General features: G+C 70.5%; 50 protein-coding genes. 34 read left to right on the forward strand and 16 right to left on the reverse strand.

Translation table 11 applies throughout. The features are described 5' to 3' along the window. Positions 1-64 precede the first annotated feature (64 nt). Positions 65-769, reverse strand: coding sequence for an SDR family oxidoreductase (locus ACFUVW_RS02770; RefSeq protein WP_430569821.1), 705 nt, complete (start codon positions 767-769; stop codon positions 65-67). Positions 770-849: 80 nt separating this feature from the next. Between ACFUVW_RS02770 and ACFUVW_RS02775 the strand changes: the two genes are divergently transcribed. Beyond that, positions 850-1227 carry a winged helix-turn-helix transcriptional regulator gene (locus ACFUVW_RS02775; protein ID WP_430569822.1) on the forward strand — a complete coding sequence of 126 codons (378 nt, stop codon included), beginning with the start codon at positions 850-852 and terminating at the stop codon, positions 1225-1227. A gap of 28 nt (positions 1228-1255) precedes the next feature. Here the strand turns inward: ACFUVW_RS02775 and ACFUVW_RS02780 are convergent, their stop codons facing one another. Then, entirely contained in the window at positions 1256-2119 is an 864-nt protein-coding gene (locus ACFUVW_RS02780) for an LLM class flavin-dependent oxidoreductase (RefSeq protein ID WP_430569823.1), read from the reverse strand. Between the two features lie 122 nt (positions 2120-2241). On the opposite strand from ACFUVW_RS02780, the gene rnhA reads away from it, so the two are divergent. Continuing rightward, entirely contained in the window at positions 2242-2661 is a 420-nt protein-coding gene (rnhA, locus tag ACFUVW_RS02785) for a ribonuclease HI (RefSeq protein ID WP_430569869.1), read from the forward strand. A gap of 52 nt (positions 2662-2713) precedes the next feature. Next, the gene (gene lpdA, locus ACFUVW_RS02790; RefSeq protein ID WP_430569824.1) at positions 2714-4117 is read left to right on the forward strand and encodes a dihydrolipoyl dehydrogenase; all 1404 of its coding nucleotides are present in this window, start codon (positions 2714-2716) and stop codon (positions 4115-4117) included. A gap of 76 nt (positions 4118-4193) precedes the next feature. Here the strand turns inward: lpdA and ACFUVW_RS02795 are convergent, their stop codons facing one another. Then, positions 4194-5978 carry a SpoIVB peptidase S55 domain-containing protein gene (locus ACFUVW_RS02795; protein ID WP_430569825.1) on the reverse strand — a complete coding sequence of 595 codons (1785 nt, stop codon included), beginning with the start codon at positions 5976-5978 and terminating at the stop codon, positions 4194-4196. Between the two features lie 193 nt (positions 5979-6171). Here ACFUVW_RS02795 and ACFUVW_RS02800 point away from each other — a divergent pair, with 193 nt between their 5' ends. Both ACFUVW_RS02800 and ACFUVW_RS02805 read left to right on the forward strand, forming a co-directional pair. Beyond that, positions 6172-6642: a hypothetical protein gene (locus tag ACFUVW_RS02800; protein WP_430569826.1), complete on the forward strand. Its 471-nt coding sequence runs from the start codon at positions 6172-6174 to the stop codon at positions 6640-6642. Positions 6643-6674: 32 nt separating this feature from the next. Further along, on the forward strand, positions 6675-6884 hold the full coding sequence (locus ACFUVW_RS02805; RefSeq protein ID WP_430569827.1) for a hypothetical protein: 210 nt from the start codon (positions 6675-6677) through the stop codon (positions 6882-6884). Positions 6885-6896: 12 nt separating this feature from the next. Here ACFUVW_RS02805 and ACFUVW_RS02810 read toward each other — a convergent pair whose 3' ends face one another. Beyond that, positions 6897-7355 (reverse strand): MarR family winged helix-turn-helix transcriptional regulator, encoded by a 459-nt coding sequence (locus ACFUVW_RS02810; RefSeq protein ID WP_430569828.1) that lies wholly within the window; start codon positions 7353-7355, stop codon positions 6897-6899. Further along, positions 7352-8296 carry a serine aminopeptidase domain-containing protein gene (locus tag ACFUVW_RS02815; protein ID WP_430569829.1) on the reverse strand — a complete coding sequence of 315 codons (945 nt, stop codon included), beginning with the start codon at positions 8294-8296 and terminating at the stop codon, positions 7352-7354. Before ACFUVW_RS02815 ends, ACFUVW_RS02810 begins: the two co-directional genes overlap by 4 nt. 81 nt (positions 8297-8377) lie before the next feature. Between ACFUVW_RS02815 and ACFUVW_RS02820 the strand changes: the two genes are divergently transcribed. Both ACFUVW_RS02820 and ACFUVW_RS02825 read left to right on the forward strand, forming a co-directional pair. Next, complete coding sequence (locus ACFUVW_RS02820; protein ID WP_430569830.1) at positions 8378-8569, forward strand: hypothetical protein; 192 nt, start codon at positions 8378-8380, stop codon at positions 8567-8569. A gap of 125 nt (positions 8570-8694) precedes the next feature. Then, on the forward strand, positions 8695-8913 hold the full coding sequence (locus ACFUVW_RS02825) for a hypothetical protein (protein ID WP_430569831.1): 219 nt from the start codon (positions 8695-8697) through the stop codon (positions 8911-8913). A 40-nt stretch (positions 8914-8953) separates the two neighbouring features. Here ACFUVW_RS02825 and ACFUVW_RS02830 read toward each other — a convergent pair whose 3' ends face one another. Continuing rightward, complete coding sequence (locus tag ACFUVW_RS02830) at positions 8954-9265, reverse strand: hypothetical protein (RefSeq protein ID WP_430569832.1); 312 nt, start codon at positions 9263-9265, stop codon at positions 8954-8956. 96 nt (positions 9266-9361) lie between these two features. Between ACFUVW_RS02830 and ACFUVW_RS02835 the strand changes: the two genes are divergently transcribed. The 13 genes from ACFUVW_RS02835 (at position 9362) to ACFUVW_RS02895 (ending at position 28222) form a co-directional block, all read left to right on the forward strand. Continuing rightward, the gene (locus ACFUVW_RS02835; RefSeq protein ID WP_430569833.1) at positions 9362-9565 is read left to right on the forward strand and encodes a hypothetical protein; all 204 of its coding nucleotides are present in this window, start codon (positions 9362-9364) and stop codon (positions 9563-9565) included. A gap of 212 nt (positions 9566-9777) precedes the next feature. Beyond that, positions 9778-10584 (forward strand): hypothetical protein, encoded by an 807-nt coding sequence (locus tag ACFUVW_RS02840; RefSeq protein WP_430569834.1) that lies wholly within the window; start codon positions 9778-9780, stop codon positions 10582-10584. Between the two features lie 90 nt (positions 10585-10674). After that, positions 10675-11265, forward strand: coding sequence for a hypothetical protein (locus tag ACFUVW_RS02845; protein ID WP_430569835.1), 591 nt, complete (start codon positions 10675-10677; stop codon positions 11263-11265). Between the two features lie 391 nt (positions 11266-11656). Further along, on the forward strand, positions 11657-12979 hold the full coding sequence (locus ACFUVW_RS02850) for a hypothetical protein (RefSeq protein WP_430569836.1): 1323 nt from the start codon (positions 11657-11659) through the stop codon (positions 12977-12979). A 30-nt stretch (positions 12980-13009) separates the two neighbouring features. Beyond that, positions 13010-13822 carry a GIY-YIG nuclease family protein gene (locus tag ACFUVW_RS02855; RefSeq protein WP_430569837.1) on the forward strand — a complete coding sequence of 271 codons (813 nt, stop codon included), beginning with the start codon at positions 13010-13012 and terminating at the stop codon, positions 13820-13822. A 90-nt stretch (positions 13823-13912) separates the two neighbouring features. Then, entirely contained in the window at positions 13913-17239 is a 3327-nt protein-coding gene (gene mobF, locus ACFUVW_RS02860) for a MobF family relaxase (RefSeq protein WP_430569838.1), read from the forward strand. Between the two features lie 221 nt (positions 17240-17460). Further along, complete coding sequence (locus ACFUVW_RS02865) at positions 17461-19371, forward strand: P-loop NTPase fold protein (RefSeq protein ID WP_430569839.1); 1911 nt, start codon at positions 17461-17463, stop codon at positions 19369-19371. Positions 19372-19426: 55 nt separating this feature from the next. Next, a complete protein-coding gene (qatB, locus tag ACFUVW_RS02870; protein ID WP_430569840.1) occupies positions 19427-20158 on the forward strand; it encodes a Qat anti-phage system associated protein QatB in 732 nt (243 codons plus the stop codon). Then, positions 20155-21426 carry a Qat anti-phage system QueC-like protein QatC gene (qatC, locus tag ACFUVW_RS02875; protein WP_430569841.1) on the forward strand — a complete coding sequence of 424 codons (1272 nt, stop codon included), beginning with the start codon at positions 20155-20157 and terminating at the stop codon, positions 21424-21426. The genes qatB and qatC overlap by 4 nt, the downstream gene beginning before the upstream one ends. Then, positions 21423-22151 carry a Qat anti-phage system TatD family nuclease QatD gene (gene qatD / locus ACFUVW_RS02880; RefSeq protein WP_430569842.1) on the forward strand — a complete coding sequence of 243 codons (729 nt, stop codon included), beginning with the start codon at positions 21423-21425 and terminating at the stop codon, positions 22149-22151. Before qatC ends, qatD begins: the two co-directional genes overlap by 4 nt. Positions 22152-22362: 211 nt before the next feature. After that, on the forward strand, positions 22363-23937 hold the full coding sequence (locus ACFUVW_RS02885; RefSeq protein ID WP_430569843.1) for a type I restriction-modification system subunit M: 1575 nt from the start codon (positions 22363-22365) through the stop codon (positions 23935-23937). Further along, positions 23934-25130: a restriction endonuclease subunit S gene (locus tag ACFUVW_RS02890; RefSeq protein ID WP_430569844.1), complete on the forward strand. Its 1197-nt coding sequence runs from the start codon at positions 23934-23936 to the stop codon at positions 25128-25130. Before ACFUVW_RS02885 ends, ACFUVW_RS02890 begins: the two co-directional genes overlap by 4 nt. After that, positions 25127-28222 (forward strand): type I restriction endonuclease subunit R, encoded by a 3096-nt coding sequence (locus ACFUVW_RS02895; RefSeq protein WP_430569845.1) that lies wholly within the window; start codon positions 25127-25129, stop codon positions 28220-28222. Before ACFUVW_RS02890 ends, ACFUVW_RS02895 begins: the two co-directional genes overlap by 4 nt. Before the next feature lie 322 nt (positions 28223-28544). Here ACFUVW_RS02895 and ACFUVW_RS02900 read toward each other — a convergent pair whose 3' ends face one another. Further along, positions 28545-28739: a hypothetical protein gene (locus ACFUVW_RS02900; RefSeq protein ID WP_430569846.1), complete on the reverse strand. Its 195-nt coding sequence runs from the start codon at positions 28737-28739 to the stop codon at positions 28545-28547. A gap of 19 nt (positions 28740-28758) precedes the next feature. Here ACFUVW_RS02900 and ACFUVW_RS02905 point away from each other — a divergent pair, with 19 nt between their 5' ends. The 8 genes from ACFUVW_RS02905 (at position 28759) to ACFUVW_RS02940 (ending at position 36375) form a co-directional block, all read left to right on the forward strand. Continuing rightward, positions 28759-29199, forward strand: a complete 441-nt coding sequence (locus ACFUVW_RS02905) for a hypothetical protein (protein ID WP_430569847.1) — start codon at positions 28759-28761, stop codon at positions 29197-29199. Between the two features lie 368 nt (positions 29200-29567). Continuing rightward, positions 29568-30698 carry a 3-oxoacyl-[acyl-carrier-protein] synthase III C-terminal domain-containing protein gene (locus tag ACFUVW_RS02910; RefSeq protein WP_430569848.1) on the forward strand — a complete coding sequence of 377 codons (1131 nt, stop codon included), beginning with the start codon at positions 29568-29570 and terminating at the stop codon, positions 30696-30698. Then, entirely contained in the window at positions 30695-31423 is a 729-nt protein-coding gene (locus ACFUVW_RS02915; protein WP_430569849.1) for an iron-containing redox enzyme family protein, read from the forward strand. Before ACFUVW_RS02910 ends, ACFUVW_RS02915 begins: the two co-directional genes overlap by 4 nt. Further along, positions 31423-32250, forward strand: coding sequence for a DUF6999 family protein (locus ACFUVW_RS02920; RefSeq protein WP_430569850.1), 828 nt, complete (start codon positions 31423-31425; stop codon positions 32248-32250). The genes ACFUVW_RS02915 and ACFUVW_RS02920 overlap by 1 nt, the downstream gene beginning before the upstream one ends. 37 nt (positions 32251-32287) lie before the next feature. Then, positions 32288-33169 (forward strand): alpha/beta hydrolase, encoded by an 882-nt coding sequence (locus ACFUVW_RS02925; protein WP_430569851.1) that lies wholly within the window; start codon positions 32288-32290, stop codon positions 33167-33169. A gap of 167 nt (positions 33170-33336) precedes the next feature. Then, on the forward strand, positions 33337-34074 hold the full coding sequence (locus ACFUVW_RS02930) for a hypothetical protein (RefSeq protein ID WP_430569852.1): 738 nt from the start codon (positions 33337-33339) through the stop codon (positions 34072-34074). Positions 34075-34591: 517 nt separating this feature from the next. Then, complete coding sequence (locus tag ACFUVW_RS02935; RefSeq protein WP_430569870.1) at positions 34592-36250, forward strand: sodium:proline symporter; 1659 nt, start codon at positions 34592-34594, stop codon at positions 36248-36250. Then, entirely contained in the window at positions 36247-36375 is a 129-nt protein-coding gene (locus ACFUVW_RS02940) for a putative transporter small subunit (RefSeq protein WP_430569853.1), read from the forward strand. The genes ACFUVW_RS02935 and ACFUVW_RS02940 overlap by 4 nt, the downstream gene beginning before the upstream one ends. Here ACFUVW_RS02940 and ACFUVW_RS02945 read toward each other — a convergent pair. The 3 genes from ACFUVW_RS02945 to ACFUVW_RS02955 form a co-directional block, all read right to left on the reverse strand. Then, entirely contained in the window at positions 36372-38909 is a 2538-nt protein-coding gene (locus tag ACFUVW_RS02945) for a polysaccharide lyase family 8 super-sandwich domain-containing protein (protein WP_430569854.1), read from the reverse strand. The genes ACFUVW_RS02940 and ACFUVW_RS02945 overlap by 4 nt on opposite strands. Before the next feature lie 106 nt (positions 38910-39015). After that, positions 39016-39699, reverse strand: a complete 684-nt coding sequence (locus ACFUVW_RS02950) for a hypothetical protein (RefSeq protein ID WP_430569855.1) — start codon at positions 39697-39699, stop codon at positions 39016-39018. A 292-nt stretch (positions 39700-39991) separates the two neighbouring features. Continuing rightward, positions 39992-40585 carry a DUF6318 family protein gene (locus tag ACFUVW_RS02955; RefSeq protein WP_430569856.1) on the reverse strand — a complete coding sequence of 198 codons (594 nt, stop codon included), beginning with the start codon at positions 40583-40585 and terminating at the stop codon, positions 39992-39994. Positions 40586-40789: 204 nt separating this feature from the next. Here ACFUVW_RS02955 and ACFUVW_RS02960 point away from each other — a divergent pair, with 204 nt between their 5' ends. Together ACFUVW_RS02960 and ACFUVW_RS02965 are read left to right on the forward strand one after the other, a co-directional pair. Beyond that, the gene (locus ACFUVW_RS02960) at positions 40790-41938 is read left to right on the forward strand and encodes an FAD-dependent oxidoreductase (protein ID WP_430569857.1); all 1149 of its coding nucleotides are present in this window, start codon (positions 40790-40792) and stop codon (positions 41936-41938) included. 91 nt (positions 41939-42029) lie between these two features. After that, positions 42030-42461: a YybH family protein gene (locus tag ACFUVW_RS02965; protein ID WP_430569858.1), complete on the forward strand. Its 432-nt coding sequence runs from the start codon at positions 42030-42032 to the stop codon at positions 42459-42461. A 22-nt stretch (positions 42462-42483) separates the two neighbouring features. Here the strand turns inward: ACFUVW_RS02965 and ACFUVW_RS02970 are convergent, their stop codons facing one another. Continuing rightward, complete coding sequence (locus tag ACFUVW_RS02970; protein ID WP_430569859.1) at positions 42484-43146, reverse strand: SDR family NAD(P)-dependent oxidoreductase; 663 nt, start codon at positions 43144-43146, stop codon at positions 42484-42486. Positions 43147-43399: 253 nt separating this feature from the next. Between ACFUVW_RS02970 and ACFUVW_RS02975 the strand changes: the two genes are divergently transcribed. Beyond that, positions 43400-43888 (forward strand): pyridoxamine 5'-phosphate oxidase family protein, encoded by a 489-nt coding sequence (locus tag ACFUVW_RS02975; protein ID WP_430569860.1) that lies wholly within the window; start codon positions 43400-43402, stop codon positions 43886-43888. A gap of 34 nt (positions 43889-43922) precedes the next feature. Here ACFUVW_RS02975 and ACFUVW_RS02980 read toward each other — a convergent pair whose 3' ends face one another. The 3 genes from ACFUVW_RS02980 to ACFUVW_RS02990 all read right to left on the reverse strand — a co-directional run bounded on the left by ACFUVW_RS02980 (position 43923) and on the right by ACFUVW_RS02990 (position 46615). Further along, positions 43923-45347, reverse strand: coding sequence for an MFS transporter (locus ACFUVW_RS02980; RefSeq protein WP_430569861.1), 1425 nt, complete (start codon positions 45345-45347; stop codon positions 43923-43925). A gap of 113 nt (positions 45348-45460) precedes the next feature. After that, positions 45461-46078 carry a TetR/AcrR family transcriptional regulator gene (locus ACFUVW_RS02985; RefSeq protein ID WP_430569862.1) on the reverse strand — a complete coding sequence of 206 codons (618 nt, stop codon included), beginning with the start codon at positions 46076-46078 and terminating at the stop codon, positions 45461-45463. Between the two features lie 33 nt (positions 46079-46111). Continuing rightward, the gene (locus tag ACFUVW_RS02990; RefSeq protein ID WP_430569863.1) at positions 46112-46615 is read right to left on the reverse strand and encodes a GNAT family N-acetyltransferase; all 504 of its coding nucleotides are present in this window, start codon (positions 46613-46615) and stop codon (positions 46112-46114) included. 104 nt (positions 46616-46719) lie between these two features. On the opposite strand from ACFUVW_RS02990, the gene ACFUVW_RS02995 reads away from it, so the two are divergent. Further along, positions 46720-47301, forward strand: coding sequence for a hypothetical protein (locus ACFUVW_RS02995; protein WP_430569864.1), 582 nt, complete (start codon positions 46720-46722; stop codon positions 47299-47301). Between the two features lie 10 nt (positions 47302-47311). Here the strand turns inward: ACFUVW_RS02995 and ACFUVW_RS03000 are convergent, their stop codons facing one another. After that, positions 47312-47812: a pyridoxamine 5'-phosphate oxidase family protein gene (locus ACFUVW_RS03000; protein ID WP_430569865.1), complete on the reverse strand. Its 501-nt coding sequence runs from the start codon at positions 47810-47812 to the stop codon at positions 47312-47314. A gap of 135 nt (positions 47813-47947) precedes the next feature. Here ACFUVW_RS03000 and ACFUVW_RS03005 point away from each other — a divergent pair, with 135 nt between their 5' ends. Beyond that, a complete protein-coding gene (locus ACFUVW_RS03005) occupies positions 47948-50629 on the forward strand; it encodes a right-handed parallel beta-helix repeat-containing protein (RefSeq protein ID WP_430569866.1) in 2682 nt (893 codons plus the stop codon). On the opposite strand, the gene ACFUVW_RS03010 is transcribed toward ACFUVW_RS03005, so the two are convergent. After that, positions 50596-51006 (reverse strand): VOC family protein, encoded by a 411-nt coding sequence (locus ACFUVW_RS03010; protein WP_430569867.1) that lies wholly within the window; start codon positions 51004-51006, stop codon positions 50596-50598. The genes ACFUVW_RS03005 and ACFUVW_RS03010 overlap by 34 nt on opposite strands. Before the next feature lie 120 nt (positions 51007-51126). Between ACFUVW_RS03010 and ACFUVW_RS03015 the strand changes: the two genes are divergently transcribed. Further along, positions 51127-52103, forward strand: a 977-nt coding sequence (locus ACFUVW_RS03015; RefSeq protein ID WP_430569868.1) for a helix-turn-helix transcriptional regulator, incomplete at its 3' end; no start/stop codon positions are given.

Here is a 52103-nt window from a genome sequence, read left to right on the forward strand (position 1 = left end):
GACTTGTTCCTCAAACGGCCTGTTTGAGGAACAAGTCAGCACGCTCGATGCGTTCCCGGGCCGCTCACCCCGTCCTGTGGCGGGCGCCGCCCTCCACGTGGATGGTCTCGCCGGAGACGAAGCCCGCGCGCAGCAGCCACATCACCGCGTCGACGACGTCGTCGGGCTCGCCGTGGCGGCCGACCAGGGTCCCGCCGGCGCTCCTGCTCAGCAGCGCCGCCTTGCCGTCGCCGAGGCGGTCCCAGGCACCGGAGTCGACGACGCCGGGCGACACGGCGTTGACCCGCACCGGCGCGAGGTCCGCGGCGAGGTGGCGGGCGAGGTGCGCGACCGCGCCGTTGGTCGTGCCCTTGACGAGCGAGCCCGGCCCGGGCCGCCACCCGACGACGCCGGAGAACAGCACGATCGACCCGTGCGGCCGCAGCACCGGCGCGAGGTGCTTGGCGACCAGCATCGGCCCGAGCACCTTGGCGGTGAACGCGGCCACCAGGCGGTCGTGGTCCAGCTTGACGGCCCGCACGTCGTGGGGCGCCGACCCGGTGGTGACGACGTGGTCGACCCCGTCCGCGAGACCGGCCGCCGCGGCGGCGATCGTCGACTCGTCCTGCAGGTCGATCCGCAGCGCCGTCGCACCGATCTCGCCCGCCAGCGCCTGGGCGGCCGTCAGGTCGCGGGCGCCGACCACCACCTCGTACCCGTCCTTCGCGGCGCGTCGCGCGACCGCCGCTCCCAGCGCCCGCGCGCCGCCGATGACCAGGACACGTTCCATCCCCATCACTCCCTCTCGTAGGATCGGGAATCACGGTATGGATTTGATACCGGTACCTTCAACGGAACTGGGGGACGACCGTGGGCAAGGCGTACAACGTGATGGCGGCGACGTGCCCGAGCCGGACCGTGCTCCACCGCATCGGGGCGCGCTGGACCGTGTTCGTGGTCAACGCCCTCGACGACGGCCCCCGCCGTTTCACCGAGCTCAAGGCGCACATCCAGGGCATCACGCCGAAGGTGCTGACCGAGACCCTGCGCACCCTCGAGGCCGACGGCCTGGTCGAGCGGACCGACTATCCGGAGAACCCGCCGCGCGTCGAGTACGGCCTGACGCCGCTGGGGCGCTCGCTCCTCGAGCCGCTGCGCGCCGTGCGCGCCTGGGCCGAGCAGCACGTCCCCGACATCGAGGCCGCCCGCGCCCGCCACGAGGAGCGGGCGTCGCTCGGCACCCTCTGACCCGGCCCGCGGAGGCGCGCCGGGCCGCCTACAGGGCGGGCGGTCCCTGCCGGACCCGCGCCAGCAGACGCTCGGGCGTCGCCTCCGCCGGGTCCCACCACGAGTCGACGAACCAGGTCGCGCCGGCGTCCGCGAACGCGCGGGCCAGGTCGCGGGCCTCGCCCGCGTCGGAGGGGAGCAGGCCGGACGCGACGACGTCGAACGGGCCGGCGTCGGGCTCGCGCTGCTCGGCGACCCACGCGGTGAGCTCGCGGACGGCGTCCGGCCCGGCCTCCGCCTCCTCCGGCGTCGCGGCGCGCGCCTGCACGACGATCCCGTCCCAGCGCAGCGTGCGGTGCAGGTTCTTCAGCGGCGGGTTCGTCGCGTCCCAGACGCCGACCGGCCAGACCGGGATGCGGCCGTGGACCGGGGGCGCGGCGAACCGGAACGGGCCGGTGCGCACCTGCGCGCCGTCGGCCTCGAACTCCTCGCCCGACCAGGACGTGCGCAGCCACTCGAGCGTCTCGTCGAGGCGCTGGGCGCGCTCGCGCAACGCCGTCGGCTGGCCGGGCACGGACGTGAAGCCGCGGTCGTCGAGCACGCCGACGCCGGCCGGGAGCACCAGGCGACCGCCCGAGAGGTGGTCGACCGTCAGGGCGCGCTGGGCCAGCTCCCACGCCCGGTGCCGCGGCACGGCGAACACCATGGCGCCGAGCGTGATGCGCTCCGTCACGGCCGCGGCGCCGGCGAGGACGGCGAACGGGTCCCAGGCGGTGAGCGCGTCGCCGCCCCAGTCGCCCATGCTCATGCCGTCCCAGCTGAAGAAGCCGTCCCAGCCGTGCTCCTCGCACTCGCGGGCGAGGGCGACGTTCTGCTGCGGGGTGCCGAAGCTGCCGACGAAACCGAACCTCATGTGCGTCTCCTTCGTCGTCCGGGGATCTGGGTCGACGCTACGCGCGGCGTCCGACACGGCCGTGAATGCGGGGAACGTAAGGTGTGCGGGTGCCTGACGAGAACGAGAAGCCCCTGGTCGAGATGTGGACCGACGGTGCCTGCAAGGGCAACCCGGGGATCGGCGGCTGGGGCGCGCTGCTGCGGTCGGGGGAGCACACCAAGGAGCTCTACGGCGGCGAGACCGTCACGACCAACAACCGCATGGAGCTCACCGCCGTCGTCGAGGCGCTGCGCGCCCTGAAGCGGCCCAGCACCGTGGTGATCCACGTCGACTCGTCGTACGTGATGAACGGCATGCGCACCTGGATCGCCGGCTGGAAGCGCAACGGCTGGACCACCGCCGCGAAGAAGCCCGTGAAGAACGTGGACCTGTGGCAGGCCCTGGACGCCGAGGTCACCGAGCACGACGTGCGGTGGGTGTGGGTGAAGGGGCACGCCGGCGACCCGGGGAACGAGCGCGCCGACGAGCTCGCGAACCTGGGCGTCGACTCCGTCCGGTAGGTGCGACGGACGTCACGCCGCAACCGGTGGCGCGCGCTAATAGGCTGGACCCATGGCTTCCCACTACGACGTCGTCCTCCTCGGGGCTGGCCCCGGCGGCTATGTCGCCGCGATCCGTGCGGCCCAGCTCGGCAAGTCCGTCGCCATCATCGAGGAGAAGTACTGGGGTGGTGTCTGCCTCAACGTGGGCTGCATCCCCTCCAAGGCGCTGCTGCGCAACGCGGAGCTCGCCCACATCTTCAACCACCAGGCCGACTTCTTCGGCATGTCCGGTGACGTGACGTTCGACTTCGGCAAGGCGTTCGACCGGTCCCGCGAGGTCGCGGACGGCCGCACCAAGGGCGTCCACTTCCTCATGAAGAAGAACAAGATCACCGAGTTCGACGGCCGCGGCACGTTCCGCGACGCGAACACGATCGAGGTCGCGCTGAACAAGGGCGGCACCGAGACGGTCACGTTCGACAACGCGATCATCGCCACCGGCTCGCAGGTCAAGCTGCTCCCGGGCGTCGAGCTGTCCGAGAACGTCGTGACCTACGAGAAGCAGATCATGACGCGCGAGCTGCCGAAGTCGATCGCCATCGTCGGCGCCGGCGCCATCGGCATGGAGTTCGCGTACGTCCTCAAGAACTACGGCGTGGACGTCACGATCATCGAGTTCCTCGACCGTGCCCTGCCGAACGAGGACGCGGACGTCTCCAAGGAGATCGCCAAGCAGTACAAGAAGCTCGGCATCACGCTCCTCACGTCAACCGCCGTCCAGACCATCAAGGACAACGGTTCGTCGGTGACCGTGTCCTACAAGGGCGTCAAGGACGACAAGCCCGGCGAGATCGTCGTCGACAAGGTCCTGTCCGCCGTCGGCTTCGCGCCGAACGTCGAGGGCTTCGGCCTCGAGAACACCGGCGTCCAGCTCACCGAGCGCGGCGCCATCGCCATCGACGACCACATGCGCACCAACGTGCCGCACATCTACGCCATCGGCGACGTCACCGCCAAGCTCATGCTGGCGCACGTCGCGGAGGCGCAGGGCGTCGTCGCCGCCGAGACCATCGGCGGCGCGGAGACCCAGACCCTCGGCGACTACCGGATGATGCCGCGCGCCACGTTCTGCTCCCCGCAGGTCGCGTCGTTCGGCCTCACCGAGCAGCAGGCCAAGGACGAGGGCTACGACGTCAAGGTCGCGTCGTTCCCCTTCATGGCCAACGGCAAGGCCCACGGCCTCGGCGACCCCACCGGGTTCGTCAAGATCGTCGCTGACGCCAAGTACAACGAGCTGCTCGGCGCCCACATGATCGGCCCCGACGTCTCCGAGATGCTGCCCGAGCTCACCCTCGCGCAGAAGTGGGACCTCACCGCCGACGAGGTCGCGCGCAACGTGCACACGCACCCGACGCTGTCCGAGGCGATCCAGGAGTCCATCCACGGCATCGTGGGGCACATGATCAACTTCTGACCCACAGGTCAGGGCCGGACCGTACGCCAGAGGCCCGGGTCCGCGGAGCTCCGCGGGCCCGGGCCTCGTGCCGTCCTCAGGAGGTCACGCGGACCCTCAGGTGCTTCTGCCCGACCACGACGCGGGTGAGGACGTCGGACGTCCGGGTCCGCTCGAACGCGGTCCTGCCGCCGCCGATGACGAGGCTCAGCTGCATCTCGTCGTTGCGGAGGTTGCCCTGCAGCAGCCGCTGGACCGAGGCGAACGACGTCGGGCCGTAGAACTCGTCCTGGTAGGTGTTGCCGCCCACGACCGAGACCACGCCGCTCTGGCCCTTGAGGCGCTTCGGGATCGCGATCTCCTCGCGGAAGACGGAGCGCGTGCGGCCGTCCGAGCCGAGCAGCTGGGTCCGCAGCACGAGGGTCTTGCCGGCGCGGACCTTCGCGGTCCTGCCGGTGACGTCGACCCACCTGCCGCCCGTGCGCTGCTGGATCTTCACCACGCGGTGGCGCATCGCGTTGTCGCTGACCGCGACGGCGTTGGTCACGCCGGTGAGCGTGACGTTCGAGATGGACGAGAGCGTGGCCACGACGGTCGCGAGGTCGAAGGCGCCCGTGGAGCCGACGTCGGCGGGCGCCTGGTACCGGTCGGCGTACCGCAGCGTGAAGGGGCTGCCGCTGCGGGTGCCGGTGATCGTCCAGGCGTGGGTCTCCGACCCGCCGATGACGCCGTCCACCACGCGGTCGTGGTTCGCGACGCCGGCCAGGAGGGTGACGTCGCCGAGGGCGGACGGGTCCAGCACGTGCGTCGTGCCGGTCCGCGACCTGGAGTGGTAGGTGACCTTCGACCTGACCGACGTGGGCGCGGGGGAGGCGCCGAAGGTGCCCGCGATCCCGGCGAGGCGGTCGTCGGTGACGGTGCCGCCGAGCTCGCCGAGGTTCGCCACCTTGAACGGCACGCCCAGCGGGTCCTCCTGGACGTAGACCGCGTCGGCGGCCGCCAGCCCCAGGCGCGTCCTGCCCGTGAAGTTCAGCGGGTGCCCGAACGCGACCACCCGGTCGCCGCACACCGACGTCGCGGTACCGATGCCGGCGAGGGAGATGTCGCCGTGCGACAGCACCGCGCCCACGTTGCCGCCGGCGACCACGGTGTCGATGCCTGCCGCTGCCGTGCCGCTGGACCGGCCGATGCGGTAGGAGTCCGGGGTCACCAGCTCGCTGCCGCCCGCAGCCTTGACCGCCGTGCGGGCGCGCGCCAGGTCGATCCCGCCGACGCCCATCGGCATCGGCAGCTGCCGCAGACCCTGGGCCGCCTCGGACCGCGTCACGTCGGTCTCGGCCGCGATCCGCGCCGCCAGGCGGGTGCCCACCGCCACCTCGGGCGCGGCCTTCGCGGCGCCGAGGTAGCCCTGCATGTCCTCGAAGGGCGTGATGCCCGCGACGGGAGAGCTCCCGAAGGCGAGGCCGTACGCTACCGCGCCGATCAGCCGACCGTCCTCCGCGTACACCGGGGACCCCGACATGCCCTGCCAGATGCCGCCCGCCGCGTCGATCGCCGGGGAGTGCAGCTCGGCGACGATCATGTCCAGGTCGGGGCCGATGCCGTCCGACAGGACGCCGAGCACCTCGCCGGTGAACGCCTGCGGGGTGGTGCCCTTGCTCACGGTCAGCCCGTGGACCGGCGCCCCGCTCGCCACCTCGGCAACCGGGAACGGCGCCGCGCAGTCGGGGGTGGGGGCCGCCGTCGCCGACGGGCCGACCGCCACCAGCCCGGCCAGCACCAGCGCGCCGGCCGCGCCGGACGCCGTCAGCCCGGCGGCGCGACGGCCTGTTCCGGATCCGGGGAGCCGCCGCCGACGGCGTGCCGCAAGGTGACCTTCCATGGGGGGAGTGGGCGTCGTCGCCCGGCCGTCCCCTGCGGCAGATTTCGACATGGCCACAGCATCCTCGACCGCGCGGTCCGGCGTTCCGGTGGACACGGGTGAAATCGCGGGGCCCGCTCCCTTCGTGGCTTCTGCAAGAGCGGCTCGTCACGCGACATGATGACGACGAGGGGTCGCGTCAGGAGGGGGAGCAGTGCCGACCACGAGTGAGAGGCCGCCGCCGGAGCGCACGCGCCGCCTGCGCCTGCCGTTCGGGGTGGCGGTGGCGGCACTCGGCATCGTCGCGCTCACCGTCGTCGCCGCCGTCGTGGGTCCGCGCGTGTCGACTCCGCAGCAGGCGTGCCCGGCGATCGGCTACTCCAACCTGCTCGAGGTGACGCTCGAGGGAGACACGTCCGAGGTGGCCGTCGTCCAGGTGCGCGACGGCGACCAGTGGCAGCCGCCGTACCCGCCGGACGCACAGGTGCCCGCGATCCCGACGTCGCACGACGGCGACACGTGGACCTTCACGCTCTTCTCCTCGCCGCGCTCGATCACGCTGCGTGCGCTGGACGACGACGGCGACGTGCTCGCGCGGACGGAGGTCGACGTCGGCTGGGTGCGCGTGGGCGGGACGGCCGAGTGCGGCGGCCCGATGGAGGCGCAGGTCGACTGGGCGATGTGACCCCGGGCGGGCCGGCACGGGAGGATGGCGCGATGGGCGCCACCGAGTTCGTCATCGAGACCCCCGACGGGGACGTCGGTTTCGCCGGGGCCGGATCCGCGGCGGAGTTCCTCCTGGACGGCGGGTTCGCGAACGCGGACCGCGAGCCGCATTGGCACCTGCGCTGGTGCCTCGACCGCATGGCCGTCGGCGAGTCGATGGACGTCGGCCCCGCCCACGTCGTCCGCGAGGCGGCGCCCTGAAGGCCGCCGCCGTCAGGAGAGCGTGCGCGTCACGTGCTCGAGCCAGCGGCTCACGGTGGCCAGCTCGTCGTCGGTGAAGCCGTCGGTGAGGCGGTCGTTCAGCTCGGCCAGCGCGGTGCGGACGTCGTCGAGCGCCGCAGTGCCGGTGGGCGTGAGGTCCAGGCGGACGGTGCGTCGGTCGTCGGGGTCGGTGCGACGGCGTACGAGGTCGGCGCGCTCCATGCGGGCGAGCAGTCCGCTGGCGCCGGCGGGGGAGGCCTGCAGGGCGGTGGTCACCTCGCCGATCGTCGCGCCGGGGTGGTCGGCCAGGTGCAGCAGCACGCCGGCGGCGGGGGCGCCGAAACCCTGGCCGCCGTTCCTCTGTTGACCGTGCGCTGCGGCGTGCGCGCTGCCGCGCCGCGCGATCCAGCGCCGCATCTGGCGTTCCGCCGCGGTGGTGAGGAACACCAGTCGTGGCGGGCGGCGCGTCATCGTCGCGGCTTCCTGGCGCGGAAGCGGACGTTACCGTCCTCCTGCGCCGGAGCGGCCCCGGCGCGGGCGTCGAGCCAGGCGAGGAGCTCGGGCCACAGCGTGTCGCGCAGGCCGCGGCGGAAGAAGCCCATGTGCCCGATCGCCTCCACGCCGCCGTCGGCGGGGCTCCAGGTGCGTCGCTCGACAGTCGCCGCCGTGAGGCGGTCGGTGATCGCGTCGATCTGCGCGGGCGTGGCCCACGGGTCGTCGGTGAAGCCGACGGCGAGGACGTCGCCCGTGACGCGCGCGGCGTCCGCGGCGGCGGTCATGGTCGGGTCGTCGAAGAAGTAGTTCGGCATGGTCGACCAGCGGCCCCATTCGAGCATCGCGGCGGCGGTCATGTCCTCCCCGAGGCCCATGCGGCGGCCGGGGACGTAGCCCAGCACCCGGGCGGTCGCGGGGCCGAGCGCCCGCAGGATCAGCCGGACGCGCGCCCGCTCGGCGCGGTCGGGGATGGTGGACGTCGCGGCGACGTGCGACGCGACCGTGACGAACCCCGCCAGGCCCCGCGAGCCGTTCCCCAGCGCCAGGGCGTGACCGCCGATGCTGTGCCCGATCGCCAGCTGCGGCACGTCGCCGAACCGCGGGCGCGCCCACGCCGCGACCGCGGGGACGTCGTCGGACATCCAGTCCCGCATGCGCAGGCCACGATGCTCACGCGGGCTGCCCGACCGGCCCGTGCCGCGGTAGTCGTACGTGATGGCGACGTACCCGTGGGCGGCGAGGAACTCCGCGAATCCCGTGTACAGGCGCTCGGGCACCGCCGTCGCCGGGTGGATCACCACGACGCCGCGCGGCGACTCGTCGGCCGGCTTGCGCACCTTGCCGACGACCCACCCGCCCGCCGGGATCTGGATCCGCAGCTCCTCGGACTCCACTGTCGCTACGTCGTCACTTCGCATGCGAAGTACCTTAGCGGCCTGCGCGACGGATCCTGTGGGCGAGCCGGCCGGGGAACGGGTCGCGTGTGGCACTCTTCGGTCGTGAATCAGCCGAGCCGGCCGCGACGGGGCTTCTGGTACCAGGTGTGGCGACCGTTCCGAGCCGTCGGGCGCGGGGTCGTCCGCGTCCTGGAGTTCTTCGAGCTCATTAGCCTCGTCGTGAACGTCGGACGCGGCGCCGCCTGGCTCTTTCGCGGCGCGGGGAACGTCGTCGCGCGGGTCTCCGACTGGTGACGGTCGTGCGTGGTCCGAAACTCGCCCGCTCGCACTGATGACGAAGCTGACGGACATAGCGATCATGACGCCATGAACCCTGTGCGCTACTCGGTCGCAGACACGTCGGGGCTACCGTGAGGGCCATGGCTCTCCCCGGTCAGTTCAAGTTCCAGGCCGTGTGCGCTGGCCTCTTCGCGGTGCTCGGTCTGGTGCTGCTCATCACCGCGGACTCGACGACGACCAAGGTCATCGCGATGGCGCAAGTGGCATGCGGAGTCGGCCTGGTGCTGCTCGCCTTTCGCGACGGACGGCGGGCGAACACTCGTCGCGACGAGTTGGACGCCGAGGAGCGCCAGGCCTGATCGGGCATGGTCTGATAGGGCGAGGCGACCATCTGACGGTTCAGGCCGTCGGTTTCCTCGGGTAGTCGATTCTCGACCAGTCGCCGCCGTTCGGGTGCTCGATGCTGTCCGACCGTATGTACGCGCGGACCCGTCGTGGCTGCCCTACGGCGACGTAGCCCTCGTACGGCGGGATCCAGAACTGCTCGCCCACCCAGGCCTCGCGCTCGTAAAGCGAGTCGATCGTCCCGGCGAGCCAGCCGCGCAGCCACGGGTCGTCGAATCCGAACTCGCGGAGGGCGGCGTCGAAGGTCTGCGGTCCATGGTCGTAGCGCGGCGTGGTGCCGGCGACGGAGTGGAGGGCGAGGCTCACCGCCACATCGTCGCTGGACGGAGGGCCACCGTCGCCACAGGGAGCGGGTGAAGTTCTCGCGGGCCCCGGCGGTCGTCGGTGGGTATGGTCCTGACCATGGGATTCACCTCGCGCGACAAGGTAGACATTGAGGTGAGCGTCGCTTTCGGCGTTGGCGCGGGGTTGCTCGTCTCGTGGGGTAGGTACGAGTCAGTGTTGACGTACGTGCCGACGCTCTTCGCCGTGCTGTGGGGCGCTGGGGCGGTCCTGCGGGTGCGGCGCAAGGAGCGAGCTGTTGCTCGTCGGCTGAACGACAACTAGCCCCGAAGGCCGACCGTTAGTCCTTCCACACATCAGGTGCGCGAGCCAGCCCGGCTTGTCGTGTGAATCACCGGCCGCGAGTTTCACCCGTCCGGGACCGTCGTCGTTGCCCGCTGCATAGATAGCCTCGATGCAGCCCGGCGCCGGGGGCGCTGGAAGGTGAAGCCCGAGGTGCCGACCCCCACAACGCACCGAGAGCGAGACCCATAGAAGTGAAGCGCACCCTGACCCTCACAGCCGCCGCGGCGATCACCCTGAGCCTCGCGGCGTGCTCTGGCGCCGAGGCCCCCGACGAGCAGCCCGCGACCAGCCAGGCGGCCGAGTCGGAGACCACCAGCCCGACGCCCACCGAGGAGCCGGACCCGGTCGCCGAGAACTGGGACGACATCGTCACCTTCGTCGAGGCCGTCTACGCCAACGACGCCGACGTGGCGATGCCGCTCACAGCGAAGGACAGCCCGGCGGCCGAGTACGTCGCGTACATCCGCGACAACGCCTTGGCGGAGCAGACCGCAGGGTTCGATCCGCACATGTTCGACGACGGGTACTCGTTCGATGACGACGAGGAGAAGCAGGAGGTCGACATCTCCTTCCGAGACACCACGGGCAACGGCAGCGACCCGCAGGACTACACCTGGTCGGACTGGAAGATGACCGACGACGGCAAGATCGAGTCCTGGACCGGTGCGTCCGGCTCGATCGAGAAGGTGCTCGGTAAGAAGCACGACAAGCAGAAGGCCAAGGGCCAGAAGGTCACCGTCGCCCATGCCTACAAGTCGAACTCCGGCACGGTCGTCATCGTCCTGAAGGTCGACTCGGAGACCGGCGGGTACCCCGACTACGCGCCCGTCTACGTCGGTCCGGATGGTGTCGCTCGCAAGCCTGCACAGGTGAACGCGACCGACCTGGTCGAGGGAGCCACCTCGTACCTGTCGTTCCTGTACCAGGACGCTGACTTCGGCGGGAAGTTGAAGTACCTCGTCGACTACGAGACCCCGGTGACGCTCACCATCAAGTGACCCCACGGCCGACGCCCCGGTTCCCCCGTCGGAGCCGGGGCGTCGGTGTCCCACCCTTCCGGGCGCTGCCCGACCAGAGAGCGAGGAACGATGAAGACCTGGAAGAGCTGGAAGGTCTTGGCCGTCCCCGTGGCCGGGCTGGTCCTGCTGACGGCTGCGTGCAATGGAGAGATGACCGGCCAGGACCCCGCCGCGACGGAGACGACGAGTACCGCAGGAGCGACCACCACGACCACCGAAGCAACCCCCAGCCCGAGCCCGACTGAGGAGACCGCCTCCGTCGAGCAGTGGGCGTCCGTCATCGCGGAGCAGCGGAACTCCTACGACGACACCGACCAGTCATGGGAGGACGCGACCTGCTCGTCCCTCGCCGCAGTGGATGGCGCGGTCGATTGTCAGGCCATGATGATGTCGATGGGGCTCGTCGCGGCAACGGCGAACGTCACGATCAGCGGCGCCGCCGACCCGGACGGCCCTGCGTACATCGGGAAGCCGCCCGCCGAGATACGGACCCTGCTCATCGACACCCTCACCGCCGCGATGATCGCCGAGGACGCGTTCACGCCGGTCGATATGAACTGCTTCGACGAAGGGATCGAGTGTGCGGGTGAGGCGTCCGAAGCCGAGCGCGCGTGGGACACGCTGGGTGACAAGTACGCCGCTTGGGACCCGTACCTGTAGCGAGGAGTCCTGCCCGCCAAGGCCAGGCCGCCCATCGCGTGATCCGGCCGGAGTCCTCTGGGGCTCTCGATCACATCCGCTGCGGGCACCGGGACGCGACCGTCCACACGTCTGGCACCCGAGGCGCGAAGGTCCCGGAGCGTGGATGCGACATCCGAGCGCCACGACGAGCGCACCAGTCAGGTGAGCCTCCGGCGCCGGCGCGAAAGGCGCGCCCCGGCCCGGGAGGTGCCGGCGTCGCCAACCAGTCGATGGCCTCGGTCGGTCGGGGACGTCGCTTCGGACCACCGCGACGAATTCACCCGGTGCTGGGGTCGGAACTGGACCTTGCGGGCCAGGTCGTCTCTCCGGGGGTTCTACGCTTCCGGCAGGAAGACGAACTGGAGGACCCGTGGGCGCCGAGCTTGAGCTGGTCAGTGATGGCAGCGGTCTCGCTGTCGTCGGTGCGGAAGACGCGATCGAGCAGTTCCTGCTCGACATCGACCTCGTCGTCACGGACTCGCGGCCTCTGGCGCAGGCGGCCGTGGAGGGTGTCCACGCCGCCAGTGGCCTCGGAGGCCTGGCGCTGCAGGCTGGCGGACAGATCGCGGCCGAGTCTGGTCGCTGGCTCAAGCTCACGGAGGAATCTGCGGCGAAGGTCCGCGAGTTCGGCCTGCAGGCGACCAAGGACAATCCGGCGATCAGTCACGCGATGATCGGTAAGCCGGGCGACGTGCAGTCCTGGATCCAGGTGGTCAGCTCTCCGGCCGCGCTCCTCACGAACCCTGCAGCCCTCGCCTCGATCGGGACGATGATGGCCCAGCGCGAGCTGCAGCGGTCGATCGATGAGCTCCGTGAGTATCTCGCGCAGATCGACAAGAAGGTCGACGACATCCTGCGTGCGCAGAAGGACGGGGTTCTCGCCGCGATGATCGGGGTGTCCCTCCTGGTCGACGACGCCATCACGGTCCGCGACGAGGTCGGTCGGGTTCCGGAGATCACCTGGTCGAAGATCCAGGGCGGTGCGGCGACCATTGCCAGCACTCAGGCGTATGCGGTGCGGCAGCTCGATGCGCTGGCTGACGGGCTCGAGTCCGAGCAGGATCTCGGAGACCTGGCCAAAGCGACGCAGGGTGCCCGCGCCTCCGTCGCGGAATGGCTCGCGGTGATCGCCCGCTCGGTGCAGGTGCAGGATGCGATCGACGTCCTCGAGCTCGACCGCGTCGCCGATGCGAACCCCGAGGAACTCGACCGGCATCGTGCCGGGCTGCGCCTGGCGCGCCAGAAGCGCCTGGACGTTATCGGCGCTGCGTGCGGCCAGCTCGTCGGTCGCATGCACGAAGCCTCGAACAGGGCCAACCAGAAAGTGCTCTTCAACCCGTTCGCGTCGCCGAAGGTCGTGGGCGCCAGCAACGAAGTGGTCGGCGCTGTCCTTGAGCTCGAGAGGCGCCTCGATCTCGTGACCGAATCGGAGACCGCCGAGGCGCGTCGTTGGCTCGCCGCCCTTGCGGATACCCGGGACCAGGCGGTCGAATCCGGGCAGGATGCGCTGGTCGCCGCACGACGGCGGAGCGCCCAGGCAGCCGAGAAGACCAGCGATCTGCGGGTCAAGGCGTTCGACGCAGGGTCCGACGGCGTCGCTCGTGCGAGCGAGGCCACCAGCAGGTTCTTCGGTGGTCTCGCTGACCGGGCCCGTCGCCGCCAAGTCGCCGGTGACGAAGCGCGGGTCGACTGAGATGAGGAGCTTTCCTGGAGACCTGCACTGATGTCGCTGACGCTCGAGCCGATCCTGCGTAGCGGAGGTATCGATCCCCACGGGGCCCTCGTGATCCGGCACGCGTACGTCAAGGAGCACGAGGGCACGGGGATGCCCGGCATCCATGCCGACTCCACCGACGAGGAGATCCTCGTATACACCCGCCGGCAGTCGGCATCTCCCCGGATCTTCCCCGCCGCACCGCCTGCCATCTGGGTGGTGTTCGTCCGCGAGGGAGGCGATCGGGCGCGCCTGTGGTCGGTGCTCGAGAACCGCGGCGAGGTCTCGAACGACGGCGCGTTCCGCACCTTCGACCTGGTCGGGTCGGAGCGACTCGCGGACCTGAGGGACCGGCTGGTGATCGGGTGGCGTTCCCCGCGCACATGGCGGCTCAACGGCCCCACGGCCGCGGGCTACCCCGTGATGGAGATCGCCGACGCGCAGCCGGTGCCGTTTCCGGGGTTCGACCGACTCGTACTCGACCACGCGCAGCTCCAGGCGGTGATGCGCGAGCACCGCTACGCCGCATGGCGCACCGCGCTGGCGTCCGTCGTCGGTGTCTACCTGATCACCGATACCCGCGATGGGCGGCACTATGTCGGCAAGGCCGACGGCGCGGAGAGCATCCGGCAGCGCTGGACCGCCTACGCGACCAATGGCCACGGTGGCAACGTCGAGCTGCGCACCATCGACCCGACCAGCTTCCGCTTCTCGCTGCTGCGGGTGTTCGACCCGTCAACGCCGACGCGGGTGATCGACGAGGCCGAAAGTCACTTCAAGGTCGCCCTGGACTCGCGGACGCATGGTTTGAATCGAAACTGACTTCCGGCGCGGCAAGGCGTTCGCCGCGCTGGATCCGGCGAACGATCCGCGCTGGGGTGAACGGCACACCTCCCAGGTGTGACGGTCTCGATGCGCGTGATCTCGGCCGGGCAGGGCTACGCGTACCTGCTGCGGTCGGTCGTGACCGGCGACGGGAACGCGCCGCAGGCGTCGGCGTTCACGCGGTACTTCACGGAGGCGGGCACGCCGCCCGGGGTGTGGATGGGCCGCGGGGTCGAGCACCTCGGTGAGGGCGCACTGGAACCGGGGATGACGGTGACGCCGGCGCAGTTGCAGGCGCTGCTGGGTCACGGCGTGGATCCGGTCACCGGCGAGCCGCTCGGGCGCCCTTTCCGGGAGTACCCGACGGCGAGGGACCGAGCAGCGCGCCGGGTGCATGGTGTGGATCGGTCGCTACCGGCGGCAGCGTTCGATGCCGAGGTGGCGCGGATCCGAGCGCAGGAGGCGGCACGCGGGAGCCAGACGGCGACGGCGGGGTTCGACCTGACGTTCTCGGCGCCGAAGTCGGTGTCGGTGCTGTGGGGGTTGGCGGACGCGACGACGCAGGAGCTGATCGTGGCGGCGCACCACGATGCCGTCGGGCAGGTGTTGGACTTCCTGGAGCGGGAGGTCGCGGCCACACGGACGGGGCACGGGGGAGTGGCGCAGGTCCCCGTCGTGGGGGTGGCGGCGACGGCGTACGACCACTGGGGCTCGCGGGCGAACGACCCGCAGCTGCACACCCACCTGGTGATCTCGAACAAGGTCAAGGCCGCCCACGACGGGCAGCGGCGCACCCTGGACTCGCGCGCCCTGCACCACGCCGTCGTCGCACTGTCGGAGCATTACAACGCCGTCCTGGCCGACCGGCTCACGAACACGTTCGGGATCGGGTGGGAGCGGCGCGACCGCGGCGCGGACAGGTCCACGCAGTGGGAGATCGCCGGTGTCACCGATGACCTACTGGCGAGGTTCTCCTCCCGCAGCCGCGACATCGAGGTAGTCAAGGACCGCCTCATCGACGAGTTCGTCGCGTCGCGAGGGCGCCGGCCGTCCGCGAAGCAGGTCGTGAAGCTGCGTGCGCGGGCCACGCTCGAGACGCGACCCGAGAAGACCATCCACTCCCTGGCGGAGCTGACCGCGGACTGGCGACGTCGAGCCCAGCCCTTGCTTGGCAGCGAGCCGACGGCCTGGGCGCGGCGAGTGGCACTCGGCGGGTCCGTTCCGGTCCTCAGCGCAGGCGCCGTCCCACTGGACCTGGTCGACGACGTCGCGGCCCAGGTCGTCGACGTCGTTTCGCAGAAGCGCGCCACCTGGACGCACTGGAACCTGTGGGCCGAGGCGTCCCGGCAGACGATGGGCTGGCGGATGGCGACCGCCGCCGACCGTGAGCAGGTCGTGGCGCTCGTGGTGGACTCCGCCACGCGCCGCTCAGTCCAGCTCACGCCCGGCGAGCTGGCCAGCACTCCCGCGGCGATGCGCCGACCCGACGGGACGAGCACCCTGCGCCCGCAGCACAGTGAGAAGTTCACCAGCCACGACCTGCTCGCGATGGAGGACAGGCTCCTGCAGGTGGCCGACGACGCCGGCGGGCCGGTCGTCGCCCGGACGACGGCGTCGCGCGTCGTCGCCGGCAGCACGCCCGACGGCGTCCGGCTCGACGCCGAGCAGGCTCACGCCGTCGCGCAACTCTTGACCTCGGGTCGTCGGCTGGATGTGCTCGTGGGCCCGGCCGGTACGGGCAAGACGACCGCGATATGCGCCCTGTCGGCGGGGTGGATCGCTGCGCACGGGCGGGGCAGCGTGGTCGGAATGGCGCCGTCGGCCGCGGCAGCACAGGTGCTGGCGGCCGATCTCGGCATCCCCTGCGACAACACCGCGAAGTGGATCTACGACCACCGCCGCGGGCGCGCGGACTTCGCGCCAGACCAATTGATCATCGTCGACGAGGCCACGCTTGCTTCCACGCGAGACCTCGACACGATCGCGTCCCGCGCTGCGCAGGTCGGCGCGAAGGTGGTGCTCGTCGGCGACCCAGCCCAGCTGCAGTCCGTGGACGCTGGCGGCGCCTTCGCCATGCTGGTCTCGGCGCGCGGCGACGACGTGCCCCGGCTGACCGAGGTGCACCGGTTCGCGCACGACTGGGAGAAGACGGCCTCGCTGCGCCTGCGGGACGGCGACCCTGCCGTCATCGACCAGTACGAAACACACGAACGAATCCGCGAGGGCTGCACCGACGACATGGTCGACGCCGCTTACACCGCATGGCGACACGACGTCGAGCACGGCAGGGCGAGCATCCTCGTAACCGAGTCGGCCGAGATGGTCCGCCAGCTCAACGACCGCGCCCGCGCCGAACGAATCCGATCTGGTCAGACCTCGGCAGGTCGCGACATCGCTCTGCACGACGACGCGCACGCGTCCGCAGGCGACGTCATCGTCACGCGCCGCAACGACCGCCGCCTGCGCACCGGTCCGACGGGCTGGGTGCGCAACGGTGACCGCTGGACCGTGACACACGTGCGCCTCGACGGCGGGCTGGAGGTCCGCCCCGAGGGGCGACGGCGGGGGAGCGTGGTGCTGCCCGCAGGCTATGGCGCCGAACACGTCGACCTCGGCTACGCCGTCACTGCCCACCGCGCCCAGGGCATGACCGTCGACACCGCGCACGTCGTTGTCTCGGCGTCGAGCACCTGCGAGAACCTCTACGTCTCGATGACACGAGGCCGCCAGGCGAACACCGCCTACGTGGTGCTCGACCGGCCCGACCCGCTGCACGCCACCCCGCCCGACCCGAACGTCACCGCGCGCAGCGTCCTCTTCGGAGTCCTGCACCACACCGGTGCCGAGGTCTCGGCACATCAGACGACCGAGAGCGAGCAGAACCGGTGGGCCGGCATCGCCCAACTCGCCGCCGAGTACGAGGCCGTCGCCACCGACGCGCAACGTGATCGCTGGACCCGGTGCGTGCGCCACGCTCTGTGCAACGCCGGCGGCCTCGCGCGCGACGATGCCGATCGTGCGGCGCGGTCCGAGGCGTTCGGGGTCCTCGCGGCGCGACTGCGGCGTGCGGAGGCGTACGGGTACGACGTCGAAGCGCTGGTGACGCGCCTCGTCGGATGGCGGAACCTTCTCGACGCCGACGACATCGCCGCGGTTCTGACCGCGCGCCTGGCTCGCGCGACTGCGCGACCGGAGTGCGGCGTGAAGCCCGACCTCATCGCAGGACGCATCGCGGCCGCCCGCGGTCCGATGACGGAGGACGCTACACGTGCCTTGTCAGAGCGTCGTGCGTTGATCGATGCTCGAACCCTGGAGGACCGATGGCAGGTTGCCCTGCAGGCCAGAGCAGTGTCGGCTGCGCGGCACCGTCGCCGCCGGACGACGGGTCACGCTCAGCGAATCATTCCGCGGTGATGAGTTCTTATCGAGCAACCGGGGCAGGCATCGAGGAGGAACGGCGCGGCCGACATGCTGGAGGAGCTCGGGCCGAGCTCTGGCCAGGCCTGCTGGTGTGGGCGTGCGCGGTCTCGACGAATCGACACGCGCGAGCACCGGGAACCTCGACCGGGCGTGCACCAACCCACCGAAATCACCCGCAAGCTACCCTCCCGGACCGCGGAGCGGGCCCTACCCTCATGCTCGGGCATGCAACGCTGCGCAAGGTTCGGGGGGACGAAGTCGTGTGGTCTGACAACGAGACCGATCGGGACCTGCTCAACTTCCAGGGGGTCGCTGACACCGTCGCCGAGTTCATTCTTCAGGCGAACGGGGCGCCCATCTCCGTGGGCGTCTCGGGTGCCTGGGGTGTGGGCAAGTCGACGATGATCCAACTGACGCGGGCCGCGCTCGAGGAGAAGCGCCACGCGGACGACCCGACAGAGTTCGTGTTCGTTGAGTTCAACGCGTGGCTGTACCAAGGCTACGACGACGCTCGCGCGGCACTGCTGGACGTGATCGCCGTCAAGCTGGAGGCCGTCGCTGAGGAACGCAAATCCGGGGCTGACAAGGTCAAGGAGTTCATGCGCCGGGTCAAGTGGCTGCGCCTGGCGAAGCTCGTGGCCCTGCCGGCGGCGGCTGTGGCGCTGGGGATCCCGCCGGTGGGTCTCGGTGGCGAGATCGCCGAGGTGGTGCGCGACGTGCGCGATGGCGCGGCCGATGGTGAGCAGATCGAGAGCGTCGGGAGCGCCCTGGCCGCGGCGGGCGCGGGACTGCTCAAGCCCGGGCTGGAGATGTCTCCGCCGAAGGAGATCCAGGCGCTGCGCGACAGTTTCGAGGAGACGCTCGAGGCGATCGGGGTCACGCTCGTCGTGCTGATCGACGACCTGGATCGTTGCCTGCCCGAGACTGCGATCTCCACGCTCGAGGCGATCCGACTGTTGCTGTTTCTGCAGAACACCGCCTTCGTCATCGCGGCCGACGACGAGATGATCAAGCGGGCCGTCAAGAAGCACTTCGGCGGCCTCGACGACGACGAACTCGTGACGAATTACTTCGACAAGCTCATCCAGGTGCCCATCAAGGTCCCGGCGCTCGGGATCCAGGAGGTGCGCGCCTACATGATGATGCTGTTCATCGACGACAGCACAGAGCTCGACATCGCCAGCAAGAACACACTACGAACGGCGATCGCGGCGGGCCTACGCGAGTCCTGGAAGGGCGTGCGCGTCGACGGCGCCTTTGTGTCGCAGGTCGACGACCAGCTGCCGGCTGCCCTCGTGACGAGGCTTGAAACGGCCGAGCGTCTGGCGCCGCTGATGACGGGCGCTACCCACATAGTCGGGAACCCGCGACTGATCAAGCGCTTCCTGAACGCGCTGTCGATCCGGATGTCGATTGCTCGGGCGCAGGGTGTCGACGTGGACGAGGCGGTGCTGGCCAAGCTGCTGCTGTTCGAACGGGTGGTTGAGGCTCCCGTGTTCGTCGAGCTCGCGACGAAGGTCAACGAGGACCCCGACGGTCGTCCGACGTTTCTCGGGCCGTGGGAGGCGGCCGTGGCTGCAGGTGCGGAACTCGAGCTCCCCAAGGGGTGGGACACCGCCTTTGCCCGCGACTGGCTGGGGCTGGAGCCGGAGCTCGCCGGCATCGACCTGCGCGGCGCGCTGTACGTCGGGCGCGAGCAGGCACCGCTCGTCACCGGCTCGGACAAGCTGTCGGCGGCTGCCGTGGAATTGCTCACTGCGCTCACCGAGTATCCGCGCGAGGCCCCCCGGATGAAGGACGACCTTGCTGCTTTGCCTAGCGTGGAGCAGGGGTTCATCCTCGACCGCCTGCTCGCGATTGCCCGACCGATCCAGTCCTGGGGCAGCCCGCCGATCCTTGACGCCTGCCTGACGATGGCGAGCATCGACCCGGCGTGGGGCCAGAAGCTAGCCCGCTTCCTGGTCGAGCGCCCGCAGACCCAGATCAGCGCGAGTGTGGTGCCGAAGATCGCCGGGCAGGAGTGGTCGTCCTCGGTGTTCAGCGTCTGGAAGCAGGCAGAGGGCATCAAGGCACCGGTCAAGAATGCCATCGCGGAGCGGAGCGGCAGTGGGAACCTCACAAAGTAGCAGTGGACCGTCCGCGTCCGTTGCCCTGATCCCACCATGGGTGGAGGACATCCCCGTGGACCCGCCCGCCGGTGAGCTACCGCTCGACGAGCCGACGCCGGACGGGACGACCCCGGTCGCCGCACCTGCGAGGTTCCGCGACGCGCGTACAAGCATCGGGCGGTATGCACGTTCCGGCGGCCGCGAGCAGATGCGCCGTGCTCTCGGGCACTACGTCCGCAGTGGGTACGGCGGTGGCGCGACGATGGCGCGGCGGCTTAGCGGCACCTCGCGGACCGCTGCAAGGCTGGGTGCGGCGCTGCGGCCGGGCGCCGGGCCGGACCTGGCTGCAGCTCGCGATGCCGCCATCGCCGGCGGCAAGAACGCCCAGTCCGTCCTTGATGCCATTGTCGAGGCGATCAGGCCGGTCGACGGTACCCAAGACGCCGAGTCGTCGCGCCGGGCGGTCCGCGATGCGCTCTCGGACGTGCTGGAGCGATACCCCGACGCGGACCTGCTCGACTTGGACGACGCACAGCGGCAGTACGTCGTCCAGAGGTTCGTCGGGCTGGATGTATACAACCGGTTCTGCCTCGACTTGGGCGAGAAGCTTGACGAGCACGCGTCGTCCGCGTCTGTTGCCGCGGCTCGGTCCGCGGAGGTACGGGAGTACATTGCCGCGACTGTCGCCGCGGAATTCGACAAGCTCTGGGCCGCCGGCGTGACGCCCGCCAGCCCGGAGCTGGCACGCGTGACCCAAGGCGCGCTCAGGGAGACGTTCCGGGTGTTCGAGGGGTACCTGCAATGAAGTTCACCAGCGGTCCGAAGTCGATCCTTGGCGGGTCATCCGGAGTCGGCGCTACACCGGTCGTGCTGTACAGCAAGACCACTCCCGCCGGTGGTATCTCGGCCGGAGGTTCGGCGGCCGCCACGGTGCGACGCATGCGTCTGGAACCCGCCCCGGCGGCCTGGGACCTGGTCTCCCTCGCGCTGACCGCGGTCGCGGCGGACTTCACCGTGCGGCGGGACGCGAGCGTCGACGGGTGGACCCGGGAGATCGATCTGGAGGTGGCGGTGAGCGACGCGTCGCGGTGGGCCGGCCTCAGCGACCGAATCGCGTCAACGCTGGCGTTCCTCACCACCGACCGTTGGTCCATCGGGTTCGCCGACGGCGTCGACCTGCCCGAGGCGCCGAAGAAGCCCCGCCTGTCCACGGCAGACTCCGCGGTGCTCCTGTCCGGCGGCCTCGACAGCCTCATCGGTGTGACCGACCTGCACGCCGCCGGGTCTTCGATCCTCGCCGTCAGCCACATCGTGCGCGGCGACCAGGCCAATCAGGTCCGCTTCGCTCAGAGGGCCGCCGCCGTCGATCACCTCCAGGTGAACCACAACGTCAGCACCCCGTGGACGGCCAGCGAGACGTCGCAGCGCGCACGCTCGCTTCTGTTCCTGGCGTTCGCGGTGCTCGCCGCGACCGCCACCCAGCGGTACGCGGACGGGGACGTGGTGCCGGTCTACATCTGCGAGAACGGGTTCATCGCGATCAACCCGCCCTTGACCCCCGGGCGGGTCGGCAGCCTGAGTACCCGCACCGCGCACCCCCACTACCTGGGCGAATTCCAAACGATCCTGAATGCGGTCGGGTTGAGGGTGGAGCTGCGGAACCCGTACGCCGAGAAGACGAAGGGCCAGATGATCCAGGAGAGCGCCGACCCGGACCTGCTGGCCGAGCTTGCGGTGGAGTCGACGAGTTGCGGTCGTTATCAGCGCTATGGTCTCCAGCACTGCGGGCGGTGCCTGCCCTGTAGCGTCCGTCGGGCGGCGTTCCTGTCCGCGGGCTTGCCGGACACGACGTCGTACAGGTACGACGACCTCGCGACGTACGCCAGCGCCGATCTCGAGGACTTGCGCGCTATCGCCAGGGCGCGGATCCAGGTCAAGGACCAGGGCCTCGACCGCTGGATCGGCAACGCCTTGAGCTCCCCGCACGTCAAGAACGCCCAAGAGCTACGCACGATGCTCGAGCGGGGACTAGGGGAACTCGGTGACCTGCTCGACCATTACGGTGTGGTGTGATCGACTTTCACTGCCACCTCGACCTGTACCCGGACCCCGTGGCGGTCGCTGACGAGATCGAGCGCCGCCGAGTCGGTGTTCTGTCGGTCACGACAACGCCGGCCGCCTGGGCCGGGACGGTTCGCCTGGCTCAGGGGCGACCCTCCATCCGTACTGCGCTGGGATTTCACCCCGAACTCGCCGGTTCGCGGCATCGCGAGCTCGACCTGTTCGACCGGCACCTCCCGGAGACCCGGTTCGTGGGTGAGGTGGGGCTAGACGGTTCGCCGCAGTACCTCAGCAGCTGGGAGTCGCAGGTCCTGGTGTTCGACCACGTCTTGAAGGCTTGCGAACAGGCGGGGGACAAGGTTCTGTCCGTACACAGCCGTCGTGCCGCGTCGCAAGTCCTCGACCGCCTGGACCGTCACCCCGCGTTGAACAAGGTGGCCATGCACTGGTTCACCGGAACCAAGGCCGAGCTCCGCCGGGCGGTCGAACGAGGATGCTGGTTCAGCGTCGGCCCTGCGATGCTGCTGGGAGCGCGGGGGCGTTCGCTGGTCTCCGAGATCCCAAGCGACCGGCTGGTCCTGGAGACAGACGGGCCGTTCGCGCAGAAGGACCGCCGGTCGCTGCGACCGTGGGACGTGACAGCCGTAGTCGACGACTTAGCGGATCTGTGGGGAACTACCCGCCAGGGCGCGGCCCAAGTCGTTCGGGCGAACGAGGTGGCCTTGCTTGCGCTGTGAGGGCAAATCGGGCGCCCATACCGTGGGTCGACCTTTGCCGCAGGCCGCTGATGCCGGTGGGGGCGCGCACGTGTGGCCGCGACCGGCGCGCGTCCAACTATGGCCACACTCTGCCGGTAGGGTCGGCGACAACCGTGCGCTCGACGCGAGTCGGCGGCAGAGGTGGACGTTTCGACGCGCCGACTGAGGCGTCTGACAGGAGAACGAGAGCATGAACCGTGAGACCCAGAGGGCCGAGCTGCACAAGACCATCTGGAGGATCGCGAACGACCTGCGCGGGTCGGTGGACGGGTGGGACTTCAAGCAGTACGTGCTCGGGTTCCTGTTCTACCGGTACATCTCGGAGAACCTCACCGCGTACCTCAACGCCGGCGAGCACGAGGCGGGCAACACGGACTTCGACTACGTGAGGGTGCCCAACGCTGACGTCGCGGACGCGGGCCTGGTCGCGGGAATCGTGGCGGAGAAGGGATTCTTCATCCGGCCGTCGGAGCTGTTCGCCAACGTCCGGGCCCGCGCGTCGCGCGACCCGAACCTGAACGAGACGCTCGAGCGGGTCTTCCGCAACATCGAGGCGTCTGCCGTGGGCACGGAGGCGGAGGACGACCTCAAGGGCCTGTTCGACGACGTGGACGTCAACTCGAACAAGCTCGGCAACACGGTGCTCAAGCGCAACGAGAAGCTCGTCAAGTTGCTCGACGCGATCGGTGACCTGAACCTGGGCAACGGGACGTTCAGCGAGAACAAGATCGACGCGTTTGGCGACGCGTACGAGTACCTGATGCAGATGTACGCATCGGCCGCGGGTAAGTCGGGCGGGGAGTACTACACCCCGCAGGAGGTGTCCGAGCTGCTCGCCCGCATCACCGTGGTGGGCAAGACGAGCGTGAACAAGGTGTACGACCCGGCATGCGGGTCGGGGTCGCTCCTGCTGAAGTACCGCAAGGTGCTCGGCAAGGACGGCGTGCGGCAGGGGTACTTCGGCCAGGAGATCAACCTGACAACGTACAACCTGTGCCGTATCAACATGTTCCTGCACGACGTGAACTATGAGCAGTTCGACATCGCCCACGGCGACACCCTGATCGACCCGGCGCACTGGGACGACGAGCCGTTCGAGGCGATCGTGTCCAACCCGCCGTACTCCATCAAGTGGGAGGGCGACACCAACCCGCTGCTCATCAACGACCCGCGGTACGCCCCGGCTGGTGTGCTCGCGCCGAAGTCGAAGGCGGACCTGGCGTTCACGATGCACATGCTGTCGTGGCTGGCGGTCAACGGGACGGCGGCGATCGTCGAGTTCCCCGGTGTGCTTTACCGCGGCGGGGCGGAGCAGAAGATCCGCAAGTACCTCATCGACAACAACTACGTCGACACGGTGATCCAACTGCCGCCCGACCTGTTCTTCGGCACCACGATCGCGACCTGCATCATCGTGCTCAAGAAGTCGAAGAACGACAACGCCGTGCTGTTCGTCGACGCGTCCGCCGAGTTTGTGCGCGGTGGGAACAAGAACAAGCTCGACGACGCCCACCAGGCGAAGATTCTGGACGCGTTCACCGCCCGAGAGAACGTGGACTACTTCGCCACGCTGGTGGAGAACGAAGCCATCGCGGAGAACGGCTACAACATTTCCGTATCGTCCTGGGTCGAGGCCGAGGACACCCGCGTGGCCGTCGACATCACCGAGCTCAACGCTCGCATCGCCGGCATCGTCGAACGCCAGGCCGCACTGCGGGAGCAGATCGACGCCATCGTCACCGACCTCGAAGGAGAGGGCGCATGAGCCGCATCGACGATGCAATCGAGCAGTACGCACCGGATGGTGTCGAGTACACGCCACTCGGGGATGTGGCTGTGTTACAGCGTGGTACGTCCATCACGAAGAAGGGCGTACGGGACGGAAGTGTGCCGGTTGTCGCGGGCGGTAGAAGCGCGGCGTACTACCACGCGGAGTCGAACCGTGATGGCGAGACGATTGTGGTTGCCGGATCTGGCGCTTATGCGGGGTTCGTGTCCTGGTGGGAAGGCCCGATCTTCGTGTCGGACGCATTCTCTGTGAAGCCACGCGGTGACGATCTGCTTGCGAAGTACGCCTACTACTGGCTCGCGTCGCAACAAGACCGGCTTCATTCAGATAAGAGGGGAAGCGGTGTTCCGCACGTCTACGCAAAGGATGTTGCGCGCTATCTAATTCCCGTGCCGCCCGTTGAGGTTCAGCAGGAAATCGTGAGAATATTGGATGCCTTCAGGGAATTGGAGGCGGAGCTGAAGGCGGAGCTGTCAGCTCGCGAGGAGCAGTACTCCCACTATCGGGACACGCTCATTTCACGCACTGGCGTCGGGAATGTCAAGTGGGCAACGATGCGTGAGATCGGGTCGATCTACGGTGGACTCACTGGCAAGTCAAAGACTGACTTTACGGATGGTAATGCGCCGTTCATTTCCTACATGAACGTCTTCAGCAATCTCGCAACAGATCTCACTCCGAAGACGCTGGTCAAGGTTATGGTGAACGAGCGCCAGACCGCGGTCGCCTACGGGGACGTGTTGTTCACCGCGTCGTCGGAATCGCGCGAAGAAGTGGGTATGGCCTCGGCCGTGACCGCCGAACCGAGTGAGTCGACGTACCTGAACAGCTTCTGCTTCGGGTTCCGTCCGAACTCGACTGATGAACTGGACCCGGCGTTCGCCAAGCACTTGTTCCGTGCGCGCGTGATGCGGGACCAGATAGTCAAGACCGCGAACGGTGTGACGCGCATCAATATATCCAAGGGGCCGTTCGCCAAGATGAGGGTGCCGCTACCCGATATCGGGGAACAGAAGCAGATCGCTGACGTGCTCGACAAGTTCGACGCGCTGGTGAACGACTTGTCGTCGGGCTTGCCGGCGGAGATTGAGGCTCGTCGTAAGCAGTACGCGCACTACCGGGATCGTCTGTTGTCGTTCCCCGAGAAGCCGGAGGGTGCTGCGGCGTGAGCGTGGTGGTGCGTGCTGGCGGTGGGTCGTCGCGGTTCGAGCCGATCGCGCTGTCGTCGGAGTCGACGGTGGTGGCGGAGTTCGAAGCGGACGCGGCGTCGGCGGAGCGGTATCAGTCGGAGGCTGCGCTGGAGGCGGAGCTGGTCCGGCTGCTGCAGGAGCAGGCGTACGAGTACCTGCCGATCACGTCCGAGGCGGACCTGGTTGCCAACCTCCGCGCCCAGCTCGAGGCGCTGAACCGCATCCGGTTCTCCGACGAGGAGTGGGCGCGGTTTTTCTCCACGGTGGTCGCGTCGGCGAACGACTCGGTGCGGGAGAAGACGGTCCGCCTCCAGGAGAATCACGTTGAGGCGTTTCGGCGTGACGACGGGTCGACGAAGAACATCGCCCTGATCGACAAGACCCGGATCCACAACAACCTGCTCCAGGTGATCAACCAGTACGAGGTGCCCGGCGCGCCGTCGTCGGGCGAGGGTGCCCGGGCGCAGCGGGCGAACCGGTATGACGTGACGGTCCTGGTCAACGGGCTGCCGCTGGTTCACGTGGAGCTGAAGCGGCGCGGTGTCGATATCCGCGAGGCATTCAACCAGATCGACCGCTACCAGCGGGACTCGTTCTGGTCGGGGTCGGGGCTGTTCGAGTACGTTCAGCTGTTCGTCATCTCGAACGGGACGCTGACGAAGTACTACTCCAACACGGTGCGCGCGTCGCACCTGGATGAGCAGGGCCGGGCTGCGCGTGCGGGTGGGCGCCGGAGGCGGACGTCGAACTCGTTCGAGTTCACGTCGTGGTGGGCGGACGCGGCGAACCGGCCGATCGCGGACCTGGTGGGGTTCACGAAGACGTTCTTCGCCAAGCACTCGCTGCTGAACGTGCTGACGAAGTACTGCGTGCTCACGGCGGACCGGATGCTACTGGTGATGCGCCCGTACCAGATCGCGGCGACTGAGCAGATCCTCACGCGGATCGAGACGTCGTCGAACCAGAAGCGGTTCGGCACCCTGTCGGCCGGTGGGTACGTGTGGCATACGACCGGGTCCGGCAAGACGCTCACGAGCTTCAAGACGGCCCAGCTCGCCTCCAAGTTGTCCGACGTTGAGAAGGTCCTGTTCGTCGTCGACCGCAAGGACCTGGACTACCAGACCATGCGGGAGTACGACCGGTTCGAAAGGGGCGCCGCGAACTCCAACGCGTCCACGGCCGTGCTGAAGCGGCAGCTCGAGGACCCGACCGCTCGGATCATCATCACCACGATCCAGAAACTGTCGACGTTCATCGCCGCCAACCCGGGCCACGAGATATACGGCGGGCACCTGGTGATCATCTTCGACGAGTGCCACCGGTCCCAGTTCGGGGATATGCACACCGCGATCACGCGGGCGTTCCGGCGGTATCACCTGTTCGGGTTTACCGGGACGCCGATCTTCGCGGAGAACGCCGGCTCGGGCGGGGCGCCGACGCTGCGCACCACGGAGCAGGCGTTTGGGGACAAGCTGCACACGTACACGATCGTTGACGCGATCAACGACAGGAACGTGCTGCCGTTCCGCATCGACTACGTCAACACGGTTCAGACGCGCGGTGGTTCGTCGGACAAGGAAGTCGCGGGGATCGACACCGATGCCGCGCGCCTTGACCCGAAGCGGATCCGCGGAATCGTGGAGTACACGCTCAATCATTTCGACCAGAAGACCCGACGTAACACCACCTACCGGCTCAAGGATCGGCGGGTGGCGGGGTTCAACGCCCTGTTCGCCACGGAGTCCATCACAGCGGCGAAGATTTACTACAACATGTTCGGCCGGGTCCAGGAGGAGCGGGGGCTGCCGGACGCGAAGCGGCTCAAAGTCGGGCTGATCTTCTCCTACGCCGCGAACGAGGCGGCCGCCGAGGAGGCGGGCGGCCTGCTTGGGGAGGAGGAGTTCGAGACCCAAGGGCTGGACCAGTCGTCGCGGGACTTCCTGGAGGACGCGATCCAGGACTACAACGAGATGTTCGGCACCTCGTTCGACACGTCGGCGGAGAAGTTCCAGAACTACTACAAGGATCTGTCGCTGCGGATGAAGAACCGCGAGATCGACCTGGTCATCGTGGTCAACATGTTCCTCACCGGTTTCGACGCGACCACGATGAACACGCTGTGGGTGGACAAGAACCTGCGCGCCCACGGGCTGATCCAGGCGTACTCGCGCACCAACCGGATCCTCAACTCGGTCAAGACCTACGGCAACATCGTCTCGTTCCGGAACCTGGAGAAAGAGACCCAGGACGCGCTCGCGCTGTTTGGCAACAAGGACGCCGCGGGCATCGTGCTGCTCAAGCCGTACGCCGACTACTTCGAGGAGTACGCCAGCAAAGTCACCGAGCTGCGCGAGCAGTTTGCGCCGGGCGAGATGCCTGTGGGCGAGCGGGCGAGCAAGGACTTCATCGCCGTGTTCGGGGCGATTCTGCAGCTGCGCAACATCCTGGTGTCGTTCGACGAGTTCGCCGGCGAGGACATCCTGGCCGAGCGCGACCGGCAGAACTACCAGAGCGTCTACCTGGAACTGTGGAACCAGCGCCGCGGCGGCCAGCGGGCCGATCGGGAGACGATCAACGACGACGTTACCTTCGAGATCGAGCTGATCAAGCAGGTCGAGATCAACGTCGACTTCATCCTCATGCTCGTCGAGCAGTACCGGGACGCGCGAGGCAACGGCCAGGACAAGGAGATCAAGGCGAGCATTGACCGTGCCATCGACTCGTCGCCGAGCATGAGGAACAAGAAAGACCTCATCGAGGAGTTCGTAGACCGTCTCTCGCTGGACGACGACGTCGCCGACGAATGGCGCGACTACGTCGCCGCGAAGCGCGAGGCTGAACTCGAGCGGATCATCGCCGAGGAGAACCTCAAGCCCGGACCAACCCACCAGTTCATCGACGCCGCGTTCCGCGACGGAGCCGTCCGCACCAGCGGCACTGCGATCACCAGAATCCTGCCGCCCGTCTCACGCTTCGCCCGCGGGGCCGGTTCGAACCACGGCATCAAGAAGCAGACCGTCATCGACAAGCTCACCGCGTTCTTCGATCGTTTCTTCGATCTGACTTCATAGATGACGCGGCGATCACCGGCCGAGGTCGAACCCGACTTACGACACGGACGTTGGTGTGAGGCGCCCGCGGGCTCGTGACCTGGGGTGATGCGCGGTGTGGTCGCTCGGAGGGGACGCCACGGCGGGGGTCGGACCGTGGGATCGGCCAGCCAAGCCAGCCAGGGTGAACTTCGCTGCGTTGGTCGATGAAGAGGAGGACAACCCGTTATGCTCCATCGGGCAATCTGCCCGAGTGCGACGATGGTAAGAAATGATGCGGGGGGACATGTCGAACCACGAATCTGCCTTTAATGATCTCGTTATGGAAGCGCTCGCCGATGTTTCAGAGCAAGTTGACGAGTGGCAAGCGGTGACGGAGACGATCGAGAATACCCTTGAGTGGTACGACGAGGAACTGTCGAGTCGCTTCAGCGTTCTGGACAACGCAATCTTCGAACTCGACAACGACCTCGCTGAGCAAGACCACGCTCAGGCGGAGGGTCAGATCGACGACGTCGAAGACGGCTGTCGGAGGCATCGACGCGCTCCTCACCCGGATGCTCGTCCTCAAGGAGATCACAGATGCGGCAGCGTCACACTCAACCCTCGGCGTTGGGGAAGTGAGCCTCCGTCCTGCTCTTCAAGGTTCGGTTGACCTTCCCAAGATCACAACGGCAATGCCTGGAGACGCCGAACTCGACGACGAGGAGTGGGCGGACGCCGCCGTAGACGCGATCCACGACGTGGCGGACCAGATCCGGTCCACAGGACGTGACGTGGAAAGCGCTTGGACGGAAGCTCTCGGAGCGGTCGAAGGTGGAGACCTCCAGAAGCTCCTCGGGCATACGGCACTGCTCCAGGCGCAAGTAGAACGGCTGCGTGCCGGATATGACGAGTGGTACGGCCTCCTGGGTGGACTCTCCAACGTCGCGCCGCATCGACTCAGCGGGGTCGCACGTGCAGAAGTCTTGGACTTCCTTGCCTGGCTCAACGCTTAGAGGGCTTCGTCAGGGTGATCCCTGGGCGACCCGTGTCGTACGCTCGACCGGGACACATGTCACGCACGCGTCCGCACCGCCGTTTGGGTGGCACACGAGTTGCACGGCCACTCGGAACGAGTCCAGAAACCGCGGAATTTCAACGATCCCGAGACCTCTGACTTGACGATCAACTTCTGACCGGTTCGCGAACGTCCGGTAGGCACACCGCCCGGATCGTGAACCCGCCGTACAGGGGCGTCCGGCCCGCCCGCGCGATGCAGTCGGGAGCGGACGAGGACGGCACCTGATGAGGCTAAGAGGTTCCGACATGTCGGGGTGTTGTGAAACCAGCGACACGACCGGGTCGGGTGTGGCTGAATACCCCCATGCCAGCGACCGCGTACTTGACCGGCCTGGGCCGGTACCTGCCCGGCGAACCGGTAGCCAACGAGGACGTGGCGCGCCGGCTCGGCGGTGTCGACAAGCGCACTGAGGGCCTGCGCGCCCGTATCCAGCGCGCCAACGGCATCCGGCAGCGGCATTACGCGTTGGACGACGAGGGTCGTACCACCGAGCTGAACGAGGAGCTCGCCGTCCACGCGATCGAGGATGCGCTGGCCGACCGGGGGATCGCTGCCTCCGACCTGGGCATGCTCGCGTGCGCCACGACGCAGGGCGACCTGCTGGTGCCGGGGTTCGCGTCGATGGTCCACGGACGGCTGGGCGGTGGCCCGATGCAGGTGCTGACGGCGAGCGGCGTGTGCGCGTCGAGCATCGCCGCGCTCGACGCGGCAGTGAGCAAGGTGCGGCTCGGCGACCACCCGCGGGCGGCGGTGGTGGGCTCGGAGCTGGCCAGCCGGTGGCTGCACCAGCGGCGCTTCGACGGGGTCGAGGACCACCTGGACGCGCACTTCCTGCGGTGGATGCTGTCCGACGGCGCGGGCGCCGCGATCGTGGAGTTCCAGCCGCGCCCGGACAAGCCGTCGCTGCGGGTGGACTGGGTGCGGCAGGTGTCCCTCGCGCACGAGCACGAGGTCTGCATGCGCGCCGGCCTCGACGGGCCGACCGCCGTCGCGGGCCGCACCTGGCAGGACTACGACGACGTGGCCACCGCCGAGAAGGCCGGGCTGATGCAGATCCGGCAGGAGACGGCCGTGCTCGACGAGCTCGCCGCGGCCGGGCTGGCGCAGTTCGAGGAGCTCGTCGACCGCGGCCTGATCGACCTCACAAAGCTCGACCACGTGCTCTGCCACTACAGCACCAACGCGTTCCGCGACGTCGTCTTCGACGCGCTGAGCGCCCGCGTCCCCGGTATGGACACGAGCCGCTGGTTCTCCAACCTGGAGACCTGCGGCAACACCGGCGCCGCGAGCATCTTCATCGCGCTGGAGGAGGCGTGGCGCACCGGACGCTTCTCGCCCGGCGACACGATCCTCCTCGCCGTCCCCGAGTCCGGACGCTTCTCGTTCGGCTTCGCCCACCTCACCGTCGTCGAACCGCGAAGGAGCACCAGATGACCAGCACCGAGACCAGCACGGAGACGAGCACGGCGACCGTCGAGGGCTACCGCCCGCCCCAGCCGGACCGGGCCGACCTGCTCGCCCGGCTCACCGACGTCTGGACGGACTTCGAGGCCCGGCTGGCCGAGGTGCCGATCCTGCGGGCGCTCGACGACGGCGACGTGACGGTGGCCGACTACCAGCGCCTGCTGCACAACCTGCGCCAGCAGGTGGTCGACGGGTCGCTGTGGATCGCTCGTGCGGCGTCCAACTTCGACATGGACCACTTCGACCTGCGCTCGGCCGCCATCTCGCACGCGCTGGAGGAGCACCGCGACCACCTGCTCCTCGAGCGCGACTACGTCGCCGTCGGCGGCTCGCTCGAGGCGCTGCGCGCGGGCCGGAAGAATCTCGGCTCCCAGGCGCTGTCCGGCTACATGTTCCACGAGGCGAGCAAGCCGAACCCGGTCGGGTGCCTCGGCGCGATGTTCATCATCGAGGGCCTCGGCGCGCAGAAGGCCGGCGTGTGGGCCCGGCGGTTCCAGGAGGTGCTCGGGCTGGCGGACAACCAGGTGCACTTCATGGCCTACCACCAGGACGCCGACGCCGAGCACACCGGCACGCTCGACGCCATCCTCACCTCCGACCGGATCGACGACGACGCGGCCGACGCCATCGTCACCTGCGCGCGGGTGGTGGCCCGGCTCTACGTCATGCAGCTGACCGAGCTGGACGAGATCTGATGCCCGTGCGATCGGACCCGAGCATGTGGGAGGCGATCTACGCCGACCCGTCGGTCCCGCTCGACAAGCCGCTGGTGCGGATGATCATCGAGGACCAGCAGCGCCCCTCCCGGCGGCTGCTGTACCCGGTCGCGCGGATCGTCTCCCGCGTGCTGGTGGCGGTGCTGTCGGTCGTGAAGCGGCTGTTCCCCGGCAGGTGGATGACCCTCGCCACCATGGACGCGCTGTGCCTGTGGTTCCTGCGCCGGTTCGTGGCGCCGGACGCCGTCGAGCTGCTGATCCGCCACTTCGTGGTGGAGACCAACCTGGTGAACTTCATCATCCGCAACACCCCGGCCGCCATGGAGCCGGTCACGCTGCGCCCGACGACGCTGTCCGGGCTGGGCGACAACGCCGTCGTCGAGCACGACGTCAACGTCTACGACGTGCTCATCGCGCTCGAGGGGATCGACATCACGGCGCCCGAGCGCCTGGACTTCGCCCAGCTCGACGTTCCCGACCTCGATCCGGAACGACGCCGTCGTCGGCTGCTGAGCCTCGACATCCAGACGGCCCTGTGCCTGATGAACATCCCGTTCTGCATCGCGCTGAGCCTCGAGGAGTTCCGCCGCGCGATCCACTCGCTGCGCTTCGACGACTCCTTCCTGAGCATCCTCGCCGTGCTGACCGACGACGAGACGTTCGAGCACTGGAAGATGGGCGCACTGAGCCTCTGGATGGACACGAACGTGGACGTGCCGCAGCTCGTCTACCGGCACGCGCTGGTGTGCGAGTACGCCCACGCCCACCTGGTCTCGATCGCGCGGCAGCGGGGCGAGGGGGAGTAGGGGGGCGTGCGCCCGGGCGCGTTGCTAGCGTCGCCGCATGTTCGACGGCTTCCGGCTGGACCGGGTGGAGCTCCCCGAGGTGACGCTGCGGGTGCGCCACGGCGGCACGGGCACGCCGGTCGTGCTGCTGCACGGGCACCCGCGGACCCACACGACGTGGCACGCCGTGGCGCCGCTGCTCGCGGCCGACCACGCCGTCGTGTGCCCCGACCTGCGCGGCTACGGGAGGTCGACGCTGCCGCCCGACGCGCCCGACCACGCGCAGTCCAGCAAGCGCGCGATGGCGCGGGACGTCGTCGACCTGATGTCCGCCCTGGGCCACGACCGCTTCGCCGTGGTGGGTCACGACCGCGGCTCGCTGGTCGCGTTCCGCACCGCCATGGACCACCCGGAGCGGGTCACCCACCTGGTCGTCATGGACGGGCTGCCCGTCGTCGAGCACCTCGAACGCACCGACGCGCGGTTCGCCCGCGCCTGGTGGCACTGGTGGTTCCTCTCCCAGGACGAGAAGCCCGCCGAGCGGGTCATCACCGCCGACCCCGACGCCTGGTACCGCACGCCCCCGCCCGAGGTCATCGGGCCCGGCAACCACGCCGACGTCTGGGCCGCGCTGCGGGACCCCGCCGTCGTGCACGGGATGTGCGAGGACTACCGCGCGGGCCTCGGCATCGACCGACGCCACGACGAGGACGACCGCGCGGCCGGGCGCCGGGTGGGATGCCCGACGCTCTTGCTCGAGTCGACCGGGGACGACCTCGACATCCACGGCGACCCGGCCGCCATCTGGGAGCCCTGGCTGGAGCTGCCGCTGCGGCACCGCCTGATCCCGTCCGGCCACCACCAGGCCGAGGAGGCGCCGGCCGAGGTGGCCGCCGCCCTGCGGGAGTTCCTCGACGGCACCGGCGCTCCTGCCGTCTGACAGAAACGTCGACGCCGACCGGTGAGATCCGAACGGGGGGTGGTGTGCGTTTCACCCGTGGTGGACGGGGATGAACTTGCCCGGCGGTCGTCCGCGGTGACCCGCCGCGCGTAGGTTGGACTGAGGCGCTGGGGGGCGGCGGAGCCAGCAACCGAGGACGGTGTGCCATGTCCGCTGACGACGACCCCACGACCGAGACCGCGCGTCGGAGCGGAGACGACGCCCCGCAGGACCGCCTGATCCTGCGGGTGGCGGCACTGGTCGGCGCCGCGTCCTTCCCGCTGGCGATGATCGGGAGCGCCCTGTCCGACCCGAACTCGTACGCGGAGGTCAACCCCGGCTCTTCCGACACGCAGCTGCTGGCGATGCTCTCCGACAGCCGGACCGAGCAGCTCTGGGCGGCGACGCTGCAGGCCCTGGCCGCGGTGGCCGTGTGGGTGTTCCTCGGGCCACTGTGGCAGCGGCTGCGCCGCGGGTCGGAGTGGCTGGCGCTCCTGGCGGTGGTCGGGGGCGCCGTCGCCGGCGCGGCGATCCTGTTCTGGGCCGGGCACTCGCTCGTCGCCATGGTCGCCGCAGACTTCGAGGACGCCGAGGCAGCGAGGTTCCTCATGGTGGCGGGCTGGGAGACCGCGCGCGTCGCCGTGGCCCCGTACCTGGTCCTGGTGGGAGCCGCGACCCTCGCCGGGAGGCGGGGCGGCGCGCTCCCAGCGGGGATCAACGCCTTCGGCGTGGTCTTCGTCGTGCTCCTCGCGCTCGGGTTCGTGCCCGGGTCCCCGGCAGGCCTGCTCGGAACGGTGGGCAGCGTCTGGGTGACCGTCGTCGCGCTGGCGCTCGCTTTCACGCACCCGTCCGACGGGGACGCGCACGAAGCGCAGGTCCCGGCCGCTGAGGAGGATGCGGACTGACGGCCGGCGTGGCCGCCGCCGGGAGCGGTGCCGGTCTCGTCGAGGCGCTCGAGCGTTCGGGCAGGTCGGGCCTACTCGTGACGAGGCCGAGATGGGCTCTTTGTGGGGCTTGCGTGGTATAACCGTGACGGACGGATCCGGTCGTCGGCGTATCGCGCCGCGCACGGAGGATCTTCGACGCATCGTCTCGTCGGCGCGCACCTTGCGCGAGCCCCACGGACCGCCAACGCTCTGCCGACCCGTGTGTCGGCGCTCGAACGCCTCGGCCGAGGCGCGCTCGCGTGCGCCCCCGTGCCGACGAACGGAAGGAGACCCGTGCTGTCGACCCAGCCGGCACGGTTCGCACGGCCCTGTGCGTGCCGCCCCGTCTGTCCCCGACGAGTCCCGCCCGTCTAGCTGCCGTTCCCGCTACCCCCCGTCCCTCCGGGCCTGCACCAGGCCTCCGGTTCCCTGACGAGAGAGTGAGAACGCCTTGGGCGACCTGCAACACATCCCAGGACCGATCGTGGTCCTCATCATGCTGCTGTTCTTCGGCGGCAGCTTCTACATGTCGGTCCGCATCAGCCGGAAGAAGGAGAACGCGGACGGCTACATGACGGGCGGCGGAAAGATCGGCTTCGGGATCTCCGCGGCGTCGATGACCGCCACCTGGATCTGGGCGTCGTCGATGTACGCGTCCGCCACCTCCGGCTACACCTACGGTGTCTCGGGCCCCATCCACTACGGGCTCTGGGGCGCGCTGATGATCCTGCTCATCTACCCGTTCGGGCGCAGGATCCGCGCCGTCGCGCCGGGTGCGCACACGATCGCGGAGGTGATGTTCGCCCGCCATGGCCGCTCGAGCCAGCTCATGCTCGCGGGGTCCAACGTGCTCGGCAGCGTCATCAGCCTCACGTCCAACCTCATCGCCGGCGGCGCCCTGATCGCCATGCTGACGCCCTACACCTTCACGCAGGGCATCGTCGCCATCGCGGCCGGCGTGCTCCTGTACACGCTCTGGTCGGGGTTCCGGGCGTCGGTCCTCACGGACTTCGCCCAGGTCGTGGCGCTGCTGGGAGCGGTCGTGGTCATCATCCCGGTGGTGTTCTTCGCCGCCGGCGGCCCCAGCCTGTTCGAGACCGGCGCGTCGAACCTCACGGCCCAGCAGAAGGACTTCTTCTCCTCGGACGCGTTCTTCAACCAGGGCGCCCCGTACATCGCCGCCGTGCTCGCCTACGCGATCGGCAACCAGACCATCGCCCAGCGGCTGTTCGCGGTCCGTGAGGACCTCATCAAGAAGACGTTCGTCACGGCGACGTTCGGCTACGGCGCCACCATCATCGGCGTCGGGATGCTCGGCGTCATCGCCCTGTACGCAGGCATCGAGCCGCTCGGCGGGGACGTCAACAACCTGGTCCCGCAGCTGGCCGCGACGTACCTGAACCCCGCGCTGCTGTGCCTGTTCTTCGTGATGATCATCGGCTCGCTCTCCTCGACGGCGGACTCCGACCTCACGGCGCTCTCCTCGATCGTCATGGCGGACATCTACGGCCAGAACGTCGCCGGCAAGAAGCGCGCCAACCCGCGGACCATGGTCCTCATCGGCCGGATCACGATGGTGGTCTCGATCGCGGCGGGGCTGGTGTTCGCCGGGTCGAAGTTCAACATCCTCGACCTGCTCGTGTTCGTCGGGGCGTTGTGGGGCGCGCTCGTGTTCCCCGTCATCGCGAGCTTCTACTGGGACCGGGTCACGAACGTCGCGTTCAGCACCGCGGTCGTCGCCGGCCTCGCGTTCTTCCTGCCGGTGCGGTTCTCGTGGGTCGACCTCTCGGGCGGGCTGGGCATCGCCTCGGACGTCCTGTCGACGCTCGGGATCGGGATCGTGCTCGGCCTGATGGCCTTCGGCTTCTTCGGCACGCGGGTCGCGCTCGTCGTCGGGACGGTCGCGACGGTGGCGGCAGCGCCCTTCGCGATCGGGTTCCTGCACACGTACCCGGTGCTGTCGGGCTCGCTGGTGGCCTACGCGGTCAGCACGGTCGTCTGCGTCGCCCTGACGCTGCTGAGCAAGGACCGGTTCGACTTCGCGCTGATCAAGGAGCGCACCGGCGACTTCGACAGTGAGGCGGCGGCCGAGAGCCGCCCGGCGGACGAGCCGCGGCGGGGCGAGCCCGTCGCGGCAGGGGAGGGGATCTCATGACGTTCCTGCTGACGGTGTACGTGCTCGTCTGGCCCGTCGTCGTGGCCGGTGTGCTCTTCGTGATCAGCCGCGCGTTCTACCGAGAGCTGCGCAAGGCCAAGGCCGAGGGGCGCAGCGTGATCTAGCGGCGGCGCAGCGTCGCGGTGCGGCTCGCCCCGTACACCTCGTGCGTGCGGGCCCGCACCTCGGTGCCGCCCGGCACCCGGCGCACCTCGACGCCGTCGTCCGCCGCGACCACGTCGAGGTGCCGGCCCCGCACCGTCACCGTGACGGCGTCGCGGTGCATCGTCGGGTCGGACAGCGCGACGGCAACCTCGTCGTCGTCCTCGCGCACGAGGAGCGACGCCGGGCCGTCGATCACCAGGTTCCGGACGTGCGCGCGGCCCCGGAACACGGTCGCGGCCGTGAGCCCGAGGCCGGAGTGCCGCACGGCCTGCGCCCGCTCGTCGTTCGCGAGGACGACGAGCGGGCCCTCGGGCCCGTAGCCCGCGAGCTGCGCCTCCGTCGCGCCGGGCACGATCGCGTAGGCGAGCGACGACGGCTCGGCGGAGTGCTCGACCGCGGCCGTGAACACGCGCTTCGTCACCGCGGTGTCGGGGTTCGACGTGCGGACCGTGCGGCGGCTGCGCGTCACGTCCTCGAGCGTCACACGCACCGGCTCGGCGTCCAGGACGGCGTACCCGACCGCCACGCCCTGCCCCGGGTTGTGCCACCGCAGCCACGCGAGCGACGCCGCGCCGTCCTGCGGCGACCACGGGCCGCCGTCGGGCCGGGCGCCCGTGACGACGACGCCGTCGCCGGGGGCTGCGATGCGGGAGTCCAGCGTCGTGACGACGGCGCGGCCGTGCTCGTCGCGGATCCCCGCGGCGAGGACGACGACCTCGTCGTCGAGCAGGAACCACGACCTCACCGCGCGGGCGTTCGCGTAGACGACGAAGTCGTCGGGCAGGACGCCGGCCTGCGCGTCGACATAGGGGACGTCGTCGGAGAGCACCATGCCCGCGGCGCCGTACGCGCCGAGCGTCGCGCCGCCGGAGAACGAGTTCGTGCCGCGCGGGAAGTACACGTACGTGTTCTGCGACTCCGACGACGACGTGAACCCGAGCGGGTGATCGGGGTTCTCGTACCACGCCCGCCCGTACAGCTCGGGGACGGTGCGCCGCTCCTCGACCGGCACGGTGGTGCCGGGCAGCCGGTACGGCGAGACGGTGGTGAAGAAGTCGACGCCGAACGCCTGCGTGTGGTCCTGCCCGGCGAGGTAGAGGTAGTGGGCGCCGTCGCCCTGGAACCACGGCCGGAGGTTCTCGCCGCTCATGTACTCGTACCTGCTGATCCGGTCCGAGCTGCGTGCCAGCGCGAACGTGTAGCCGGGGCGGCGGTGCACGGTGCGGTCCATGGCGTTGAAGGCGACGGAGCGCTCGGGCGGGTTGAGGTCCGCGGCGGGCGCGCCGCCGTCGGCGAGGAGGTCCGCGTAGCGGACGGCGCTCGCCGGCGAGACGAACCGGGCGGGGTCCGGCGGCGTGGGCGACGCCGTCGCGAGGTGGCGCACGTACGCGCCCAGCGCGGCGGCATGCTCGCCGCTCGTGTAGCCGCTGAGGTCGACGGCGGCCTCGAGCACCGTGGCGACGTCGGCGTACCCGGTGCCGGTGCGCGACACCGCCCGGCCCTTGACGATCTCCATCATCCAGCCGTCGACGAGCACGGGCGCGAACCCGTCCCGGACCCAGCCGTGCACGACGTCGGGCAGCTCGGTGCCACTCGCGGCGGACGTGTCGTCGAGCAGCTTGATGGTCTGCACGACGCGAGTCAGCAGCGTGCGCCCGTACGAGCCCGTGTAGGCGACCGAGTGGTGCTGGATGAACGACCCGTCGGCGTAGTAGCCGTCGGTGTTGCCGTGCTGGATGTCGTACGGGTCGATCGTCGCGAACACCGTCGACTGGTCGGCGATCGCCTTGGCGACGCGGGCGTCGTCGCCGGTGACGGCGCCCTGCAGCACGCGGTTCGTCGTGATGTCGGCGAGGTTCGCACCGGTGTGGAAGCGGGAGTCGAGGTCGACGTCGCCGTCCTTGCCGTGACGCAGGTACGCGTCCATGGAGGCGACGTACGCAGGGATCAGGTCGGGCCGTTCCGCCGTCACGAGGTCGGTGAGGAGGGCGAACGTCTTGCTGACGCTCGCCGAGATGCCGATCTCCCAGGTGAACCAGTTGCCGTAGTAGCCGCCCGACTGGTCGCCGTAGTAGCGGGCGTGGAGCCACTCGAGGCCGTCGAGCACGCGTCGCTGGACGGGCGTGCTGCCGACGAGGTCCGTGGCGTAGCCGAGGGTGCTGGTGGCGAGCGCGATCTCGTAGAGGCGCAGGAACGAGGTGCTGAGGTTCGGGTCGCTGGTGCCGAGCGGGAGGCCGGCGAACAGCTCTCCGGGACCGGCGGCGTCGAGGCTTGCCAGGTGCGAGCGCGCGGCGGAGTGGATCGCGGCGAGCCGCGGCGCGGCCTCGGGCCGACCGTTCGACGCCGCGGTCCCGGCGAACATCGCGCGGGCGTTCGTCAGCAGCCGGGCGTGGTCGGAGGGGGCGTCCGCCCGGGCGCGCAGCGGCGCCGCGATCGCGAGGAAGGCCCCGGCGGGCACCATGGCGAGGACCTGGCGGCGGGTCGGCTCCGGCATGACGAACTCCCTTGTTCGACGATGTCGACATCCAACCAAGACGGCGCGCTCAGGGGCAATGGTTTCCGCGACCGGCGTCGGCCGGCGGGCGAGGTCGCGGTCCGGATCAGCAGACGGCGCTCCCCGCGAGGTCCTCGCAGACCAGCCGCGTGCGGGCCTCCGTCACCGTGGTGGGCTCGGTGGTGCTCGTGGTCGTGATCGTGCCGGGGATGTCGGTCCAGTCGCTGGTGCCCTGGACGCGGAAGCGGCCCTGCCAGGTCGTGGTGAGCGACACCGCGACGCCGGTGCGGTAGACGTTGCCCTTGTCGTCGACACCGGTGCCCGCGTCCTCGCCGGGCGTGCCGAGCTGGCTGTAGGTGTGCCCCACCCAGCTGTCGTCGGGGGTGGGGTCGCCCTGGTGCCACGGGCGTCCGGGGGACGTGGTCGTGAGCGTGCTGCCGCCGGACGAGTACGGGTCGTCGAAGTCCCAGGTGAACTCCGTCGGCTCCGCGCGGATGACCACCGGCACGCCCAGCAGCGTGACCGTGCGGTCCTGAGGAGCGGCCGACGTGTACGCCGGGTAATGGACGTTGACCACCATCGGCGGGTTGCCCTGCACGGTGGCTTCCGGAGCCTGGATCTTCATCGTCTTGAACTCACGGAGCGCCTGGCGTGCGATGTCGGCGGGGGTGATGCACTGGTCGTCCGACAGCTGCTCCGCGTCACCGTAGGTGCCGTCGTCCTGCACGCGCTGCACCCAGAGCGCGTCGAGGGCGTACTCGCCGTCCTCGCACGGCGTGGTGATCTCCACGACGTCAGTTCCCTCAGGGCATGCGCCCGGGGCCGTGACGATGCCGCTCAGCGCATCCAGACTCTCGCCCAGCGTCCCGCAGGTCACCGCGTCCGTACGGGCGTAGCGATCCTTAGGTTCATCATCTGCCGGCTCGCGGCCCTCCGCGCCCTGCTTCCATCCGTTCGCGGTTGCCTCCACACCTGCTTCGTCGCTTTCGTCGTCGAGGCCGGGGGTGTAGATCGGCTGGCCGTTCACGCTGAGCGTCACAGTTAGAGCAATGGCAGCGGCGATCAGTGTTCGGTGCATGTCGCTACTCCGGAATGTCGCCTACGCCGATAATCACCCAGCGCCCATCCTTGCGGCCGATCTCCACGCGGCGATCCTTCGACTGAGCCTCGTTGCTCAAGAGGATGGACCCGCCAGAATCGGTGATCTTCGAACGCTTCTCGTTGACTCGTACGTCGAGGGGCCAGATGCCCGTGGCCGCGTCTTGCTCGTACGTATGCAGGACGCTCACTGTCCGCTCGCCGCCAGAGAAGACATCACCGCGCTCCGCGATTTGCCGTGCCTGGTCGAGGCGCGCTTCGCAGTGCTCACAACTCTTGCTAGACATTGCCTCCCATTCCGCCGTGTCGCCCGTCTTCATGATGTAGTCGTCGAGCTCGAGGAAGTACACGGCCGCGGCTTCGGCGCCGGCGGGGCCGTCGTCGTCCATCTCCTTGGGCCGCTCGGGCGCGACGACGACGGCGCTGGAGCTCGGGGACGGTGAGCTCTCGGGGCTGGCGCTGGTCGCGGTGGGTTCGGGCGACGGCGTGGCGGGCGGGTCGCCGTCGCAGCCGGCGACGAGGAGCACGGCGGCAGCGGCGATGGAGGTGGCGGCGAGAATGGCCCGGCTGCGGGTCATGACGGGGCTCCCTGGCGGCGGTGACGTCGCGGTCACTGTAGAGCAGATCGTCATTTGATTGCCCGGGCGTCTGTGGAAATCCCGTCGGTGCAGGTCACGCCCGCTCCGAGCGGTCCGCCGGGTGAAACCGGCGTCGGGCGCTGCGTGCGCGGAGCGGCGGACGGACGATCCGGGAGTGGGGGGACCATGCCGGAGGGAGCCGCGGTGCGAGTCCTGGTGGTGGGCGCAGGAGTGGGCGGCCTGGCGGCGGCCGGGGCGCTGATCGACCGCGGTCACCAGGTCGAGGTCGTCGAGCGGGCGGAGGCACCGCGGGAGACCGGCGCGGCGTTCATCCTCTGGAGCGGCGGGACGGCGGTGCTCCAGGACCTCGGCCTCTCGTTCGACGGGCTCGGGACGCAGCTCGAGGTCCTCGAGAACCGCGGCTGGGACGGTCGGCGTCTGGGCCGCATCCGGGTCGGCGCCGCGACGCGCCGGTTCGGCACCCCGCAGCTCTGCGTGCGGCGCCTCGACGTGGTCCGGCGGCTCGCGGGGCGGCTGCCGGACGGCGCGGTCGAGTACGGGAAGAAGGCCGTCGCCGTCTCCCAGGACGGCGACAGCGCGGTCGTCACCCTCGAGGACGGCTCCACGCGGACCGCGGACGTCGTGGTGGGTGCCGACGGCGGCCGGTCGGTGGTGCGGCGTGCCCTTCACGGACCGGCGGAGCCACGGGCCACGGGCTGGGTCACCTGGCAGGGGATGCTGACGGCGCGGCCCGACGCGGAGATCACCGGCACGGGGCTGTTCGTCGTGGGCCCCGAAGGCCTCGTCGGTATGTTCGACGCGGGTGACCGCCAGGTCCAGTGGTGGTTCGATCACCCCTGGCGCCCGGACGAGCCGCGGCCGCGCTCGGTCGTCGCGGACCTGGCGGACCGCTTCGGGCGGTGGGCAGCACCCGTGCCCGGACTGCTCGACCGGGTCGACGAGGCCACCATCGGCTTCTACCCCCACTACGGTCACGACGTCGCTCGCGAGTGGGGGCGCGGACGGGTCACGCTGCTCGGGGACGCGGCGCACCTCATGCCGCCCACCGCGGGTCAAGGAGCGAACCAGGCGCTCGAGGACGCCTGGGTCCTCGCGCGGGCGCTGGACTCCGCCCAGGACGTGCCGGCCGCGCTGCGCGGCTACGAGCGTCGTCGCGCACGCAGGGCGCGCCTCGCCTCCCGCGTGGCGATGCGCGAACGGGCCAACCAGTACCGGCCCCGACAGGCGCGGCTGCTCCCCGACGCCGTGGCGACCGCCGTCTTCGTCCGCTGGCTCGGAGCCCTGAGCGACCGGCTCGCCGCCGATCCGTCGCCGCTCGGCAGCAGAGGTTGAACGACCGCCGCCGGTGTGGTGACGTGGAGGCGCCCGAGGCCGCCGCCGACCACGCCGCGGCCCGCACCGCTCACCCGGAGAGGTCAGGACGATGGTGTCGACGTGGGCCGACTTCCAGGCGGCGCAGCGCACCGCCCTGGCCGCGCTGGTCGCCGGGGACCCGCGCCCCTTCCAGCAGCTGTGGGACCACGCCCCGGACGTCTCGCTGCTCGGCGCGTTCGGCGGAGTCGCGCGCGACTGGGACGAGGTGCGCGACCGCCTCGCCGCCGTGGCCGTCACCTACGGCAACGGGGTCTACCGGCGGCTCGACCAGCTCGACGAGCACGTCCACGGGGACACCGCCTGGACCGTGCACGTGGAGGAGATCCACTCCCGGTCCGCGACCGGGGAGCCGGAGGTCCGCGAGCGCCGTGTCACCAAGGTCTACCGGCTCCGCCCGGGCGGCTGGCGGATCGTGCACATGCACTCGGACCCGCTGGTCACCACGGCCTTCCCGGACGACGGCGTCGCGACGGCCGGCTGAGGGCCCTCGGGCAGGTGCGGCCTCAGTCCAGCGGCCGCACGAAGGTGCGGAACTCGCCGCGCTCGACGTGCAGCTCCCAGAGCCGCTGGGCGAGCGCGTCGGGGTCGTGGTCGGGCTCCCCGCCGCCGATGCCGAGCGGGATGATCAGCTGCGCGACGTGGATGCCCTCCGGCTCGAGCGCGTCGTGCAGCAGCCGGGCGTAGGCGCTCTCGGCGGCGAAGGCGACGGACGTGCCGGTGACGGCGTCGCGGGGCCGGACGGCGCTGCCGCCGTTGGGGAACAGGACGGTGCCGCGGCCCAGCTCGCGCATGCCGGGCAGCACGTGCTGGACGGCGGCCGCGGGGCCGAGCACGGACATCTCGAGCGGGCCGACGAGGTCGTCGGCGGTGGTCTCGAGCGTCGGCTTCATGAACTCGCGCGCGGGCACCGGGCTGTACTGCAGCACCTCGACGGGGCCGAGCTCGGCGGCCGCGCGGTCCAGGGCGTCCGTCAGCGCCGCGCGGTCGCGGGCGTCGGCGACGTACCCGGCGGCGGTGACCCCGTCGTCGCGCAGCCCGGCCGCCAGCCGGTCCAGCTTCGCGGCGTCCCGCGCGACGAGCGCGACGGAGAAGCCCTCGCGGCCGAAGCGTCGTGCGACGGCGAGGCCCAGCCCGGGGCCGGCGCCGATGATGGCGAGCGTCGTCATGTCGTTCCTCCCACGTGGCGGTCGGCGCCCGTGCGGCGCCGGCTCGGGTCCAGTCAACGCCACGGGCGGCGGGCGGGGGAGTCCCTGGGGAGGGGTGTACCCGCAGGGCACCCCGCCGCTCGGTGCCACGCCGGGCGGGGGAGCCGGTGCCGGGGTTCGATGGCGGGAGCACGCCGATGTCGAGGACGCGCGGCCCGCTCCGTCCCCGGGGTGGGCGGCGACCGGCGCCGCGACCGACGGAGGGACGCACGCGATGAAGCAGCAGGACATCGACCGCGAGCTGGCCGACGCGAGGGAGCTGCTCGACGCGCCGTCGGCCCTCCATCTCGCCTACACCGCGCAGGACGGCACGCCGCGGGTCGTGCCGGCGGGGTTCTGGTGGACCGGCCGGGAGCTGGTGATCTCCACGGCCGAGACGGCGCCCAAGGTCGCCGCGCTCCGCGCCCGGCCGGACGTGGCCCTGTCCCTCGCGAACGGCGACTCGCCGTCGGGTGCGCGGTCGCTGTCCGTGCGTGGCCGTGCGGAGATCACGGTCGTCGACGGACTGGTGCCGGAGTACCTCGCCGCCGCCGGCAAGGGCATGGCGGGCGAGGAGCTCGCGCGGTTCGAGGAGGCCTGCCGCGCGCTCTACGACCGGATGGCGCGCATCACCGTCGTGCCGACCTGGGCCCGCTACTACGACTTCGGCACCGGCCGGATCCCGACGTTCCTGCAGGAGCTGGCCGAGCGCGCCGGACGGTGACGGGCCGGCCGGGCGATGCAGGACTTCCCGGAGCTCACGAGGCGGTGCGGGCCGGCGCGAGGGACGCGAGCGCGGCCGCCAGGGCGACGGCGGCAGCGAACCAGTACCCGGCGGCGAAGGTCTCGAACCCCGGGTCCACCAGGGCCGCGGCGGCGACGCTGGACACGGCCGAGACGCCGGTCGCGGCGCCGAACTCGTGGAACGTGCTGAGCGCACCGGACGCGACGCCCGCCTCGTGCGGCCCCGCCGCGGAGAACAGGCTCCCCGCGGCGGCGACGAACACTGCGCCCACACCGAACCCGGCGACGGTGATGCCCACCACGAGCACCGTCATCGAGAAGATGCCGGCGGCCGCGGCCAGGCCGACGGCGGCCACGAGCAGCCCGACCACGGACACGACGCGCACGCCGAGCCGGGGGAGCACGCGGCCCGCGACGCTCGACCCGAGGATGGTGCCGACCGCGACCGGCAGGAACGTCAGCCCCGTGTCCAGCGGGCTGAAGCCGTGCAGCTGCTGCAGCGTGAACGAGCCGAGGAAGAACACGGAGATCATCAGGGCCGTCGCGACGAAGATGAGCCCGAGCCCGCGCAGCACCGGCCGCCGGACGAGCAGGGCCGGGTCCACGAGGGGCGCGGCGGACGCACGCAGGTGGCGGGCGAGCAGCACGTACCCGACGACGCCGACGAGCAGGGCGACCAGGGTCGGCGCGCCGAGCCAGCCGTCATCGCCTGCGGCGACCAGCCCGTACACGACGGCGGCGGTCGCGCCGGTGGCGAGCGCGGCGCCGAGCACGTCGAGCCGCCCGCCCGACCCGGGCCACGGCCGCACCCAGCGGAACAGCGCCAGGAGCAGCAGCGCACCGACGGGCACGTTCACGTAGAACACCCACGGCCAGCCCGGCCCCGACGTGAGGACGCCGCCCACCAGCACGCCGACGGCGGCGCCCGCCCCGCCGAGCGCGGACCACACGCCGAGGGCGCGCGACAGCTCGGGCCCGCTGAACGTGCGCACGATGACGGACAGCGCGGCGGGCGACATCGCCGCCGCGCCCGCGCCCTGCAGGCCGCGGGCGGCGAGCAGCAGCTCCGGGGACCTCGCCAGCCCGGCGAGCAGCGAGGCGAGGGTGAACAGGGCGAGGCCGGCGAGCACGACGCGGCGCGGCCCGAGGACGTCGGCCGCCTTGCCGCCGAGCAGCATGAGCCCCCCGAAGACCAGGGCGTACACGCTCGCCACCCAGGTCAGGCCGGAGCGGTCGAGGCCGAGATCGGCGCCCATCTCGGGGAGCGCGATCGCGACGACGGTGACGTCGACGATGAGCATCAGCTGGGCGACGCCGAGCAGCGCGAGGACGCGCCAGCGCCGCGGGTCGGGCGCGGCGGTCCGGTCCTCGGAGGTCTTCTCGGAGTCGGCCTTCCCCGGGACGGTCTTCTCCGGAGCGGGCTTCTCTGACGGGGTCATGGCACGGTCCCTCGATGAGTCGAGCACGGATAAGTCGAACATGCCTGTTCGAGTAAATTAACTCGAACAGGCGTGTTCGACAAGAGGGTCGCGCGGGTGACTTCCGGGCGGCGTCAGGCGGTCAGGGCGGCGAGGGTCGTGTCGCGGACGAGTGCGGGGGCCGCGTCGGCGGTGATCTCGCCCCGGTGCACCGCGACGGAGGCGCCGTGGAGGATCGCCTGGATCACGCTGACCTGCCAGTCCACGGGCATGTCGCCGCGGAGCTCGCCGGCCGCGCGACCGCGCTCGAGCAGGCCGCGGACCCGCTGCGTCGGCCCCTCGTGCGCGCGGCTCATCTCCTCGGGCGGCAGCACCTGTGACCCGGCGACGACCACCGCCCCGAACCGGTGGGTCAGGTGCCAGGTCGCCTCGAGCAGGCGGCCGAGGGCCTCCCGGGGGTCGCCGTCGAGGTCCACGCGCGCGAGCGCCTCGTCGGTCTGCGCGATGGCGCGGTCCACGACCTCGCGCACGAGCGTGGCCCGCGAGTCGAAGTGCCCGTAGAGGGTGACCCGCCCGACGCCCGCGGCCTTGGCGATCTCGTTGATGCTCGCGTCGGGGTCCGTCGCCAGCACGCGGGTGGCCGCGGCCACGATCGCCTCGACGTTGCGGACGGCGTCGGCGCGCTTGGTGCGCCCGCCGTCGGTCGCGGGCCCGGTCGTCCCGTCGGTCGTCTGCGCCGGCGTCGTGGGCACGGGTTCCTCCAAGGTTGTACAGGGGTGTCCAGGTTAGCGGTCCGGGCTCGTGAAGCGGTGGCAGTCCACCTCGACGGTGCCGCCCGGCACGGGCGCCCGGTGCGCGAACCGCCCCTCGTCGACCCACCCCTGCCGCGCGTAGAAGCGGCGGCCCGGCGCGTTCCCTGTCGCCACGGCGAGCCAGGCCCGCGGGTGCCCGGCCGCCCGGACGTCTTGCTCCGCCCGGCGCAGCAGCGCGCCGCCGACGTCGCCGCCGCGGGCGGCGCGGTCGACGTAGAGCTGGTCCACCTCGTCCTCGGCGACCATGACGAACCCGACGACGTCGTCCCCGCGCACCGCGACGGTCGTGTCCGCCGCGCGCTCGAGGGCGCGCTCCCGGAACGACGCCGGGGTGCGGGCTGCCGCGAGCGCGTCGGGCACGTGTCCCAGGTGCGCGTCCGCCCAACCCTCGCGCCAGATCCGCGCGACGGCGTCCGCGTCACCCGCCGTCGCGGGCCGGAGGCCGGTCGGGCCCGCCGGCGTCGTGGTGTGCGCCATCGTCGTCAGCCCTTCCACTAACTCGAACAGGTGTGTACAGTTTATCGGGCTCGATCGTCAGCGGTTCACCTCACGCGGTTCGCACGTACGAGAGCGAGAAGACCATGACCCAGGACCAGGTGTCAGGCACGTCGACGGCTCCGACCGCCCGGCGTTCGATGTTCGGCAGGGTGTGGCCCGCCGCGCTCGGGGTGCTCGTGGCCGCCGCGACGGCGTACGGGCTCGCGGACGCGCGCGACGTCGCCCCCGTGCTGGCGGCCTCCGGCTTCGTCTACCTCGCGGCCGCCGCGCTCGGCCGCCCGGGCGCGGCCTGGGCCGCGTTCGGCGTGACCTTCGTGCTCATCGGCGTCGCCAAGGTCGCCGACCTCGACCCGACGCCGTGGATGATCGGCCTGGCCGTGGTGCTGGCGGTCGTCGGCCTCGCGGCCGGGCGCGGGCGCCCGTCGTGGGCCCTCCCGCTCCAGGCCGCCGCGATGCTCGTCCTGGGGGCCGCCGCCCTGGCCGCCGTCCGGATGGACGCCACCGCGGGTGGGCTCGTCGTCGCCGGCGGGCTGCTCGGGCACGCCGTCTGGGACGTCTACCACCACCGCACCGGCCGGGTCGTCGCCCGGTCGCTCGCGGAGTTCTGCGCCGTGCTCGACGTGATCCTCGCGGTCGCGCTCGCGGTGCTCGTGCTGACCGCCTGAGCGACGCGGGCTAGAGGCCGAGGTCGACCTCGCGGCGCACGTCGCGGTCGGGCTCGAGCACGAAGAACCGCGACACGACGGCGTGGTAGAGGCGCAGGTCGGCGGGCGCGACGACGCGGTCGAGCGTCCAGGGGCCGAGTCCCTCAGCGCGGGAGCGGCGGTCGAAAATCGCGAGGCAGCGCTCGCGGTCGGCGTCCGGCACCTCGCCCGCCGTGGCCTCGGCGTACACCGCGCGCGGTCGCCCGCCGACGGGCACGGGCGTCTCGAAGACCACGATCCCCACCGAGGGGCGGGACGCGACGTTCGTCGAGTGGCGCGTGCCGAGGCGGGAGACCCACACGAGCTCGCGGCCCTCGCGGGCGAACCAGACCGGGGTGGGCCACGGGTTCCCGTCGTGGTCGGCCGACGCGAGGACCAGGTAGCGGCCGTCCTCGAGGACGCGGCGCGCGAGCTCCATGTCGTCGTCCGGCGCCGAGCCGGAGCTCGGGGGTGGTACAGGGGCGGGCGTCATCACGGGCCTCCTCACGGGCGACGTCGGTGTCCCCCCGTGTCTACACCCGCCGTCCGACGCCCTGCTCCTCTTGCGGGCTCGGGCGACCGTCCGCCACTATGAACATGTCATATGTCTGATCATTGGGGATCTCGCATGCATGCTGGCAGGACGCTCAGAGGACTGGCCGCCGCGGCGGCTGCCGCCGCGATGGTGGCGACGACGGCGGGAGGCGCGGTCGCGGCCCCGCTCGGCTCCGCGGCGGGCCGGGGGCCCGTCGTCTACGTCGCGCCGGACGGCGACGACACCGCCGCGGGGACGAAGGACGCGCCGCTGCGCACGATCGAGGCCGGGCGCGACGCGCTCGCCGGCCGCACCAGCGCGGCCCGGCCGGGCACGGTCGAGATCCGCGGCGGCGAGTACGTGCTCGACGACGCGATCGACCTCGAGGGCAAGGCGAACTCGTGGGTCACGTACCGGGCGTACGGGGGCGAGGACGTCCGCGTGACCGGGGCGCACGAGCTGCCGGCGGACGGCTGGCAGCGGCTGTCCGAGCTCGACGCGCAGGAGCTGGCCGCCCCGGCGCTGTCGTCGAACGCCCGCCTCGACACCCCGGAGCTGCGCGACGGCGTGTGGGTGTACGACCTGGGGGCGGCCGGCGTCGACCCGGGCACCCTCTACAAGAACGGGTTCAACTGGCTGCCCCAGCCGTTCGCGCCCGAGCTCGTGGTGGACGGCGAGACCCAGACGCTCGCCGAGTACCCCAACGGCGACGGCTGCACCGGCGCCGACGACGGCTGCTACCTGTACGGCAACGGCGCCAAGTGGAAGGTCGACGGGCAGGGCGACCTCACGCAGCCGGACCTGGTGGACCGGTTCGGCGAGGAGAACGACTGGGCCGTGAGCGGCACGACGCCGCGGGCGCAGTTCGAGGACAAGAAGCAGCAGCTCGACGACCCGGCCCAGCGCGACACGTGGTCGCAGGACGAGATGCGGGCGATGACGCCGCCGCTGTACGAGGTGGGTGGTCGCCTGCTCGACGGCGACCGGTACCAGAGGTGGGCGCCCGAGGCCGTGCCGACGATCGAGGACCGTGGCACGCGCGGGTTCGGCGAGTACGCCGACGTCCCGGTCCAGGCGGACCCGGCGTGGATAGACGACATCGACAACACCCGCTACGAGACCGAGGGCTGGCTGTCGGGCTACCTCGGCAACAACTACGCGAACGACATGGTGCGGATGCTGTCCTGGAGCGGCACCACGATGTACGCGAAGTACCCGTCGATGTACTGGCCGCGTGACGACTACACCAAGGTCAAGGCGGTCAACGTGCTCTCCGAGCTGGACGCGGAGGGGGAGTACTACATCGACCGCTACGACGACAACGACGTCCTGTACTTCAAGCCCGCCGGCGACGCCGTCGCCGGCAAGCAGATCACCCTGCGCGCCTTCGACGACAACCTCTTCCGCCTCGAGGGCACCACCGGGGTGACGATCCGCGGCCTGAGCCTGTCCGACTCGCTGGTCAGCGGCGTCCAGCTGCTCGACGCCGAGAGGACGCTGATCGACGACGTGGAGATCTCGAACGTCAGTATGGACGCCGTCCGGATCGGCGAGACCACCGAGTCGATCACCGCGCTGCCGGACTACGAGACGGTGCGCGGCGGGCACGACAACGTGGTGCGCAACTCGTACCTGCACGACCTGGGCGGGGGAGGCGTCCTACTCGGCGGCGGCGACCGCAGCACCCTGGAGCGCGGGAACAACGTGGCGCGGAACAACGAGATCGCCCGCTTCTCCCAGCTCGCGACCTACACGCCGGCCGGCTACCTGTACGGCGTGGGGAACTCGTTCGAGAAGAACTACGTCCACGACGCGCCCCACATGGCCGTGCAGATCATGGGCAACGACATGAAGGTCAACGGCAACTACTTCGCCGACCTCGTGACGAACGCGGGCGACCAGGGCGTGGTCTACACGGGGCGCGACTACACGTACCTGGGCAACGAGGTCGCGTACAACTTCTTCGAGCGGATCGGCGGCTCGAACGACGCCTTCTACATGGACGACGGCGTCTCGGGCATGCGGTTCCACCACAACGTGGTGAAGGACGCGCACTCCGGGGTGTTCTTCCAGTCGGGGCACAGCAACACCGCCACGGACAACGTGTTCGTCGACGTCGACCGCACCGGCCACGACCAGCTCTACCACCGCAACGGCGAGCGCGGCCTGCCGGTCGCGAACGGCTGGGTGGTGCAGAGCCGGTTCAACGCCTTCCTCGACGTCCGCGAGGGGGAGAAGTACAGCGCCACGCCCGAGGACGTCGCGCGCTGGCACGAGCACTACACGGACGGGAAGGCGCGCTACTCCGACGGCACGAAGATCCTCGTTCCCGAGATCGACGACTGGTACGTGCCCCGGGTCGCCGCGACCGGCGTGGACTGTCGGGCCGCGGACTACGCGCCCGACGCCACGAACGGCTGCGACCGCGCCACCGTCTGGGAGAATCCGGACTCGCTCTACGTGCCGGCGCGCAACGTCCTGGACCGGTCGGTGATCATCGGGGGCGGGGAGTACGAGTTCGGCCAGAGCTCGTTCGCCGATCCCGACGCCACCTACCGGCTCGACACCTGGAGCGACCGGATCAACACGAACCTCAGCAAGCCCGCGTCCGTCGAGGCCGCGGGCCTCGACCTGGCGACGCTGACGTTCTCACCGCGCGGCGAGGTGGCGAAGGCGTTCGGCCGCGACTGGGTCGCGACCTGGAACAGGCTCGTCTCGCTCGACGACGTCGGGCGCCCGGGTCAGGACGTGAGGGAGGCGAGCACCTCGCGGTAGTGCGCGTTCTCCATGACGCCGAGCACGTTGCCGAACGGGTCGACGACGGCTGCGGTCACGAAGCCGGGGCCGCGCTCGATCGGCTCCTGGTACGCGGTGGCGCCGAGCTCGAGCAGCCGCGCGAAGGCGCCGTGGACGTCGTCGACCGCCCAGTGGGCGACGGCGCCCCCGGCGCCGGCGGGCTGCGGGGGAGCGAAGCGTCGGTCCATGATCCCCAGCTCGTGCTGGTAGTCGCCGATCCGGAACTCCGTGTAGGCGATCGCGCCGTCCGCCTCGCGCGCGAAGTACGCGTCGGTGCCGAGCACCTCGGCGTACCAGTCGCGGGCGGCCGCGACGTCGTCGGCCAGGTAGGTGATGGTGGTCAGTCCGCGCAGCATGTCGGCTCCCGTGCTCGTGGTCGGTGCGTCGGTCGGTGGTGAGGCCCTGCGGCCTCGTGAGCACCACTCTTCCCCGCAAAGTGCTCACCTGCTGACGACTTTTCGTGGCAGTGTCGGAGCATGCGCGCCGACCGTCTCATCCAGGTGCTGCTCCACCTGCAGTCGCGCCCGCGGGTGACGGCGGCGGAGCTCGCCGACGCGCTCGAGGTCTCGGTGGCGACCGCCCGCCGGGACCTCGAGGCGCTGTCGGCCGCGGGTGTGCCGGTCTACCCGCAGCCGGGCCGCGGCGGCGGCTGGTCGCTGCTCGGCGGGTCGCGCACGGACCTCAGCGGCCTCACGGCGCCCGAGGCGCGGGCGCTGTTCCTGCTCGCCGGCCCGGGGGCGGCGTCGTCCGACCACGCGCGGGCGGCGCTGCGCAAGCTCGTCCGGGCGCTGCCCGCCACCTTCCGGGCCGAGGCGGAGGCGGCCGCCGCGGCCGTGGTTGTGGACCGCGAGGGCTGGAGCGCGGCCGCGCACGCCCGCCCGCCGCAGGTCGACGCGCTGCAGCGCGCCGTCGTGGAGCGGCGACGCGTGCGGATCGCCTACACGGGCGCGACGGGGCGGCCCTCGCGGCGCGTCCTCGACCCCTGGGGCCTCGTCGACAAGGACGGCGTCTGGTACCTGATCGCCGGCACGGACCACGGCCCGCGGACGTTCCGCGTCGACCGCATCGGTGCGCTGGACGTCACCGACGAGCCCGCCGTCGTCCCCGCCGACGTCGACCTGCAGGCCGAGTGGGACCGCGTCGTCGGTGAGGTCGAGGTGAAGAGGTCCGCGACGTGGGCCACCGTGCGCGTGGCCGCCGAGCACGTCGACGTGCTGCGCGCGCAGTTCGGGCGGCACACGGTCATCGACGACGGCCCCGACGACGGCCCCGACGACGGCCCCGACGACGGCCCGGGCGCCGTGGCCCGCGGCCGGGTCACGGTGCGCGTCGCCGCGCCCACGCCGCTGGACGTGGCGCGGCACCTGGCCGGCTGGGGCGCGCAGGCCGACGTCGTCGGGCCGCCGGAGGTCCGTGCGGAGCTCGCCCGCCTCGGGGCGGAGCTGGTGAGGGC

The organism is Isoptericola sp. NPDC057391, assembly GCF_042668085.1.
In the GTDB taxonomy this organism is placed as follows: domain Bacteria; phylum Actinomycetota; class Actinomycetes; order Actinomycetales; family Cellulomonadaceae; genus Isoptericola.

Bases quoted from the DNA above. Each gene is read 5' to 3' on its own strand.
- mobF (WP_430569838.1), top strand. From the start codon at position 13,913: ATGCGCGTGATCTCGGCCGGGCAGGGCTACGCGTACCTGCTGCGGTCG.
- ACFUVW_RS02915 (WP_430569849.1), top strand. From the start codon at position 30,695: ATGACCAGCACCGAGACCAGCACGGAGACGAGCACGGCGACCGTCGAG.
- ACFUVW_RS02930 (WP_430569852.1), top strand. From the start codon at position 33,337: ATGTCCGCTGACGACGACCCCACGACCGAGACCGCGCGTCGGAGCGGA.
- qatC (WP_430569841.1), top strand. From the start codon at position 20,155: ATGAAGTTCACCAGCGGTCCGAAGTCGATCCTTGGCGGGTCATCCGGA.
- rnhA (WP_430569869.1), top strand. From the start codon at position 2,242: ATGTGGACCGACGGTGCCTGCAAGGGCAACCCGGGGATCGGCGGCTGG.
- ACFUVW_RS02935 (WP_430569870.1), top strand. From the start codon at position 34,592: ATGCTGCTGTTCTTCGGCGGCAGCTTCTACATGTCGGTCCGCATCAGC.
- ACFUVW_RS02965 (WP_430569858.1), top strand. From the start codon at position 42,030: ATGGTGTCGACGTGGGCCGACTTCCAGGCGGCGCAGCGCACCGCCCTG.
- ACFUVW_RS02885 (WP_430569843.1), top strand. From the start codon at position 22,363: ATGAACCGTGAGACCCAGAGGGCCGAGCTGCACAAGACCATCTGGAGG.
- ACFUVW_RS02865 (WP_430569839.1), top strand. From the start codon at position 17,461: ATGCTCGGGCATGCAACGCTGCGCAAGGTTCGGGGGGACGAAGTCGTG.
- ACFUVW_RS02890 (WP_430569844.1), top strand. From the start codon at position 23,934: ATGAGCCGCATCGACGATGCAATCGAGCAGTACGCACCGGATGGTGTC.
- ACFUVW_RS02940 (WP_430569853.1), top strand. From the start codon at position 36,247: ATGACGTTCCTGCTGACGGTGTACGTGCTCGTCTGGCCCGTCGTCGTG.
- ACFUVW_RS02770 (WP_430569821.1), bottom strand. From the start codon at position 769: ATGGAACGTGTCCTGGTCATCGGCGGCGCGCGGGCGCTGGGAGCGGCG.
- ACFUVW_RS02955 (WP_430569856.1), bottom strand. From the start codon at position 40,585: ATGACCCGCAGCCGGGCCATTCTCGCCGCCACCTCCATCGCCGCTGCC.
- ACFUVW_RS02780 (WP_430569823.1), bottom strand. From the start codon at position 2,119: ATGAGGTTCGGTTTCGTCGGCAGCTTCGGCACCCCGCAGCAGAACGTC.
- ACFUVW_RS03005 (WP_430569866.1), top strand. From the start codon at position 47,948: ATGCATGCTGGCAGGACGCTCAGAGGACTGGCCGCCGCGGCGGCTGCC.
- ACFUVW_RS02980 (WP_430569861.1), bottom strand. From the start codon at position 45,347: ATGACCCCGTCAGAGAAGCCCGCTCCGGAGAAGACCGTCCCGGGGAAG.
- ACFUVW_RS02905 (WP_430569847.1), top strand. From the start codon at position 28,759: ATGCTCGTCCTCAAGGAGATCACAGATGCGGCAGCGTCACACTCAACC.
- ACFUVW_RS02900 (WP_430569846.1), bottom strand. From the start codon at position 28,739: ATGCCTCCGACAGCCGTCTTCGACGTCGTCGATCTGACCCTCCGCCTG.
- ACFUVW_RS02825 (WP_430569831.1), top strand. From the start codon at position 8,695: ATGGCTCTCCCCGGTCAGTTCAAGTTCCAGGCCGTGTGCGCTGGCCTC.
- ACFUVW_RS02805 (WP_430569827.1), top strand. From the start codon at position 6,675: ATGGGCGCCACCGAGTTCGTCATCGAGACCCCCGACGGGGACGTCGGT.
- ACFUVW_RS02920 (WP_430569850.1), top strand. From the start codon at position 31,423: ATGCCCGTGCGATCGGACCCGAGCATGTGGGAGGCGATCTACGCCGAC.
- ACFUVW_RS02945 (WP_430569854.1), bottom strand. From the start codon at position 38,909: ATGCCGGAGCCGACCCGCCGCCAGGTCCTCGCCATGGTGCCCGCCGGG.
- ACFUVW_RS02810 (WP_430569828.1), bottom strand. From the start codon at position 7,355: ATGACGCGCCGCCCGCCACGACTGGTGTTCCTCACCACCGCGGCGGAA.
- lpdA (WP_430569824.1), top strand. From the start codon at position 2,714: ATGGCTTCCCACTACGACGTCGTCCTCCTCGGGGCTGGCCCCGGCGGC.
- ACFUVW_RS02795 (WP_430569825.1), bottom strand. From the start codon at position 5,978: ATGGAAGGTCACCTTGCGGCACGCCGTCGGCGGCGGCTCCCCGGATCC.
- ACFUVW_RS02855 (WP_430569837.1), top strand. From the start codon at position 13,010: ATGTCGCTGACGCTCGAGCCGATCCTGCGTAGCGGAGGTATCGATCCC.
- ACFUVW_RS03010 (WP_430569867.1), bottom strand. From the start codon at position 51,006: ATGCTGCGCGGACTGACCACCATCACCTACCTGGCCGACGACGTCGCG.
- ACFUVW_RS03000 (WP_430569865.1), bottom strand. From the start codon at position 47,812: ATGACGCCCGCCCCTGTACCACCCCCGAGCTCCGGCTCGGCGCCGGAC.
- ACFUVW_RS02990 (WP_430569863.1), bottom strand. From the start codon at position 46,615: ATGGCGCACACCACGACGCCGGCGGGCCCGACCGGCCTCCGGCCCGCG.
- ACFUVW_RS02835 (WP_430569833.1), top strand. From the start codon at position 9,362: ATGGGATTCACCTCGCGCGACAAGGTAGACATTGAGGTGAGCGTCGCT.
- ACFUVW_RS02925 (WP_430569851.1), top strand. From the start codon at position 32,288: ATGTTCGACGGCTTCCGGCTGGACCGGGTGGAGCTCCCCGAGGTGACG.
- ACFUVW_RS02845 (WP_430569835.1), top strand. From the start codon at position 10,675: ATGAAGACCTGGAAGAGCTGGAAGGTCTTGGCCGTCCCCGTGGCCGGG.
- ACFUVW_RS02975 (WP_430569860.1), top strand. From the start codon at position 43,400: ATGAAGCAGCAGGACATCGACCGCGAGCTGGCCGACGCGAGGGAGCTG.
- ACFUVW_RS02995 (WP_430569864.1), top strand. From the start codon at position 46,720: ATGACCCAGGACCAGGTGTCAGGCACGTCGACGGCTCCGACCGCCCGG.
- ACFUVW_RS02970 (WP_430569859.1), bottom strand. From the start codon at position 43,146: ATGACGACGCTCGCCATCATCGGCGCCGGCCCCGGGCTGGGCCTCGCC.
- ACFUVW_RS02815 (WP_430569829.1), bottom strand. From the start codon at position 8,296: ATGCGAAGTGACGACGTAGCGACAGTGGAGTCCGAGGAGCTGCGGATC.
- ACFUVW_RS02910 (WP_430569848.1), top strand. From the start codon at position 29,568: ATGCCAGCGACCGCGTACTTGACCGGCCTGGGCCGGTACCTGCCCGGC.